Origin of the sequence: Rothia mucilaginosa, assembly GCF_964211445.1 — a bacterium.
Lineage (GTDB): Bacteria > Actinomycetota > Actinomycetes > Actinomycetales > Micrococcaceae > Rothia > Rothia mucilaginosa_E.
On the sequence record NZ_CAXOQT010000012.1, the window covers coordinates 1 to 57,671 of the forward strand.

The following is a 57,671-nucleotide window of genomic DNA, read 5'->3' on the forward strand; positions in this document are numbered from 1 at the left end:
CCACAAAAAGGACCTTGAAAGGGTCTCAAACACCCTCACAAACACCAAACTACCTAGTCAGTGCGTTTTATGGGTGCTAAAAAATCTTCAAAAAACTTCCAAAAACCTTAAAAATCTGCGAATCACCCTCTCTGGAGCCCGAAAACAGGGCATAACATCCCCAAAACACTCATGAACAAAGACAAACCCAGAACCAGAAGGCAGCAGAACGATAAAAGAAGAGCCCCTCCTGACGGAGGGGCTCTCTATAGGAGTCTGTATATAGGGACATGAGGAGAACAGAAAAGGAGGGGCACTCCCCCACTGACTACGCAGCACTGCCTACGCAGCACTGACTACTCAGTGGAGAAGCCCCCTCCCCTTCTATATGTACAGAGAAAGTCAGAAGAGACTAGACCAGCTCTACAGCACCCTGGTTCTTCTTGCCACGGCGAACCATCGCAAAACGACCGTGCAGCAGATCATCCTTAGAAATAGCTGCGTCCTCGCCCTGAACCTTCACGCCATTCACCGAAGCGCCGCCTTCCTTCAGAATGCGACGAGCCTCAGAGTTAGACTTCGCAAAGCCCAGCTCAGTCAGAACAGAAATCATGTCCAGGCGGTCCTCAGACAGCTTAGCCGAAGGAAGCTCAGCAACCACAGACTCCAGGGTAGCCTCATCCAGAGCAGCGAAATCGCCCTTACCGAACAGAGCCTCCGAAGCAGCCACAGCCTGATCAGTAGCCTCAGTACCGTGAACCAGCGAAGTCACCAGGTACGCCAGAGTCTTCTGAGCCTCACGCTTGAACGGCTCCTTCTCAACCTTCTCAGCGAACTCAGCAATCTCAGCACGAGTCAGGAAGGTGAAGACCTTCAGGCGATCCACCACATCCGCATCCGCAGTGTTCAGCCAGAACTGGTAGAAAGCGTACGGCGAGCACATCTGCGGGTTCAGCCAAATAGCGTTACCCTCGCTCTTACCGAACTTAGTGCCGTCAGAGTTAGTAATCAGCGGAGTACCAATAGCGTGAACGCTCTTACCCTCCACCTTACGGATCAGCTCGGTACCGCTGGTCAGGTTACCCCACTGATCAGAACCACCGGTCTGCAGGGTGCAACCGAAACGACGGTTCAGCTCCAGGAAGTCCAGACCCTGCAGAATCTGGTACGAAAACTCGGTGTACGAAATGCCCTCGTCGGAGTTCAGGCGCTTCGCAACAATCTCCTTCTTCACCATGGTGCCCACGCGGAAGTGCTTACCAACATCGCGCAGTAGCTGCAGAGCAGACATCTGACCGCTCCAGTCCAGGTTATTCACCATACGAGCAGCATTCTCACCCTCGAAAGACAGGAAACGCTCAATCTGCGCGCGCAGGGACTTCACCCACTCGGCCACAACCTCGGGCGAGTTCAGCACACGCTCAGACGTCTGACGCGGATCACCAATCAGGCCAGTGAAGCCGCCCACCAGACCCAGCGGCTTGTGACCAGCCAGCTGCAGACGACGCATCACCAGCAGCTGCACCAGGTGACCCAGGTGCAGGGACGCAGCAGTCGGATCATAGCCCGTGTAGAAAGTCAGGCTCTCCTCGCTCAGCGCCTTCTCCAGAGCAGCCTCATCAGTGCTCACGTGCACCAGGCCGCGCCACTTCAGCTCCTGCCAAATATTCTCGAAGGTATCGTCATTATGCTGCGCGTTGAGGATCTCGGCAGACATGCTTCTCCCATTCACAAGGTAACAACGCCCAAAGGCGCTCGAACAAAATATGTAACAAGCCTAGCACCGCACCGGCACAAACGCTCAGAAAAACCCAAGCGAGCGCCCAAACCGGTACGGCACCGGCTCAAAGAAATAATAGAAAGGTGCTACAGAGCCACGAAGACTACAGGCCCGCAGGCATCCGCGAACCCACCATGTGCAGACGCTGAGTCGGACGAGTCATCGACACGTACAAGTCACCCACAGCACCATCAGCATCATCAATCAGCTGCTGCGGCTCAACAATCACCACAACATCAAACTCCAGGCCCTTAGCCTCCCACGGAGTCAGAACCAGCACCTGATTCTCCAAAGCCGTCTGCGCGGTACCCGTACGGTCAGCATGAGCACGAGCAACAGCCTGAGCCGTCTGAACATACAGGCTCGGCGGGCACACCACACCAATCAGAGCGCCACCCGAATGAGCGACCTCCTCGCTGACCACAGACACGGTCTGCTCCACGACAGACTCGGCGGCAACCTCATGCACCAGCGGAGGCCACTTGCCCTCACGCACCGCACGAGGCGCAGACACCTCATAACCGGCAGCCTGAGCAACCGACACCGCTGCCTCAGCAATCTGAGCCGGAGTACGGTAATTAATCGTCAGCTCATCCAGAGTGAAACGCTCACCCACAAACGGCGCCAACGCCTGCGACCACGACGAAGCAGCCGCAGCAGAAGAAGCCTGAGCAATATCGCCCACAATCGTGAAGGACTTCATCGGGCAACGACGCATCAGCAGACGCCACTGCATGGGCGAGAGCTCCTGAGCCTCATCCACCACAATATGGCCATACGCCCACGTACGATCAGCAGAAGCCGCAGCCGCAGCCGTCATACGCTCGCCACGAACCTCATTCATCATCGCAATCTGCTCAGGAGTAATCACGCCATCAGCGCCAATATCCTCCAGCGACTGGTGAACATTCTCCAGCGCCTTCGCAGCGTTCTCAAGGTTCGCGCGATGCTCCGCCGCAGCACGAGCCGCCGCAGCCGCACCGGTCACCTTCGAAAAATCACCCAGAAGCTCAGCGGCCTCATCCAGCAGCGGAACATCCGCCTCAGTGAAAGGAGCCTCCGCCGGACGAGCCAGCAGAGCACGCTCAGCCTTCGACAGCTCACGGGTCGCAGACTCCAAGTAATGCGGCTTCGAGAACAGCGAGCGCAACAGAGTCTCCGGCGACAGCGGCATCCACACCAGGTTCAGGGCGCGGCGCACATCCATCGAAGCACGCACATCATCCTGCAGGTACGGACGCTCCACCACACGACCCGCCGCACGGTTCAGCTGATCATCCAGCTTCGCGGTCAGCTCCTTCAACAGAATCTTCACGAACGTCTCACGAGCCTCATTATGCGGCTTGCCGGTCGAACGAGCACGAGAACGAGCCGAACGAACCATCTCCGGAGTCAGCTCAACATCAGTACCCTCAACATTCAGACGCTGAACCTGAGCCGGCACCTTCTGACGATCCGCAACCGCACGCTTAATAACCTTCACCATGCGCAAATCGCCCTTCAGCGCCGCAACCGCACGATCCTTCTCAGGCACAGCACGCAGACCCGGGTACAGGGTCGCCAACGAAGACATCACCACGCCGGTCTCGCCCAGCGACGGAAGCACACGCTCGATGTACCACATGAACGAATTCGACGGACCAACCACCAGCACGCCAGCCTTCGACAGGCGCTCACGGTTCGTGTACAGCAGATACGCCGCACGATGCAGCGCCACAGCGGTCTTACCGGTACCGGGACCACCCTGCACCACGCGCACACCCGGCAGCTCCGAGCGGATAATCGCATCCTGCTCAGCCTGAATCGTCGCCACAATATCGCCCATGCGGCCGGTACGCTTCTTATTCAACGCCGCCAGCAGAGCACCCTCACCGTGAAGGGAATCCTCATCCTGCAGCATCTCCGAATCGAAGACCTCATCCTCAATATTGACGACAGTACGGCCCTCAAGCATCAGGTGACGGCGGCGGCGCACACCCATCGGCTGGAACGCAGTCGCCTGATAGAACGTACCCGCCTCCGGGGCACGCCAGTCCATCAGCAGACGCTGCTGATTGCTATCCGTAATACCAATACGACCGATATAACGCACCGCATCAGCGCCCTCACGGTCCATATCCAGGCGACCAAAGGTCAGACGAGAATCCACAGCATTCAGCTGCGCCAAACGATCCTCATAGTGAGTAGCAAAAGAGTCACGCTCCGAACGGTTCTGATGACCGCCCACCGCCTGATTCTTACGCACAGCAGCCAGCTTCTCAGCCGTCTCCTCACGGAGCTCATCCAGGCGAGCATACACGCGAGCAACATACTCACGCTCCGCAGCCATCTGCTCAGCAAACAGCTTCTCAGCCGCCGAAGAATCAGCAGACTGCTGGGGTAAAGATTCAGATGACACGTAAGCTCCTTAAACCTATGGTGTCTCAAAGACAGGGTGCGACAGGCACCCAAAAATACGGGTCACTATTTTACAGGACAGGCTCCGAAGGGCAGAAATATTACCCCCACAGAAAAGTGCCCCACCGGCTCAACCGGCGGGGCACCCCACATCAATATCAGCCGCACGCACCCTAAGGGCGGTAAGCCTCAAACTCTATAAAACTACTTCGACGGTAGCGGGTACTCAGACACCAAGCTCAGCGTCTCAAGACGGTAACCGTCCAGCGCCTCACGACCACCCAGACCCTCCAGCTCCAGAAGAGCGCCAACGCCGGCAACCTTCAGGTTCGCGCGCTCCACCAGCTTCGCGGCAGCCACCAGGGTACCGCCAGTCGCCAGCAGATCATCCAGCAGAAGAACACGAGTGCCCGGCGCGAAATCATTACAGTGAATCTCAATTGCCGCGCTACCGTACTCCAGCGCATACTCCTCACGGTACGTCTCACGCGGAAGCTTACCCGCCTTACGAACCGTCATAATGCCGGTGCCGGTAGCGTACGCGAGCGCAGAAGCAAGCAAGAAACCGCGAGCCTCAACACCAGCCACCACATCAAACTGACCCTCAAAACGAGTAGCCAGCTCATCAATGCACGCCTTGAACACCTCAGCATTAGCGAAGAGAGTGGTCACATCGTAAAAGAGGATGCCCTCGTGCGGGTAATTCGGAATCGTAGCGCAAGCAGCCGGAATCAACTGCTCAATAGGGGTTCGCGAAGCCTCAGAAGCGGGAACGCTCATGCTCTCTCTTTCGTGAAGTGGATAGCCCCGGAAAAAACGCCCGGGAACAATAACGCGGTAGAAGCCGCCTACAAAATTCTACCCTCTTCACCCGCGCTTGTCCTCAGATGAGCGACAAGAACCATCTGCCGGGATTAGCCTCTCTGAATCACAACCCGCAAGTCACGCTTAAGAATCTTGCCGGTCGGCCCCAGCGGCATGCTCTCCACCATCACGTAGCGGCGAGGATATTTATACGCCGCCAAACGAGTACGCGCCAAAGCATTCAATTCGGCCTGCAGCACGCCCTCATCGGCACCAGGACGCGGCATCACCACGGCGACAACTTCCTCGCCCACGCGCTCATCCGGCACACCCAGCACCGCTACCGACTGCACCTGCTCATGGGTGTAGAGAACATCCTCAATCTCACGCGGATACACCGAATAGCCGTTACGCAGAACCATGTCTTTAATACGATCCACGATGAAAATATTGCCCTGCTCATCAACACGAGCAACATCACCGGTCGCAAACCACTCGCCGTCAAAAACCTCAGCAGTAGCCGCCGGATTATTCCAATACCCAGCCATCACGTTCTCGCCGCGCACCCACAGCTGACCGCTCACACCCGGCGCGCATTCGGAACCCTCCGGGCAACGCACCTGCACCTGCACGCCCGGCAACACACGACCCACCGAGCCGAGCACCATGCCAAACTCCGCCTGATTAAAGGAAACCACCGGCGAGGTCTCGCTCAAACCGTAGCCCTCATACACCGGGCACTCGATTAGGGTCTTCCACGCAGTATGCACCGGCGCCGGCAGCGGCGAACCACCCGAAATACCGAAACGGATGCGACCTCGCAGCGAGCGCGCGCGCTCAGGCTCAGCCTCCAGCGCCGCCGCCAACGACACGTACATGCTCGGAACCGCCGCCAGCACCGACACCCCGGCGCGCTCAATCAGGTTCAGCGCGCCCTCGGGAGTAAAACGCGGCAGCAAAGCCACCGTAGCCGACGCCGCAAACGCCGCATTCATCGACACCGTCTGACCGAACGCATGGAACAGCGGAAGACCACCAAAAATGACATCCTCAGCGGTAAAACCAAAAACGCTCACGCAGCTACGAGCATTCGAGAGGATATTCGCGTGAGTCAGCGTCGCGCCCTTCGGCTTGCCCGTCGTACCCGAAGTGTAAAGAATAATCGCCGGGTCACTCGCCGCCACCGGAACGGGTTCCAGAACCGTCTCGGCAGACGCAGTATCGGCAGGCGCGTCAAAAGGAGCTACCGGCGAGCCCTCTCCCCCGGTGAAAATCTCACAACGAACCGAGCCGTTCTTCACCAGCACCGTCGAGGAAGCCTCCGACGCCAGGCGAGTACCTGCAAAAGCGAAAAGCACCTTCGCCCCGCTATCGCGCAGATGATACTCCAGCTCAGCACCCGACAGCAGCGGATTCAACGGAACACAAATCGCGCCCGCAGCCACAATGCCGTAATACAGCGCAGGCATCAACGCCACATTCGGCATAGACAACGCCACACGGTCACCACGCTCAACACCGAGCGCCTCCAGATGACGCTGAACCTGCGAGGCGGCAGACGCCAACTGCGCGTAGCTCACCATCTGCATATCAGCAGGTTCAGAAGCCGGAATCGCCAAAGCAGCCTTAGTCCCGGCAGACGATGCCGCCTCCGCCAGAAGGTAGGCAATATTGTTCGCTGAATCGTGCATTTCAGACATGATAAAAACTCTCACCACAGAAAAATCGGTATATCTAGAAAAGAAGAAGCCAAGATAGAAGCCCGGAAAAGAGCCCGAAGACAGCAGAAGGGCGTACCTTCAGCCGCTCCCCTGAAACATCAGAGGAACAGCACAAGATACGCCCCAGCTACTACTGAGCAGCAGACCAGTCCAAGAAGCTCTCGGCAAGCGCAGCCCCGCCATTGGGGTCACGAGTTACAACAATGACCGTATCGTCACCGGCGATAGTGCCCATAATCGCCTCAAGACCGCCCTGATCAATCGACGAAGCCAAGAACTGCGCAGCACCCGGAGGAGTACGCAGAACCGTAATATTCGCCGAACCCTCAGCGGTAATCAGCAGCTCCTTGAACAGGGAAATCATACGGGCATCAGGTGCAGTACCGCCGCCACGACGAGCAGGGTAATTCGGCACAGCATAAATCAAGCCGGCGCCTTCATCACGGATGCGCTCAGCGCCAATTTCAACAAGATCACGGGAAAGGGTCGCCTGAGTAACCTTCATACCATCATCGGTCAGGTACTGCGCCAGTTCAGCCTGGGAGCGGACACGTCGGGTCTGCAGCAATTCAACGATGCGTGCCTGACGCGCGATCTTGGTCGAGGGGAAAGGCATAATATCTCTTCTTCCTACGGTGCCAATCACGAATTCAGAACGGGCTGCCCAGCGGTGGCGCAGCGCAACATTCTTTACTACCCAAGATAATACATATGCACATAAATATGCGCACCAAATATGGATTATTCCAAGATATGGGGGAAATTTCAGGGTTTATCTCACCAGCTGTCACGCAAAACGCCGCGAACGTAGCGTGTATCTACACATTCAGGCGCATAACCTCACAATGAATGCATAGTGTGCAAGAACATTCTGGGGTGGTACGTCACGCCAGTCAAGAGATCTCCGGCAGGCGAGCGCGAAAAAGGAGCCCGCCTCCAGCAACACCACGTGCGCCAGAAACAGGCTCCTTCAACAAAACTTCGAGGTGAATCCTCATGACTCAGAACGCCTAGCGCTCATCCTCCACCAGACCGTCCAGGTCCTCATACTCGACATCGTGCGAACGACGGTTCAGCCACACAGCAAAACCAAGACCCAGCAGAAGCACCAGCACCGCACCAACAATACTTGCGATACCGGCAAAACGCTCAGCATTCACGCTTGCCTCAGTCACAGGCTTCAGCGTGCCCTTCTCAGCGGTATAGGCAACCTCAAGGGTGCCGTTCTTCTCCACCAGCAGGCCGTCCACCTCACGCGGGAACTCCGAAGGAACATCACCAGTCTGCGAACCACGGAACTCAATCGAAGCGCCCGAAGTCACCTGGTACTTATCCTTCAGGTTCGACACATAGGTCTTACCGTTCAGAGCGTCATCAGCCGGCAGGTTGCCCTTATAGCGAGCCACATTACCCTTCGTAATCAGGTCAGGAGTCAAATCCTGATAAGTACCCTGAATAACCCAGCTCTTACCGGCATACTCGGCGTTATTATTGACCGACGCAAAAGCGCGGACACCCACAACAGCCAAAATAATGGAAAGAATAACCGCAACCGCAGCAGAAAGAACCGACAACCAGTTCACACCCGGGCGGTCCTCCAGCTCTTCCTCACTCATTGCGAAAAGGGAGGAGTTCTCTTCCTCATCGTCGTAATCCTCGTACTCGTCGTACTCCTCATACTCAGATTCTTCATACTCAGAGTCATCGTACTGAGAATCCTCGAAATAGGTTTCTTCGACCTCAGACTGCGACAGCTCGTCCTGTTCGCGCGAGTTCTCTCGATTAGCCATTACTCTCTCCCTCACTTCATCTATCTTCTAGGGTACCCATAACCACATGAGTTCACCAAGGAAAGCGCTTATCAGCGCTTCATGAACACACTAAACAGGTAAACCCACGACGCAACGCCAAAAGCTACGGGGTGGGAGCCAGCGACTCCCACCCCGTCAGCACTAGGCACTACGCCATAGGGTTAGACCCGGTTAGACACGCGGTTCTGCACCCAGCTGCTCAACAGTCGCAGCCACAGCGGCCTCACGAGCAGCCGACGCCTCATCAGCAGTCAGCGTACGATCCGGCGCACGGAAACGCAGCGCAAACGCCAGGGACTTCTTCGACTCATCAATACCGGTACCGCGGTAATCATCGAACACGCGGATATCCTCCAGCAGCTCGCCAGCGCCCTCACGCAGAACGCGCTCCACCTCAGAAGCAGGCAGGTCACGGTCCACAAGAAGCGCCACATCCTGAGTAGCAGCCGGGAAAGTCAGTACCGGAGTAGCCTGACGTGCCTCAACACGATCAGCGAACAGCGCCGAGAAATCCAGCTCAAACGCGCAAGTACGCTCCGGCAGGTTCAGCTCCTGCAGAAGCTTCGGGTGCAACTCACCAGCGAAACCAACACGCTCACCGGCAGCATTCAGAACCTCAGCCACACGGCCCGGGTGGAACGCAGTGTGCACACCATTACGCATCTGAATCTCAGCCGAAACAGCGGCAGCCACCAGACGCACAGCGTCCAGAGCGTCACGCCAATCGTAAGCACGCGGAGCGGCACCCGGCATCGCCTCGTGCTCAGTACCTGCAAACAGACCAGCAATGAAAGTGGGCTGCTGCGGAATACCGGCATTCAAATCAGCCAGAACCTCATCCGACGGGCGAGCGCCCAGCGGCGGAATGGACTCCGAACCCAGCTGCTCACCCGGAATGAACACGTGACCCGCCTCGAAAATAGCCAAGTTCTTGAAACCGCGAGACAGGTTACGCTTCAGAACCTCAACGAGGCCCGGCAGCAGCGAGCGGCGCATCCAGCCCTCAGCCGAAGAAATCGGGTTCTCCAGGCGAATCGAAGGAACCTCAGTCACCGGGTTCTCGGGGGTGCTCACCCACGGAGCCGACCACAGGTTGTTCGCATCAGCCGACACGAAGGGGTACGCAAACACCTCAGTCAGACCGGAAGCCGCCAGCGCATTCAGCGCACGACGCTTACCCGCCTGCTCCGGAGTGTAACCGCGGCCAGCAGGAGCCACCGGCAGAGTCGAGGGGATGTTCGCGTAACCGTCAATACGTGCGATTTCCTCGGTCAGGTCTTCCTTCGCGCGCAGATCAGTACGCCACGACGGGACAGTCACCGCGTAACCGGACTCGGTACGCTCCACCGAGCAACCAATCTCACGCAGGCAGGACTCAATCTGCTCCGGCGAGTAATCCACGCCAATACGGCCAGCAGTGTAATCAGCCGGCAGGTCAATCACGACCGGCTCATAGCCGAGGGACACGTCGGTCACGCCCGGCTCAACCTGAGCACCAGCCAGCTCAACCAGCAGCTCAACCGCACGCTGGGCAGCAGCAGCCTGAATCTGCGGATCAACGCCACGCTCAAAACGCTTCGACGCCTCAGAAATCAGCTTGTGACGGCGAGCAGTACGAGCCACCGACACCTCATCAAAACGAGCAGCCTCAACCAGAATGCGGGTGGTCGAATCGGTCACCTCAGTGGAGGCGCCGCCCATCACACCGGCAAGACCAATCACGCCCGAATCATCAGCAATGACAATGTCCTCGGGGTGCAGAGCACGCTCCACACCATCCAGGGTCACCAGCTTCTCGCCAGCAGCGGCGCGGCGCACCACAATCTCACCCTGAACCTTGTCAGCATCGTAGAAATGCAGCGGCTGACCGGTCTCCAGCATCACGTAGTTCGAAATATCCACCGGCAGCGACAGCGAGCGCACACCCGCCAGACGCAGACGCGAAGACATCCAGGTCGGAACCGGCGCATCCGCCTTCACGCCCGAAACCTCACGCATCACGAAACGAGTGCAGCCCGGGTTACCGTGAATCGGGGCGTCATCACGCAGGACGACAGCGTGGCCGGCATCGTTCGCCTCCGGGGCGCGCTCGCCGTACGCCAGCACAAAATCCTCGAAGGAAGAACCGGTAGCGTGGCACCACTCGCGGGCAATACCGCGCAGGGAGAACGCGTAACCGCGGTCCGGGGTCACGTTCACCTCAGCCGCCTGATCGTACAGGCCCAGCAGCTCCATCGCGTCGGTGCCAACCTCCGGGTCCAGGCCCAGGGTCGAGAGCACCAGGATGCCACCGTGGTCGTCGCCAATGCCCAGCTCACGGGTCGAGGCAATCATGCCAGCCGACTTGTGGCCGTAAGTCTTGCGGGCGGTAATCGCGAAACCGCCGGGCAGAACAGCACCGGGCAGGGTCACAACAACCTTGTCGCCGGGCTTGAAATTGTGGGCACCACAAATAATGCCCTGAACGCCGGAAGGCTCAATGCCCTTACCGGTCAGAGTCTGCTCCTGGCCCTCCGGAACCACACGCACCTGGCACCAGTTCACGGTCTTGCCATTAGAGTGAGTCTCCGGCTCCATGGAGAGCACCTGACCAACCACAATCGGGCCGGACAGCTCATCAGAGGGGCGGTGAACGTCTTCTTCTTCCAGGCCAACCTTCACCAGGGTCGCCATCAAATCTTCAGCCGAAGCATCCTCAGCTACAGGCACGAACTCGCGCAGCCATGACAGGGGTACACGCATAATTTAGATCTCCATCCCGAACTGCTCAGAGAAACGGATGTCGCCTTCAACCATGTCATGCATGTCAGCGACGTTGTTACGGAACATGAGGGTACGTTCAATACCCATACCAAAGGCGAAGCCCGAGTACTCCTCAGGGTCAATACCCGCCGCACGCAGAACGTTGGGGTTCACCATGCCACAGCCGCCCCACTCAATCCACTGCGGGCCGCCCTTAGCGTTCGGGTGCCACAAATCCAGTTCAGCGGAAGGCTCAGTGAAGGGGAAGAAGTTCGGGCGCAGGCGAATCTTAGCGTCCTCACCGAACATGGCGCGTGCCATGTACTCCAGGGTGCCCTTCAGATCAGCCATAGTCAGGCCCTTATCCACGGCAAGACCCTCGATCTGGTGGAAGACCGGGGTGTGGGTCGCATCCAGCTCATCGGTGCGGTACACCTGGCCGGGGCACACAATGTACAGCGGCAGCTCACGAGACAGCAGCGAACGCATCTGCACCGGCGAAGTGTGAGTGCGCAGCAGCAGGTGAGCGTTCTTCGGCTCAACGTAGAAAGTGTCCTGCATTTCGCGTGCAGGGTGATCCGGCTTAATGTTCAGAGCGTCAAAGTTATACCACTCAGACTCCAGCTCCGGACCGTCAGCAACTTCCCAACCCATACCAACGAAAATGTCGGTCAGGCGCTCCTGCATCAGAGCAATCGGGTGGCGGCCACCCAGAGAACGGCGAGGCGACGCAGCCGAAACGTCCACAGCCTCCTCAGCCAGGATGCGAGCCTCACGCTCAGCCTCCAGCTCAGCGGTACGAGCCTCAATAGCCTCAGTCAGCGCCGCACGAGCCTGACCCATCAGCTTACCCACCGGGCCCTTGTGCTGGTTCTGAAGATCACGCATCTGACGGTTCGCGATGCTCATGATGCCCTTCTCACCGAAGAAGCTCAGGCGCACCTCCTTGAGGCTGTCAAAATCGGTAGCCTTCTCGCGAATCTCCTGCTTGGCACGCTCACGCTCAGCCTCAAAAGCCTCACGGATAGCGTCCAAACCGTTCTCGGGGTTCTCCTCCAGAACCTGCGCAATGCGGGCGAGAACCTGAGCCGGGCCGTTAAGACCCTCGTGTTCCTGCACGGAATCGGTCATTGTCACTCTTCTCTGCATACCACCGGCACTATGCCGGCTGGCTCGTTATACACCTTAGGCAGCACCGTCACCGCTATCTCGCACCCACACGCGGGGCGCGGCAGGTAACGGGCGCATATCCTATCCATTTTAGACCAGAGAACGAAGCGCAAACAGCAGAACGCCCGGATAGTCCATCCGGGCGTTCTTGAGCATATAACCTCAACAACAATGTTGAAGAGTTGTACTTACTTCAGAGCCTGCTTCACAGCCGGGTCGAAAGAAGCACGAATCCACAGCACGTTCGCAATGAACCATGCCGCGTACAGGGGCACGAAGCCGTAGCGCTGAGCGTCAATGACATTACCAATCAGAGACAGAATCGCCACGAACGCACCCAGAATCGCAAAAATCAGACCAACGGTCAGGCCCAGACGCTTGCCCTTCTGAATCGTGAAGTACACCCAGATGTACACAACCGCAGAGACGACCAGCAGGCCGATACCGCCTGCAACACCGACCTCCGGCAGACCCTTCAGCGGGGACAGGTTATCCGGTGCGAACGAGGAAATAACACCGTGGATCAAGCAGAGCAGCGCCGAGACAATCATAATCTCCTGCAGGCGCAGAATCTTCGGGTGCTTGGTCGGCGAATGGAACAGAATTCCGCGCGGCTCAGCGCCGCCTTCCTGAATATAAATAGCTTGAGTGTCCGAGGGAACCGCGTCGGAGCGGTAGGCACCCGGATCAAACGGGGGTTGAGCAGTCATCATTGTCTCCCAATACGTATGTGATTTCTCCCTCAATACTACCGCCTACCGAAAGGTTTCCAAAGTATGCACCCGTGTCGAACCCATATGTGACAAAATCCCCACCCCCACAAAAACCCACAAAGAGACAGCCTAAGCGTCCACAACGCCAACAAAAAAGCCACCACACAAGCTACAAAAACAGAAAGCAGGAGGCGACACGCACCTCCTGCTTTCACATAGCTTCCGCTTATAGACACCCCAAATGCACAGGCTCGCAGGCTAAAACGCTAGCTAAAAAGACCTGAGCAAATGTAGTCGTTCTCGTCCTTCACACCCGGCGGCACCGCAAACAGCGCGCTACCGGTATGACGCAGATACTCGCTCAAAGCATCCGAAGAAGTCATCGTGCTCAGCATCGGGATGAAATGCGTACGCGGATCACACACATACGCGATGAAGAACAGCCCAGCGTCCAGGCGGCCCAGTTCATCGGCACCGTCCGTGTAGTTGAAACCGCGACGCAACATCTGCACGCCCTGATTCTGATCCGGGTGCATCAGACGCATGTGCGAATCAGCCGGAATCAGAGGACCCGAGCGGCCCTTCTCCGAAAAATTAGGAGCCGAGAACTCATCGCCACCCGACAAAGGCGCACCGGTCACCTTCGTACGACCCACAATCTCCTCCTGCTCACGCAGACGGGTGCGGTCCCACGTCTCAATATTCATGCGGATACGACGAGCAGCCAGATAGCTACCGCCCTCCATCCACGCCGGACTATTCGCCGAATTCTCAGAGGAAGTCCACACGTGCTTCTTCAGCAGGTTCGGGCTCTCCACCTTCAGGTTATTCGTACCGTCCTTGAACCCGAACAGGTTACGTGCCGTCACCTGGCTCGTCGAGGTCGAAGAGGTACGACCGAAACCCTGCTGGTTCCACGCAACCACGGCACGACCGCCAGCAATACGAATCAGGTTACGAATCGCGTGGAACGCCACCTGTGGGTCATCCGCACACGCCTGAATGCAGATATCACCGTTGCTACGCTTCTCCTCCAGCGCATCACCGGTCATATGAGGGATGCGGACCAGCGCCTCCGGGAGCTTAGAGGCAAAGCCAAAGCGGTCCTTACCCTCATCGTCAACGAAGAAGCTACGGCCCAGACCAAAGGTGAGGGTCAGATTCGCGGCGGACAGGTCCATCGCCTCGCCGGTGTCCTTAGGAGGCGCCTCATAGGAGCGGTCCTCTCCCACCAGCTCGCCCACCTGCAGCTTCGCAGCAGCGGCACTCCATTCCTTGAACAGGGACTGGATTTCGTCACGGTCGGTAGTCTTCAGGTTCAGCGCCGCAAAATACATGCGGTCCTGAACCTCAGTAGAAATGCCGCTCTGATGCTCACCGTAGAACGAGTGGGAATCCTTCGCGGCAGTCGAGGAAGCGCTCGCAGAAGCCTGCGCACTGGAATTGGAGGAGCATCCGGCGAGCGCGCCGAGAGCTCCCAGGGCGCCAGCACCAGCCAGGGCGGCACCGAGCGCACCGCGTCGGGAGGTGCCAGCAGGCTTAGCCGCGGGCGCTGCTTCAGGGGCTACTTCAGGGGTGTGGTGGTTGGAATCGGTAGGCATTGGAAGGCCTTTCGTATGGTGTGTGAATGATGAAGAACGAGGGGCACGCTGCTGTGCCCCGCAGGCGGGATGAGCCTGTGCCGGGCAGGGACGCAGATAAACCACAATCCCCACCCGGCATGTCCGCGAACATCAAATACCGCGGCAGGTGAGCGTCGGCCAGATACTACTTAGTACCCGCGCCGGTCACAACCTCAGTCATCTTCGAAATCGGCTCAGAGAGCGCCTGCACAGCGTCGGAGAGCTCACGCACCTGCTCCTTGGTCAGTTCATCGTACATAGCGAAGCCGTCGCCCTTCTTGTACTTGTTGAGCAGCTTCTGAACGACGTCGAGCTTCTTCGCGATGTCCTCAGCCAGCTTCGGGTCCTTCTGCTTCAGAATCGGCAGAACGTCCTCATACGCCACGCGAGCACCATCAATGTTGCCCTGGAAGTCCGAGAGGTCAGTGTGCGACCAGATCTCTTCCTCACCGCTGATCTTGGTGTTTACCACCTCGTCGAGCAGCTCCTTAGCGCCGTTAGAAATCTGGAATGCCTCAAGCTTGAACTCGGAGGAGTGGACCTCATCGTAGAGCTTCTGGGTGTCCTCAACGAGCTTCTTCGCCAGCTCTGCACGTTCCTGAGCGGTCAGCGGAGTGTACTCCTTGCCGCCGTTCTTCTCAGCGGTAGGCTGCCACAGGTCCTTCTCAATCTTGTGCCAGCCGGTCCATTCCTTGCCCTCTTCCACGTCTGCTTCACGTGCATCCAGGGAGGGGTCCAGGTCACCGAAGGACTCAGCGACCGGCTCGATGCGTTCGTAGTGCAGGCGCGCGGAGGAGTACAGCGCCTTCGCCTCTTCCACCTTGCCGGCGGTGTAGAGCTCAGCGAACTGCTCGGTCTTGGTCTTCAGCGCCTCCACCTGATCCTTGACGTAGGAGGTGTACTGGGTGACTGCGGTGTCGCGCAGCGCCTGCTCATCGGCAGAGATAGTTGCCGCGTTCTCATTCTTGGTCACGGTGAAATCGCCGCGGATACCGTCGCCAACCATGCCGGGCTTGCATGCGGTCTTGTAGCTACCTTCGCTCAGTTCCACGGTCAGGTCGCGGCTGAGGTTCGGGCCAATGTTCTCCACCTCAGAAACGATACGCAGGCCGTCTGCACCGAGCACGTAGAACTCGTTGACCTTGGTGCCTTCGTTCTTGACCTTGAAGGTGACCTTGCCAGCCTTCACGGTAGTCGCCGACAGCTTGCAGGCATCGTCGCTAGCGCTGACGTTAATAACGCCGTCGGAGGATGCGGCGCCCGAAGCGGAGGACGCCACGTTCTGGTTATTGGGGGTGCAGCCGGTCAAGGCGAGCGCGCCGACCGAAAGCAGTGCACCGGCGGAGGCGAGAGTCTTACGCATAGGTTCTCCTTATGTAGAGGTCCCGTGAAGGGTGAATGTATGAATAGTTAGGGTTCGCGGCCAATCGTTGCCGCAAAAATCTAGGGGGCTGGTTCTCCCGTGAAGGCAGAACGCAACCGGGTTTAGCAGCCGGGTTTAGCAACCTGGTTTAGGCGGCAGCCTTTTCGGTTTCCGGCTTCTTAGCCGCCGCCTTCAGACCCGGGCGCTGGGCACGGATGAATAGCGGCATCACAATGCCCACGTACAGAATCCAGGCGCCCGCCTCAAGCCAGGTAGTGGTCGAGGACAGGTTGAACACAGCCTTGAGCAGGGTGCCCACAAAACCGCTCGGATCGATGTAACGGTAGGACTCGAACGCGGTGCTGTTCAGGCCCGGCAGAATGCCTGCCTCCTGCAGGTCATGGATACCGTAGGACAGCACGCCGGCGGCAACGATGATCAGGAACGCGCCGGTAATGGTGAAGAAGCGCGAGAGGTTAATGCGCATCATGCCGCGCATCATGCCCCACGCCAGCACAATGGCGATAGCGATACCGACCAGTGCACCGAGCATCGGGGTTGCGTTCGCCTCCTGACCTGCGGTGCGGGTTGCCGACCAGATGAACAGGGTGGTCTCAAGACCCTCACGGCCCACGGAAAGCGCAGCGAGCAGGATGACCGCCCAAGCGCTGGTCTGCGCTGCATCCAGCTTGTCCTTCAGCTCGGCGGAGAGCATGCGGGCGTTTTCAGCCATCCAGAAAATCATCCAGGTGACGAAACCGACCGAGATAATGGACAGGGAGCCGCCGATGGCTTCCTGCGCTTCGAAGGTGAGGGTTTCGGGGCCGAAGGTCAGCAGCGCGCCGAATCCGAGGGAGAGCAGGACCGCTACGCCGACACCGGTCCACATGGGCGCCAGCAGGTGGGTACGCTGGGTTTTGCGGATGTATGCGAGGAGGATACCTACGACCAGTGCCGCTTCAAGGCCTTCGCGCAGACCAATCAAAAAGTTTCCGAGGAAGGCTCCCCAAAAGTTCATCTCAGTATCACCAATTAGTTAGTTTTCTCTTACCTAATAAACATACGGCGCTCAGGGCAGGATTTCATCCCGAGATAAGAGGGTTGGAGGGGCCAAAGCTCGCCAAAGCTTTACGATGCAGGTTCTTAGGCACGCTCTGTCTCCATAACTTTACGTCTTATGAATATTCGACCTACCATAAGCACTGGTCAGAACCATATGACGCATATGACCCCCTCAAAATATGAATAAAGGCGGGACTCCCCACAGGGAATCCCGCCTTCAAACAGTGTCACAAAAGATAGAGAAAATTTATCCTGTTACCGCCGCGAATGTGTCACACAACGGCGAATTAGCCTCGCAACGAACTAGCGCAGAGCATTAGGTCATACCTTGGGTCTACGCCTCACCAGTGCCAGTGTCCTGCAGCTGCTGCAGAAGAGCCACAACAATCGGCAAATCCGCCGGAATCCACGGCAAACCCAGCAAATCATCGTACGCCTGTGCGTCATCCTTAGACTTCGGCAGCGGCATCCACCGCAGCGCGCTGTGATCTTCCAAAGTATCCGGAGTACCCGAAAGAATCTCCGCAAAGAACACGCGCATCGCCAGACGCTCGCTCAGACGCCAACCCTGCGGGTACGCGCCGGGCACCTCAGCGCCCAAACGCGCCTGCACCCCCAGCTCCTCTTTCAGCTCACGCACCAGCGCCTGCTCGAAGCTCTCCCCCGGCTCGACCTTACCGCCCGGGAACTCCCACATACCGGCAACAGTCTGCGGCTCAGAACGCTGAGCCACCAGCATACGGGTCGGAGCCACCAAAGAATCGACCACGGCGGCGCCAACCACCTGAACCTCAAACGAGGGCGACACTTCACTCATCTTTCTCTACCTTCTTCTACGCTTTAGAATCCTTCAGCGGATGCGCATCCTCAGCAGCGTGCTCCGCTACTTCCTTCTCGGCATCCTCAGTATCCTCAGGCTCAGGAGCTTCCTCCACGCCTTCCTGCCACTCTTCTTCCTCATCATTCATATTCGAGGCTTCTGCCACCTCACGGCGAATATTAGTGCCGTCATTCAGCAGAATCAGAAGGCGGTTACCGTTCTTGAACTCCATGAGGAAGACATCCTCAAGCTCGACCTCAGCGGCACGCAACTGTAGGTACACCCAATCCTCGGTCTTGTGCGCATCCGCGATATCGCGAGTGATCAAGCTACCCTTCACAATCAGAGCAAAGTTCGGCACACCGTCACCCTTACGGATCACGCTCAGCGCACCGTTCGGTTCAATCTGAGCGAACTCAATGTCTTCCAGGTCGTAAATACCCTGCGCACGAAGGTCAGCAATCAGGCGCATCGGATCAAGAACCACATCTGCCTGCTGGAAGCTCTTAATATCGATATCACCATCCGTAATGACCGGCACGCGCTGCTCACGCACCGCCATATGCAGAAAACGAATCTTCGTGGTCGCCACGTTCAGCAGCTGAATCATGCACAGCGTAAACACCATGTAGATGACAAAGTAGAACAGGCTAATCTGCTCGCTGTACAACACGCCACCGAACACACCACCGATGACAAAGTTACCGATGGTATCAATCGGGGTCTGGTGCCCCGCCTGAGAACGGTGAGTCAGACGCAGGTACACCAAAAGAATGATCAGGCCAACGAAAATCTTTAGCAAACGATAAACGATCATCTCAACGGTCATAACAAAAATCTCCTAGAACTAAGCCCGGAAAATATCCGGCTCCAAATAAATGATGCGTGCCGCAGGAACAGCCTCGCGAATACGAACCTCAGCCGCGTCAATCTCATCAGCTACCGCACGACCGGTGTCAGCATCATGAATACGAATCTTTGCCGCCACCAGAATCTCCTCAGGACCCAAGTGCACGGTCTTAATGTGGATAATGCGCTCGCTATCGCCATCCTCAATCGCCGCACGAATCTTCGCCAAATCCTCCGGAGAAGCAGCCTCACCCAAAATCAGGGACTTCATCTCCACCGCAAGGAACACAGCAATAAAGACCAGCAGCACACCAATAGCCAGGGTACCGAACGCATCCCACAGACCATTACCGGTCAACAGAGTCAGACCCACACCAAAGAGCGCAAAAATCAGACCCAGCAGCGCACCCGCATCCTCCAGCAGAAGCACCGGAAGCTCCGGGTTCTTCGAAGTACGCAAGAAACGCATCCAGCTCTGCTTGCCCTTCAGATCACGCGACTCCTTCACCGCCACGCGGAACGAATTACCCTCCAGCAGAATCGAACCCACCAGAACAGCCACCGGAACCCACTGCCACTCAGTAATACCGTGCGGGTCATGCAGCTTCTCATAACCCTCATACAGAGCGAACAAGCCACCCAGGGCAAAGATAATAATCGAAACAATAAACGCGTAAATATAGCGGTTACGGCCATAACCAAACGGGTGCTCCTCATCAGCCTGCTTCTGCGAAGCGCGACCGCCCAAAAGAAGCAGAAGCTGATTACCCGAGTCAGCCACCGAGTGAATAGCCTCCGCCAACATCGACGAAGAACGAGTCAGCGCAAAAGCCAAAAACTTCAGCACCGCAATACCCAGGTTCGCACCCAGCGCGGCAATAATCGCGCCCGAACCCGAATGACCAGAAGGAGCAGACATAATTTCCCTTTCTCAGCCCTAAACTAAAACTCTAAAACCTATGAGGCTAAGGCGGCCCACCGCTGTACCACAGCCGTGAACCGCCCAAAGCCTAGCGAGAAACGCCGCGCTGAGCCATCGCCGAAGCATACAGGCACACAGCAGCAGCCGTACCCACATTCAAAGACTCAGCCGAACCATAGACAGGAACAGCCACGCGCATAGTGGCGGCCGCCTTCTCTTCAGCGTTCAAGCCCTGCGCTTCATTCCCGAAAAGCCACATGGTCGGCTTAGAAAGATCAAAATTACCCTTCACACCGGACGGGGCACTCGCCTCCACACCGGCACGACGAGCCGCCGTGTACTCACTCAGCTCCTGCAGATTCACCGCACCATAACCGTCAGCAGCCAGCACAGCAGTACCCTGAGACTTCACATCCTCCGCGAAATCCTCCAGCTGCACGCCCTGAATAATCGGCACATGGAACAGCGAACCCGCGGTAGAACGCACCGTCTTCGGGTTATACAAATCCACCGAACCCTTAGTCGTAATCACCAGGTCAGCACCGGCCGCATCGGCCACACGAAGAATGGTGCCCGCATTACCCGGATCCTGCACACGAGACAGCACAGCAATCAGCTTCGGGTTCAACGCGCCCTCACCCCACAGCAGCGAGAACGACGCATCCACCATAAAGGAAACCGCAATAATACCCTGCGGGCTCACCGAATCAGCCATCGCCTCCAGCACTTCATCGGTCACCACACGCATAAAGACGCGGCGGCCCTCCTCCGGGGTGGGAGTGCCGTACACCTGCTCCAGCAGCTCAGCAATATCCTCATGACGGTCAAAAGCCGCCTCCGTAACGTAGACAGCATCCAGAATCGGCTTCTTCAGATGCGCCTTCAACGCCTCACGCACAGCCTGCGGGCCTTCCACCAGGAACTGGCCCTTCTTCGTGCGGGCAGCGCGGGTACGCAGCTTCGCAATATCGCGGACACGATCTGCCTGCGGATTGGACATCACAACGGGGGTACTAATACGTTCAAAAAAGTTCACTCTTAAAGGGTACAGGCAAAGGCACACCCAAAAACACGGAACAGCCACAAGCACAACCCCAGATACGCAGAAAGCGGCCGCCCACACTCAAAGTGCAGACGGCCGCTCACGACGCTTAAGCATCCTACCCCGAACCTAGATTCTCGAGGTAAGAACACAACCTAGGCTAATTAAGCCTTGGGAGCCGAGGTGTCCTCGGGCAGGTTGTTCTTAGCAATCTCAACCAGTGCGTTGAAGGCAGCGGGCTCGTTAACAGCCAGCTCAGCCAGCATACGGCGGTCGACCTCAACACCAGCAGCCTTCAGGCCCTGGATGAAGCGGTTGTAGGTCAGGCCCTGTGCGCGGGAAGCAGCGTTGATACGCTGAATCCACAGGCGACGGAAGTCACCCTTCTTCTTACGACGGTGGTCGTAGCTGTAAACCAGCGAGTGAGTGACCTGCTCCTTAGCCTTACGGTACAGGCGAGAACGCTGACCGCGGTAGCCGGATGCACGATCGAGAATAGTACGGCGCTTCTTGTGCGCGTTAACCGCGCGCTTCACACGTGCCACGTGTGTCTCCTTCGTCTTATGTCCTGAACAGCTCACATATCACGCTGAACAGGAGCGAGTCTTTAATCAGTGCGCACCACTATCGGTGCGCCAGGTGCAGAGAGTAAGCGTTGCTTACTTACCCAGCATCTTCTTGACAACCTTTGCCTGGCCGCCGGTAACGATCTGGTCAGAAGCCAGACGACGGGTCAGACGAGAGGACTTGTGCTCCAGGTAGTGGCGACGGTTCGCCTGCTGGCGCTTAACCTTGCCGCTACCGGTGAGCTTGAAGCGCTTCTTAGCACCAGAGTGGGTCTTCTGCTTCGGCATAGCTGCCGTTCTCCTTACATTCATCCCCCGCCACAACGGCGGGGTAGCTTAGTGGGGTTGAGCGATACACGCATCAGCCCCAAGGACCAAAGGTGAGGCACCCCCAACGAGGTGCCTCGGAACCGGCACCGGGTGAACCCGCAACACCCACCCAACGGTGGAGGCGCGTGCCCATCCTAAAGTGACGACCCGGTTCCCTACTCGGCGGAAGCCTGTGCCTTCAACTCGGCAGGCATAGCGTCTGCCAGAGAATTAGTTACGGGCTTCGCCTTGGTCGTGTCAATACGCTCGCGACCCTTGCGACCGCCGGCGCCCTGCTCACGGCGAGCCTCTGCCTTACCGCGAAGCGGAGCCAGAACCATCACCATGTTGCGGCCATCCTGACGGGGGCGAGACTCAACGGTGCTCACCTCAGCCAGTTCAGCCGCCAGACGCTCCAGCAGACGCACACCCATCTCGGGGCGCTGCTGCTCACGACCACGGAACTGAATCATTGCCTTGACCTTGTCACCACCGGAAAGGAAACGACGAGCGTGTCCAACCTTGGTTTCGTAGTCGTGGGTATCAATCTTCAGGCGGAAACGGATCTCCTTCAGAACGGCATTAGCCTGCTTCTTGCGGGATTCACGAGCCTTGATTGCGGCTTCGTACTTGTACTTACCGTAATCCATGAGCTTGCACACGGGCGGCTTCGCGTTCGGGGCAACCTCGACCAGGTCGAGTTCGGCGTCCTCAGCCAGACGCAGAGCGTCCTTCAGAGGGACAACGCCTACCTGCTCGCCACCGGGACCGACAAGACGGACCTCGGGAACGCGGATACGATCGTTAATGCGTGGTTCGCTAATGACTAGCTCCTGTGCTCTGTGGGTTTCCCCGTGAATACTATCCGTTGCGGGCACTAAAAAAGCCCCCGCAGTTACACAAGCGGAGGCACAAACCAGCGTACGCCGAAAGCGGCGGACGAACCCGTTCACCTCAAAACTCGCAAACAAACGCCTGCGGCGGTCAACCGGGTGGGAGGCATGCTCCACTTGCAAACTGTCTACAACCATACCGCAGAACCCCCTACAGGCGCAAGGAATTAGACGCAAAACACCATAAAAATTGCGGTCCTGACCGCGGAAAGTCCACGGAGGCGCCCACTCTTAAGGACGCATTTACCGAAACAAACGAAATGTGAGATTCTAGGACTATGAGCACTGAAAACACGAGTTTCCGCTTCACCGCGGAAGAAGAAACCCCCGTACACGGTCACACCGAACTCACCGAAGAGCAGGTCGAAGCCGTCAATGAGCAGCTGCGCGACATCGCAGACGTACCCGCCATCGAAATCATCAGCTCCGCAGCCATCCACATGATGAGCGCCGCAGCCGTCAAGTGCGGCCTCGCAGCCGAAGAAAACGCCGACGACCTCAAGGACCTCGACGAAGCACGCAAGCTCATCACCGCATTGGCAGGCCTCGTCACCGCCGCAGCACCCGAAATCGGCTCCCAGCACGCAGCACCCCTGCGCGACGGCCTGCGCACCCTGCAGCTCGCATTCCGCGAAGCATCCCCCTTCCCGGACGAGCCCGGCAAGGGCCCCGGCGAAAAGCTCACCGGCCCGGTCTACTAAACCGTACCCGGTCCATTCACAGCGAAGCCCCGTCTCCCTCACACTGAGGAAGATGGGGCTTCGTTACGTATAAAGTCTGTGCGGACCTGTACGGATAAGAAATCTACGCAGGCTAGATATGCGGGCTAGAGCGAGCCGGTAGCTTTAGCGGGAGCCAGCGACCTCAAGAGCCTGCTCAAAACTAAAGTTCCCCACATACAGTGCCTTACCAAGCACCACGCCCTCCAAGCCATAAGGCACCATGGAACGCAGCTTCTCAAGATCAGCCAGCGACGCCACACCACCGGACGCCACCACCCGGCAGGCAGTCTGAGCCAACACCTCATCCAGTAGCTCCGCACCGGGACCCGCCAGCGAACCGTCCTTGCTTACATCCGTGACGATATAGCGGCGCACGCCCGCGCCCTCCAGCCAAGCCAGCGCCTCCGCCAGGTCAGGGCCCGACCAGTCGGTGCCGCGAGCCACCGTCACCCAGCCCCGCTCGGGGTTGTAGCGGGCGTCGAGCCCCAGGGCAAGAAGATCAGAATCCGCGTAACGAGCCAGGGTGTCTTCAAGCCAGGAAGAATCCGCCAAAGCCGCACTGGTCACGTTCACGCGATCCGGGTTCAGGCTCAGGGCGCGCTCCAGGCTCTCAGCATTACGAACGCCGCCGCTGACCTGGATACGAACCGGAGCGGAGCCCGTTCGGGCATTCTCGGCACGGACGGCGGCAACCACCTCAGCCAAAACCTCAGTATTCGTGCCGCGGCCAAACGCCAAATCAAGGTCAACCAGGTGAATCCAGCGGGCACCAGCCTTCACCCAGGTCAGAGCCGCCTCCACCGGGTCGAGGCGCTGCTCACCACCGGACAGGGTGCCACCCACCGGGCGCACCGCATAGCCTTCAGAAATATCAACAGCGGGCAGAAGTTCAAGAACGGGCGCAGACATTAGTTACCTCCCGCAACAGTAGCGGAATCATCAGAAGACAGGCGACCGGTCACCGCCAGGGATGCAACCCAGCGGCGCATAAATTCCGCTCCCAGCTCACCGGAGCCCACCGGGCAGAACTGCACCGCCGTCAGCGGGCCGTTCTCCACCGCCGCAATATAGGCGGGTTCAGTTGCCGTCCAAGTCACCGCGGGAGGGGCAATATATTCAATGCTCTGGTCAAAAGCCCACTCAAAAACGCCGTGCTCAGACTTGAAGTGAGCCTCGCCCTCAAGGTCCTTGAGCAGCGCGCTATCGGCAGACGGACTCAGAGCGGAAGCTCCGGGCGCCAGGTCGCGAGTAGAAAGCTCCACACCCTCACCGGGCCACTCCCCCATGCACTGCACCTGAACCTGACCCATCTGCGGATGCTCCACCGTAATAGAGTCAAAGAGGCAGCTCAACGCTGCACCGGCAACCAGCACCGGACGACCGCCGGCAACACGGCGACCAATCACGCGCTCGGCATCCTTAGCTTTCAGGTCTTCGTATGCCTCAAGAGAGCTCGCGCCGCCCGTAACCACCATGCCATCCGCCTCACGTAGCTGATCGGGCACGGTAGTGACGATAACGTCCGCCCCCGCATCCTGAAGAAGCTTTACCAGGGCGCCACGAGTTCCGGGTTCGCCCAAAACGGCAACCACAGGACGAGCGCTCTGCACAGTTTCAGCTTCGACGGCTCTGGATTCAACGGGAATAGGCATCGGTGCGCTCCTATTTCATAGGCTCAGAATTCATATAGTTCAGGCACTACAGCTTGAGCCAGATAGCGGGTTCAGAATCTGCAGACTCAGCTCTGCTACCCCAGGAGCGGGTACGAGCCGCAGCTCTGGGCTTTAGCGCTGAGTCTGAGGAATCTCCAGACGCTGACCGGCATCAACAGAGGTGCTGGTCAACGAGTTCAACTCCATAATACGAACCACAGTATCACGGGTATCACCCTGCGGATTGACCTCTCGAGCAATATCCCACAGGGTCTCGCCGTGCTTGACCACGACGACGGTTCGGGCCATCGAAGCATTCTCCACGGAAGCAGAAGCCGCCGGACCGAAGAAGCTAATAGCGCCGAGCACAATCAGCGCCGCCAGAGTCAGCAGGGGCAGACCCTTCAAGAAACCGCGCGGAGTGCCAAGACGACGAATCGAAGCGGGAACCGCGCGCAAAAGCTCGCCGCCCTTAGCCAGAAGAGCACTCTTCACGCTAGGCGCCTGCGCGGCAGAAGCAGCCTGCGCCTCAGAAACTACAGGGCGAACCGGTGCGGACTTCTGAGCAGAAACAGCGGGGGCAGATACGGTGGGAGCGTGGGTAGGCTGAGCCACCTGCGCGGGACGGGGCGCATGAGCCGCTCGAGAAGAACGCACAGACTGAGGAGAAGAAGGCACACGCGTGTGACGCTGGGTAGTGCGGGCGGGGTGAAGTACCACCAAACCTGCCGGAAGGTGTGCAGAAGTGCCGCGAGAAGCAATAGGTGCTGCAGTAGTCATTGTGGTTCCTTTCTCTCAGCTCGCCCCGGGGTTACCCCGCGGGTCTAGCAATGCCGAGCGATACCCGCTCGGAGGTCCTAGTTGAGTGATAACTATGGAGTGGTGATTGTTAGGCAATAACTATTGGGTAGCTAGTCCCTAGTAGTTAGGTCAGAGCGTCGGATGCACCGGGTCGATTTAGGCACCCCAGTTTTGGGCACCCCATCCCCTGCGCTCTCTCTTCGCCAGATGCTTTCTAGAGCATCCGGGGTAGATCATGCGAAGAGAGAGGCAGAGGATTCGAATACATTCGAACACTCATTCACTCTCCTCTCCCGAAGGACTCGGGGCGGAATCTTCGAATATTCTTCGAACATTCACCCGTAAATCCTGTATTTCAGGAGAGATTCAAGAGTATATACGAACTCTTGTTCTAAAGTCTAGCAGAGATGTACTAAAAATTTCTTCGAGTTTCGAAGAAAAAATCTAGAATATTTGTTTGAGTTTTTCGGTGTAGTGTTCTACACTGGTGTCAAGAGACGTTCCACACGCTCCTGATGAGTCCTACTCACAGCAGGTTTCTGTATTCGTTACAGCTTGGTTCTGTATCGACCGCAGGTGCTGCTGGCTGAGTATTGCTGTGTAGGGCGGAGGCGCTGACTCGTTGCCTGCGCGTTGCTCCGGCACGATTAGAATTCCTCCACCCCCTGACGAGATAAGACCCATTTCGGCAGGGCCCCAAAAATTTTTAGGGCACGCATCAGAAAGCGTGTGAAGCACCCATCCGTACCCCGACCGGACTATAGAAATCGGGGCACAGACCGAAGGAAAAGAAATGGCAACAGCACCCCGTCCGGCGCTGACCGCGCGCCAGCAGAAGATTCTTGACGCGATCCGCACCGAGATTGAACAGAAGGGTTACCCGCCGTCCATGCGCCAGATTGGTGACATGGTGGGTCTTGCGTCCCTGTCCTCGGTCACCCACCAGCTCGGTCGCCTCGAGACTATGGGCTACATTCGCCGCGACCCCAAGCTCCCCCGCGCCATTGAGGTGTTGGATGAGAACGGCGTCGGCATGCACGGTAGCTCCTCCTCGTCCCTGCCCGAGCTTCCCAACTTTGAGGTCGGTGACGAAGACCTCGTGCCTGTTCCCCTGGTCGGACGAATTGCAGCGGGCGGTCCCATCACCGCCGAGCAGTCCGTGGAGGATGTGCTCGCCCTGCCCCGTCAGCTGGTCGGTAGCGGCAAGCTCTTCATGCTCAAGGTCAAGGGTGACTCCATGATTGACGCCGCAATCTGCGACGGCGACTGGGTGGTTGTCCGCGAGCAGCACACCGCCGACAACGGCGATATTGTTGCAGCGTTGCTTGACGATGAGGCAACCGTGAAGGTGTTCCGTCAGGTCGACGGCCACACCTGGCTCATGCCGCGCAACTCCAACTACGAGCCGATTATGGGCGACCGCGCAACCGTCATGGGTAAGGTCGTCTCCGTGCTGCGCAGTCTCTAGACCGTGTTGCGCAGTCTCTAGAGACATAACGCTAAGGCTTTTAGCTCTACATAAAAATCACCCCGGTGACACGCGAATGTTCACGTATCACCGGGGTGATTTTTATATTTCCAAAGCGGGGCGGCGCCGCCAGGACTGGAGCCTGCCGGAGCTAACGCTCAATACCCGCCGAAAGACGAGCCAGCGCACCAATCACGGCTGTTTTATTCTGCGTCGACCACATGGGCGGCATAGCCTTCATCAAGAAACCGCCGTAACGCTTAGTCGCCACACGAGAATCCAGCACAGCCACGACGCCGCGGTCATTCACCGAACGAATCAGGCGGCCCGCGCCCTGCGCCATACGAATCGCCGCGTGGTGAGCAGAAACCGCCATAAAGCCGTTACCGCGGTGACGGTTCACCGCCTCCGTACGAGCCTGCGCAATCGGGTCATCCGGGCGCGGGAACGGAATGCGGTCCATCACCACCAGGCGGCACGAGTCGCCCGGAACGTCCACGCCCTGCCACAGGCTCATCGTGCCGAACAGGCACGAGTCAACGTCCTCGCTGAACTCCTCCACCAGAGCCTTGAGCGAAGACTCGCCCTGCAGAAGAATGTTCAGGTCGCTGTGCTCACGCATGTACTCGGCGGCACGCTCGGCGGCACGCTTCGAAGAGAACAGGCCCAGGGCGCCGCCCTCGGATGCCTCGCACAGCTCACGAAGTCGCTCCAGCTGGCCCTCGTGCACGCCAAATCCCGGAGGCTTCAAATCCCCGGCAACGTACATGATGCCCTGCTTGCGGTAGTCGAAGGGCGAACCCACATCGATGCTCGTCCAGCGGGGCGCGCCCTCGCCCTGCAGACCCAGGGCGGCGGCGGCAACGTCAAAAGAGTCGCCCACCGTCAGGGTCGCGCTCGTCAAAATCACGGTGCGGTCAGCAAAGAGTCCGTCACGTAGCTGCAGACCGACGCTCAGCGGCGCAATGTTCAGGGTCGCGGGGTCGGTATCGGAGGCGGCAACGTAGCGGCCGTTCTCCCAGCCGCCCTGACGGGAAATCCACAGCACATCCTGCTCGGCAGAAGCCTCCAGAATGCGGCTGCTCATATCGTGCACCTCAGAGACACGCGAGCGCGCCATCTGCAGGCCCGCGTCAACGTCCTGGCCGTCCGGCTTGGTGTCGGATAGGGCGGTTCGGGCGGCATCATTCACCGCAGAAATCGCGGTCAGGAGGCGACCGTCCAGGCCCTTCAGCAGGCCCTCGGCAAGACCCTCGAAAGCGGTCTCCAGGGTGCCTGCCGCCATTTCCAGGGCACCGGAATCAGCCTTCGAATGCTTCTTCACGCTACGCGCCGCACGGCGAACCATCGCAACCGTCAAAGAACCAGACACCGCGCCGGTCACGCGGTCCACCAGCTCATGAGCCTCATCAATAATGACCGTCTCGTGCTCGGGCAGAACCTTCATGCCCTCAAAAGCGTTAATCGCCAGCAGGGCGTGGTTCGTGATGACAATGTCGGCCTCAGCGGCACGGCTACGCGCCATCTCGCTAAAGCACTCCTCCACCAGCGGGCAGCGGCGACCCAAACACTCGGCGGCGCTCACCGACACCTGAGCCCAGGCGCGATCAGAGACGCCGGGCTTCAGCTCGTCGCGGTCGCCGGTCTCAGTGCGGTCAGCCCACTCGCGCAGGCGCACCACTTCCTCACCCACGCGGGAGGTCGAAGAAGGCATGTCAAAGAGAGCATCCGGCTCGTCTTCCGGGTAGCCGCCCTCCAGCTTATGCAGGCAGAGGTAGTTGTTGCGGCCCTTGAGCAGAGCCACCTGAGCCTGAGACTCCGGACGCGGCTCCAGCGCTTCCAGAAGACGCGGAATATCGCGGTTCACAATCTGCGCCTGCAGGGCGAGGGTCGCCGTCGCAACCACAATCGGCTGGTCAGACTCCCCCACGCGCGCCAGGGCAGGAACAAGGTAGCCCAGGGACTTACCGGTACCGGTACCAGCCTGAACCAGGAGGTGGCGCTGCAGCTCAAGAGCCTGCGCCACATGCGCCGCCATGGTGCGCTGACCGGCACGGTTCTGACCTCCGGTGGCGGCAACCGCCTCGTCCAGCAGGGTCAGGGCATCCTTAGCACCGGGCAGGGTCTCAAGCTCCTGCCCGGTGAATCGGGTGCCGTCGGTTGCGGGTGCGGTTCCCGGGGCGTTTTTGGGCGCGTTGATGCTCTCGGTCACGCTCATACGCTCCTAGAGAGCCTCAGAATCAGAGGGCTGCTCAGGCTCAGATGCGGTCGCCTCAGTGAGAGCGCGTGCCTCCGCAAGTTCCTCTTCCAGAACCTCCAGCAGGTCGCCTTCCAGCACATACTCGGACAGCTCAGAAGCGATATCCTCACGAACCAGAGCCACCACGAAGGTGCCGTCCGATACGAAATCGGTGCTCTTAATTTCGGCGTCCCACTCGTGCAGGCGCGAAATAATCTCGCCGTGCGAGTACGGAATCAGCAGCTTCACCTCAATGGAGGGGCGCGGAATGGTGTCCGCAATCTTCTGCTTCAGCTCGTCAATACCCTCACCGGTACGCGCCGAAACAATCACGTGCTCCGGCTCGCGCTGACGCATACGCTCCAGCACGAACGGGTCGGCGGCATCCGCCTTATTCAGCACAATAATTTCGGGGATATGGCGGGCATCAACCTCCGCGATGACCTCGCGGACAGCACGAATCTGCCCCTCCGGGTCCGGGTGCGAAGCATCCACCACGTGCAGGATCACGTCAGCATCAGCGACCTCTTCCAGGGTGGAGCGGAACGCCTCCACCAGCTGGGTCGGCAGCGAACGCACGAAACCCACCGTGTCGGAGAGGGTGTAGCCGATACCGTCCGGGGTCTGAGCCTTACGGACGGTCGGGTCCAGGGTCGCAAACAGGGCGTTCTCCACGAGCACGCCCGCGTCGGTCAGACGGTTCAGCAGGGAGGACTTACCCGCGTTCGTGTACCCGGCAATAGCAACCGAAGGTACTCGGTTACGGCGACGGTTCAGGCGCTTCGTCTCACGTGCCGGCGCCATCGCAGCAATCTCACGCTTCAGCTTCGCCATGCGAGCGCGCAGGCGGCGGCGGTCCATCTCAATCTTGGTTTCACCGGGACCACGGGAACCGATACCCTCACCGGCTGCGGCACGGCCACCCGCCTGACGGGACAGGGACGCACCCCAACCACGCAGACGCGGCAGCATGTACTCCAGCTGAGCCAGCTCAACCTGCGCCTTACCTTCGCGAGACTTAGCGTGCTGAGCGAAAATGTCGAGAATCAGGGCGGTGCGGTCAATGACCTTGACCTTCACAATGTCTTCGAGGGCACGACGCTGAGAGGGCGCCAGCTCGGAGTCGACAATCACGGTGTCGGCGCCGGTCGCCTCCACGATGTCCTTGAGTTCCAGCGCCTTACCGGAGCCGAGGAAGGTGCCGGGGTCCGGCTTGAGGCGGCGCTGAACCAGACCGTCCAGAACCTCGGAACCTGCGGTTTCAGCCAGTGCGGCGAGCTCACGCAGGGAGTTCTCGGCGTCCTCCACGGTGCCTTCGGTCCACAGGCCGGCGAGCACCACACGCTCCAGGCGCAGCTGGCGGTACTCAACCTCGGTGACGTCTTCAAGCTCGGTGGAGAGGTTCGCGATACGGCGCAGTGCGCGGCGCTCGGCGAGATCTTCCTGGTCACCGTCAAATTCGGAATGCTCGCGCTGAACATCAGAAATTTCACGCGCGCGAGTATCCAGCACACGGCGGCTATTGTTGCCGTGGGTGCTGGAGGAGTTGTCGCTGTGGTGCGCGGTACCGGCGGCATCATAGGTCGTGACGGAGGCGGCGGCCTGGGAGCGACCCAGAACGCGGTCTACGGTGCGGCGCAGCTGCTCATCGCTGGGCAGCTTTTCGGTATCAGATACGGGGGTGTTCTTAGAATTCATACGGTTACAATTCTACCGCCGTTGCCCGCATCGGGTAGGGGGTTCGGTCGCCTGTGCGCTCAGGGCGTGCAAGCTGCTGACTCACCCCGCACATACTCTGCCCGTGTGCGGCGGGATCTTGCCCTACCGGTACACTGGATAGCATGAGCGAGCAGCATTATTTCTCCGAAACCCCCGAGACCGAGTTCAAGCCCCGCCCCGTGCAGGTGGAGCTTGCCGGCCGCAAGGTCACCGTCACCACCGCTAACGGTATTTTCAGCCCTTCCGGCATTGATAAGGGCACCGCTATTTTGCTGCAGGAAGCACCCGACCCGCAGGGCGAACGCATGCTCGACATCGGCTGCGGTTGGGGCCCCATCACCCTGACTCTGGCGATGCTCGCCCCGCAGGCGCAGGTGCACGCGGTGGACGTGAACTCCCGCTCCATTAGCCTGACCGAACGCAACGCCGCCGCTCTCGGCCTGCCCAACGTGACCGTGGGAACCCCCGAATCTGTCGACCCCGAACTGCGTTTCGATACCATCTGGTCGAACCCGCCAATTCGCGTGGGCAAGGAGGTCCTTCACGAGATCCTGCTGACCTGGCTGCCACGCCTGGCACCCGGCGGTGACGCCTACCTGGTGGTTCAGAAGAACCTGGGCTCCGATTCACTACAGAAGTGGATGGATGCGCAGCTTGAGGAACTGCACCCCGGCGAGTTTGAGATCTCGCGCTATGCCACCTCGAAGGGCTTCCGTATTCTGCAGGTGCACCGCTACGAAGACTAAAGTCCCTGACGCTGACCACTAGGGGACGTAAAAGCGGCGGGTGTTTTCTGATTTTAGTTTCAGAAAACACCCGCCGCTTTTGTATATCAAAGTCTCTATCGAGGACTGCTCGCTATCGCAGCAGACTATCGCAGCACGACGGTTGCAACCATCTGCGCCGGACCAGCCAGAACCACATGCTCCAGGTCGTCCGGGCCCAGTACGAAAGTCACCGCGAGGGTGCCGCCGGGCACGTGCACAAGCCACTCATCCGGAGCTTCCTCGCCACCCCAGAAACGGGTCGCCGCAGCCGCCGCACACGCACCGGTACCGCAGGAGAGGGTCTCGCCCACGCCGCGTTCGTGCACGCGCATACGGATAGCGCCCACCTGCGCACCGCTCTCAACATCCAGGTCGACCGGCACCACAAACTCAACGTTCGTGCCGTTGACCGGGGCGGGGTTCACCTGCGGCAGGCTGTGCAGGTCCAGGCCGTCCAGCTTACCGTCGGAACCGAGCATCACCACGGTGTGCGGGTTACCCATCGAAATGGACAGACCAGCACGCGGAGTCTTCAAGCCGCGAGCAGACACCAGGCAATCCTCGCCACCCTCACGGGCGGCGTCACCGTGAATGAAGCTCCACGGACCCATGTCAATCGCGTAGCCCTCTTCGGTGCGAGCCACAGTCTTCACGCCGGCACGGGTACCAATCTTGACGGTCTCGCCCACCTCAAGCTCAATCAGGCCCTCAGTGCGCAGGTACTCCACGAACGCACGCACACCGTTGCCGCACATCTCTGCGATAGAGCCGTCACCATTGCGGTAGTCCATGAACCAGACAGCGTCCGGGTGCTCCTCAAGCAACTTCTGACCCGCACGGGAGGCGGTGCTGCGGGCAGCACGAATGAAGCCGTCCGCACCAATGCCGAAGTGGCGGTCGCAGGCGCGGGCTACCAGCTCGGGGGTGAGAGCAATTTCTGCGTTCTCGTCCGTCAGAAAGATGAAGTCGTTACCGGTGCCGTGACCCTTGGTGAGGGTCAGGCCTGCCAGCTCGCCCCAGATGGAAGGGTTCTCGCTCATATGCTGTCCTTAAGGTTGGTGACCTGTCCGTTTATGATTTTACCGCGCCGACCGGTTCGAAGGGGTATCTGTTCGGCGGCGGCTCGTTATTGTGGCTTATCGGGTGCTTTCGCGGATGATGGCTTCCGCTTCATCGGCAAGGGTGGGTGAGAGCGCATCTAGCCACTGCACGCGCGGGTCCGTACGGAACCAGGTCAGCTGGCGGCGCGCAAACTGGCGGGTCGCAATCGTCGTATCCTTAATCGCCTGCTCCACGCTGTACTCCGAATCATCAAGGGCGCGAGCGAACTGCGCGTAACCAATCGCGCGGGAGGCGGTCTTTCCCTCCTGCAGGCCCTGCTCGTTCAGGGTGCGAATCTCATCGAGCAGACCCTGCTCATGCATCAGCTCCACGCGGCGGTGCAGACGCTCGTGCAGCAGGGCACGATCCATATCCAGACCGATCTGCACGCTCTCGGTCACGTACTCGCGCACCGGCATGAATGCCGAGAACGGGCGGCCCGTCACCTCAAACACCTCCAGTGCACGAATAATGCGGCGCTCATCCTTCACGCGCGCCGCCGACTCCGGGTCGACCTCCGCCAGGCGGGCGTGCAGAGCACCGATACCCTCGGTACGTGCCTGCTCCTCCAGGCGCTCGCGCACCCGCGCATCCGTGCCGGGGAACTCCAACTTATCCAGGGCGGCACGCACATACAGGCCGGAACCACCCACCAGAATCGGGTAGCGGCCACGGCCACGAATCTGCTCAATCAGCTCACGGCTGCGCTCCTGAAACTCCGCCACGGATGCCTCATCCCGCACGTCCATAATGTCGAGCAGGTGGTGCGGAACGCCGCGCATCTCCTCTGCAGTGACCTTCGCGGTACCAATATCCATGCCCCGGTAGAACTGCATGGAGTCAGCGTTAATGCACTCACCATTCAGGCGCAGAGCCAGCTCAATGGCGAGTGCACTCTTACCGGTGCCGGTCGGGCCCACAATAGCGATAACGGGCAGAGTTTCGGAGATAGTCATGCGCCCCATTCTACCGGTTCCCTCGCCCCCACTTGCGTGGCGGCAAGAGCCCGAGGAACAGGGCGCATGATTCGTTATAGGTTTTATGGGCGCAGACCGATGGTCGGCATGCCCAGACCCACCGGCGCACCGGGCACCTGGGTGGTGCCGGTACCGCAAGAGTCAGCCTGGGAGCGGTCCCACGCGTCACCGGCGCGGGTGCGGCGCAGCTGGTACTGCTCGGCGGTCGGGTCAGAAATCAGGTGGAAGGAACCAGCCTCGGTAACGGGCACGGTGACCATGTCGCCGGGGCGGGGAGTCTCGCAACCCTCGGGCACCGAGAAATGCACGAGGCGCTGGTCCGGGCCGCGACCAGAAAGGCGGTGAGTCTGGTCAGCCTTACGACCTGCCTCCGCAACGACCATCAGCTCAACGGTCTTACCGAGCTGCTTGCGGTTCTCCTCACCGGCAATACGATCCTGCAGGGCAATCAGACGCTCATAGCGTTCCTGCACGACCTCCTTCGGGATCTGGTTCTCCATGGTCGCCGCCGGGGTGCCGGGGCGAATCGAGTACTGGAAGGTGAACGCGGAGGAGAAACGAGCCTGCTCCACAACCTTCAGGGTCTCCTGGAAGTCCTCCTCGGTTTCGCCGGGGAAGCCCACAATAATGTCGGTGGTAATCACGGCGTTCGGGATGCGCTCGCGCACCTTGTCCAGAATGTTCAGGAACTTCTTGGAACGGTAGGAGCGGCGCATGTCCTTAAGCACCTTGTCGGAGCCGGATTGCAGCGGCATGTGCAGAACGGGCATGACGTTCGGAGTCTCCGCCATCGCGTCAATCACGTCGTCGGTGAACATTGCCGGGTGCGGGGAGGTGAAGCGCACGCGCTCCAGGCCCTCAATCTCGCCGCAGGCACGCAGCAGCTTGGAGAACGCCTGGCGGTCGCCAAACTCCACGCCGTAGGAGTTCACGTTCTGGCCCAGCAGGGTCACCTCAATAGCGCCGTCGTCGACCAGCGCCTGAACCTCGGCGAGAATGTCGCCGGGGCGGCGGTCCTTCTCCTTACCGCGCAGGGACGGCACGATGCAGAAGGTGCAGGTGTTGTTACAGCCCACAGAAATCGATACCCAGCCGGAGTACACGTGATCGCGCTTGGTCGGCAGGGTCGAGGGGAAAACTTCGAGGGATTCGAGCAGTTCTGCCTGCGCCTCGTGGTTGTGGCGGGCACGCTCCAGCAGCGCCGGCAGGGAACCAATATTGTGGGTGCCGAACACGACGTCAACCCAGGGCGCCTTCTCAATGATGGCGTCCTGATCCTTCTGCGCCAGGCAGCCCCCCACGGCGATCTGCATGCCCTTGTGGGCGCGCTTGACCGGCGCGAGCTGGCCAAGGTGACCGTACAGGCGGTTGGAAGCATTTTCGCGAACCGCGCAGGTGTTGAACACGACCAGGTCGGGCTGGGTGCCTTCCTCAGCGCGAACGTAGCCGTTAGCCTCCAGCAGGCCGGACATTCGTTCGGAGTCGTGCACGTTCATCTGGCAGCCGAAAGTGCGCACTTCATAGGTGCGGGGGCTGGTTTCGGGGGTCTGGGCGGAATCGCTGAGGGTCGAAGTCATGCCCTATAGGGTATCCGATGGGGGATAATGGCTCTATGCAGGTTTCCCTTAGTAGTAACTTTCCGGCTCTGTCACCGAACGATTCTTCCGCCCCCGCCCCTGACGGGGAGCTTCTGAGCACCCTCATTGAGGAGGCGATTGCCGCCTACTCCCCCGTACCGCCTCAGGCGAGTGCCGATTCTGCCTCGATGCGTCAGAACCTGATGCAGCTACTCTGCTGGGCACACTCTTTGGAGCAGGTGGCTGGTCGTACGGTTGAGCGCGTGCAGATTCTGGGCACCGGCATGCGTTCCGTTGTGGTGCGTGTGGCGTATGAGCCTGCCGCCGAATCTGCCCAGTCTTTCGAATCTGCCCAGTCTTTGCCGACCTCGATTATTGTAAAGCGTTACCGCCGTAAAGATTCGACGGTGAACGCGGGCGGTTTCGGGTACTTGCGTGAGCGCTACGGTTTGGAGGCGCTGAACCAGCAGGTTCCGGGTCTGTTCCCGCAGCTCTACGGTGCGGACGCCGAACTGCGCGTGCTGGCGCTGGAGGATGTGAGCGCCGGAACCGTTGAGGGCGAGCAGTATTCGGTCGCCCACGCCCTGCTGGAGGGCACCGAGCAGCAGGCGCTGGATGCGCTGAGCTACTACATTGAGGCGTACCGTTCCCTTGCCGCCAGCGGCATTATGGGCGAGGCGGTGGAGGATTACCGCCTGAACCTGGCGCGCGCTGACCGCAAGGCGCAGTTCCCGGGCGCTATTGCCTCGCCGGGGCTGGCTGAGCGCGGCTTGAAGAAGCTGTACGGTGTGGCTGACGAGGCACGTGCGCCCGAGCACGGCGCTGACTCTAGCCCCGCTTCTGCCTCCGCTGAGCATGAGGATGCGCCCGTTCTTCCCGCTGCGGTTGAGGAGCTGTCCTTCCGTTTCCGCCGCGTTCTGCAGCCTTTCTTTACCAAGCGCCCGCCGGTACCCGAGCAGTTCAAGCTCAACCGCGGCAAGGTGTATATGCTCTCTTCGGGCGATTTTTCGCCGCAGAACGTACTGATCGGTTCGGCGGACGGCGCGCAGGTGCGCATGGTCGACGCGGAAGGCACCTGCCTGCACCACCGCGGCTTCCCCTTCGTTGAGGCGATGCTGGGCTTCCCCTCCTCGCCGGAGTACCCGCGCTACCGGGTGGACCGCAAGAAGGCGCTACCGGCGCTGTACTCGGCGCTTTTCGAGGACGCCCCGCTGGATGAGCACCTGGCGGAGGACCTTGCCGTGTGCGCGGCAGTGACCGTATGCGCTTTGCTTGAGCTGTACTCCTCTTCGGCGCGTTCTGACTTGTTGCCGCGTATTCGCCGCGAAGGTGCGCAACTGATGCGCCTGCTGCTGGAAATCGCCGGCTCTCAGGATGCAACCCTCGCCGAGTTCGCGGAGCGTCTGGGTGCCGCTGAATAAGCGACAGAGCAGGCATCAAATATAGCCTTCAACAAGGCGCTTTATACAGCTCAAAACGTAAAGGGTGAGCCCGCCACAGAGTATGTCTGTAGCAGGCTCACCCTTTATTGTGCCTATTTTCGCGGTCACCCCGGCATGGGTCTATCCGTGCGTGCGGAACGTATATATTCGCCCTCTACCAGAGCTCGTCCTCCGCACCGTAGGCGGCAAGCTCCTCACGAATCACCGACATCGACACCGAAGAGGAGTACCCGCGGCGAGCCAGCATCCCCAGCAGTCGGCGGGTGACCTTATCCTTTTCGGCGCGGTCACTCAGGTCCATTCCAGGGCGCAGCTTCTTACGCACCAGCTCGGCGGCGTCCTCACGTTCCTGCTCGTCGGTGCGCTGAGCCAGGGCGTTCTCCGCTTCTTCACCGCGCACCCCGCGCTCAGCGAGCTCACGGCGAAGCGCCGCGCGGGAGAGCTTCTTGGTACGACTCTTCTGCGCTACAAACGTCTGGGCGTATTCGGCGTCGTCAATGAGTTTTGCCGCCTCGAACTTATCGAGCAGCGACTCAATGAGCTCAGCCTCGAAGCCTTCCGACTGAAGCTTCTTACGCAGCTGACCTCGGGTCTTTGCCGAGTACGCCAGCTGGTTGTATACGATGGTCTTAGCGCGAGTGTAGGGGTCGGTTTCTTCGGCGGCGCGGGCGGCGCGTACCTTCTGCTTCCATGAGGGCACGTTGCTTTCCGGCTGTGAAGTGGTGTTTCCCCTCTGAGAGCTGCCCGGCTGAGAACCGTACGCTCGAGAACCACCCCTTTGGGAACCAGCCGAAGCGGCGCGGCGCTTTCCAGTACCGACGCCCTGCGCCTCCTCCTCGGCGATACCGCGGATGAGTGCCTCTTCGGCGGGGGTGAGTTCTTCGTTCAAGCTACTTCCCTCCCTAAATAGGTTGCTTCCCAAGCCGCGGCGCGCAGGACTCTTGCGGGTTTCCTCGTCGTCACTGCGAGCCCCGAAGGCGGGCGCATAGGGCGAACAGCTCCGCATTTTCTCTTCCTGCGCCGCACTCATGCGACGGAATCCGCGCTTATAGTCGGTATTCTTGGAGGCACGCGAAGACTTGCGTTTCTTCTGTTTATCCCGCTGCGCAGCTTGCCTCTCGATCTCTTCTTTTTCTTCGGCGGTGAGCCCCGATCCGATGGATGCGGCACCGGATCGACTCATGCGGCCTGCCGCCATGGGGCGCGGTTCAGCACCGCCGGGCATGAACGCACGCTGGGGCGCCTCATCAATGGAGACGGCGGGCAGGTTCGGGTCGACGAGCAGGCTACGGCGCGGCGATTTGCCGTCTTCCTCAGAGCTGCCACCTTCAGAGCTACCACCTTCAGAGTTAGCAGGCACAGCCTGCAGGGGTAGCTCGGGTACGCGGAACTCACCTGCGTAGTCGCCGCCGTTATCGCGGGCGATGCTTTCTTCGATAAAGCCGTGGGCGGCGGGGTGCCAGTCCGGAAACTCCTCTGCGGCTACCTGTTCCGTGGCCTTGTTCCACGTCCATTTCTTGGGTGCAGGCTTTTCGGGCTGAGCTGTTTTCTGCGTGGGCTCTAGCTCAATGGGCGCGGGCTCCAGAACAGGTGCAGCCTGCGGTGTCTCCCAGCTAAGGGTGGGCTCCGCCAGGGTGGCGGGCGCCTCAAAGCTGAGCGCTTCGAAGCCGCCTACCTCAACCGGCGGGGCAATAGGTTCAAAGGAAATAGCGGGCTCGAAGGAAATAGACGCTGAGAATACAGCGTCACCAAGAGCTGAGGAACCAAAGTGCGGTTCAGTCGCATCCAGCGCCGCAAATCCGGCATCGCCGTCACGTGTGCTGTTTCGCTCGTGCTCTTCATGACCGTTCTGTTCCGTCATGTTCAGTTCCTCCTCTCCCCTTGTGTCAGGTCGCTTGATAGCTCCCTTTGCCCCGCTGTAGGGTGCTCCCCCATTGTATCTAGGCGTTATCTCGGCGCCTCGATACTCCCCTTATTGCGCGCCCGTTAACACGCTCCCGTTAACGACAGATTGCCGTGCGCCGTGCGGAATGCACAGCACACGGCAATTCAGTCGTGGCATTACAAAGCCTTATATGAGGGCTTAGAACTCCTCAGCCAGCTCATCCAGCGGGTCGTTACCCTCGGACTCAGCTGCTGCCTGCTCGTCAGCTTCTTCCTCAATAATGCCCAACTTCACCAGAACCTTGTACTGCAGTTCCTCGGTGAGCTCGGGGTTATCCTTGAGCAGCTTACGAACGTTCTCGCGGCCCTGACCCAGCTGCTCACCGTCGTAGGTGAACCATGCGCCGGACTTCTTGACGATGTCATTCTCCACCGCCAGGTCAAGGATGCCGCCCTCAACGGAGATGCCCTCACCGTAGAGGATGTCAAACTCAGCCTGCTTGAAGGGCGGAGCCATCTTGTTCTTCACGACCTTGGCGCGGGTACGGTTACCAATCGGGTTTGCACCGTCCTTGAGGGTCTCAATGCGGCGAATGTCGATACGAACCGAAGCGTAGAACTTCAGCGCCTTACCACCGGTGGTGGTTTCGGGGGAGCCGAAGAAGACACCAATCTTCTCACGCAGCTGGTTGATGAAGATTGCGGTGGTGCCAGTTGCGGAGAGGCGGCCGGTAATCTTACGCAGAGCCTGGCTCATGAGGCGAGCCTGCAGACCCACGTGGGAGTCACCCATGTCGCCTTCAATTTCGGCGCGGGGTACCAGAGCAGCCACGGAGTCGACGACCACGATATCAACGGCGCCGGAACCAACCAGCATGTCCATGATTTCCAGTGCCTGCTCGCCGGTGTCGGGCTGAGAGACCAGCAGCTGGTCGATGTCCACACCCAGCTTTGCCGCGTAAATCGGGTCCAGTGCGTGCTCGGCGTCGATGAACGCTGCCACGCCGCCTGCCTTCTGAACGTTCGCTACCGCGTGCAGTGCGACGGTGGTCTTACCGGAGGACTCGGGACCGTAAATCTCGATGACGCGGCCCCGGGGCAGACCGCCAATGCCCAGAGCGGCATCCAGAGCGATAGCGCCGGTGGAGATAACCTCGGTCTTGGTGGTTTCCTTATCACCCAGGCGCATGACTGCACCCTTGCCGTAGTTCTTGTCGATCTGTGCCATCACGGCTTCAAGTGCCTTGGCGCGACCCTCTTCGGGAACGCGAGCTACGCTCTGAGACTTGGTGTTCTTAGCCACGGTAGTACCTCGTTCTTTGTGTTGTCAGTGGTTGACGGGAGTAATGTTTCTTCGGAATCGGTGGGACTCGTAATCGAGACCTGAAGGTTTTGGCCTACCGGTTCCTTCTGAGACTACTCTAGGGTCACAGCCTGACAGGATAAGGCCATTTTTTAAAATCTGTGGAAAACTTTGAAGATTTTTCCGAAAAATTCCTGATGTGGAAAAGTCTAGCACGAATCGAACAAAATTACGACCCAGTTTCGAATGAATCGGATAGGGTTTCGGCATATATTTTCGAAAAACCCCGAAATTTCGGCTGATTATTCGAAAACACCACCCGCGCGAGCGTGAGCACTCGAACACATAGGGTGCCCCGCCCATGCGGTAGGCAATGCCAGCCCCGCTACTTAGCGCAACGGCTCCTTATCCGGCCCCAGGCGGCGCTCCTGCGGAATCTCCTGTTCATCGCAGATCGCAAGCCACACATCCTTCGGATTAACGCCCTGGTCCAGCGCCTCCGCAGCGGTCACATGGCCCAGCGAGCCCAGCACCAAGTCCCGCGCCAGCACCGGCGCATACCCGGCACCGAACTCGTACTCCATGCACGCCCAAAATTCGCTCAGCTTCACAAGCGCTCCTTCCGTTTCACCGCTAGTTCGCTTCATAATTCGTCACATCGCCCGAGAAATAAACCCGAGAACAAACCCAGAACTAGTCCAGAGTAAACCCGAGAATAAGCGATGCCGCACACCCACCTTACGGGGATGCACGGCATCGCTTCACGTTTAACGCGGCATCAGCCGCCTCGCATTACTTCGAGAGAATGTAGTAATCGCTCTTGTACTGCTCAGACATTTCAGCCGGAACAGTATCCGGAATCTGAACGCCCTCGAGAACCGCCATACGGTCGGCAACCTCACGCAGCATCTGGGACATCGGAATGTCCAGAGCCTGGCAAATCCACGCCAGCAGTTCGGAGGAAGCTTCCTTCTGACCGCGCTCAACTTCGCTCAGGTAACCGAGGGAAACACGGGCACGCTGGGAAACCTCGCGCAGGGTGCGGCCCTGACGCTGGCGAACATCGCGAAGAACCTCACCGATTGCCTGTCGCAGGGGAACAACCTTAGCTTCCTCAACGACCGGGGCGACCTGACGGGGGGTCTCCTCGATTTCCTTCCACTTAGTAATGCCATTAATCGATACGCGCTGCTTAGCCATGAGCTTCTATATCACTTTCCTGAGTAGGTATTCCCGACCTGCGGGACTGTACAGAGTTAAGCCTAACTGATTTTTGAGGCACGGGCTAGGAGCCTCGCCATTTTCATCCTCTTCTTGCGGCTTGTATCTATTCAAACAGGCGAACCTATGCCTTTATTCCTGCGGAGCTGAGAGAACCCTGTGAATATATTTGAACCGTAAAATTTCTTCTCAGATAGGTACCGCACAGCCCGGCACGCTACGCCAGCTCGTTCTCCAGCACACCACCGGCACCGCCGCGCACCGCACGCGCCAGCAGAGCAATCGCATCCGCGCTCGCCGCCGCACGAATCTGCGCGCGGTCCCCCGAATAGTGGCGCTCAAACACCTCGGTGCTGCCCGGTAAACGCACTCCGATATAGACCGTGCCCACCGGCTGCCCATCCGCAGGATCGGGGCCGGCAACACCCGTGGTCGACACCGCATAATCGGCGCCGCACACCCGCGCCGCGCCGACCGCCATCTGCACCGCCACCGCAGGATGCACCGCGCCCTCACGCGCCAGCAGCTGAGCATCCACGCCCAGCACCTGCGCCTTCACCTCGTAGGCGTAGGAAATCACGCCGCCTCGGTAATACGCGGATGCGCCCGGCACCGTACAAATCGCGCCGCCCACATCCCCGCCGGTCAGCGACTCAGCCGTCGCCACCTGCACCGGGCCTTCCTGGGAGGCACGCAGCCGCACCGCATCGCGCAGTAGCAGCGCCGCTGCCTCCGGGGTGCCGGAGAAAACCTCAGCGGAAGAAAGCTCAAGGGACAGAGCATCTTCAAGTACGAGGGGAACCATCATTCTCTCCTTTCAGCGGCGCATCGCCGCCCAAAACCTCACGCGGCACGCAACGCGCCGCAGGTACAGCGAAGGGGAGCAGCACACGCTACTCCCCTCACCTCTAGTTACCGCCGCCCTGGGAGGCCTGAGCCTGCAACCAGTTACGACGCAAAATATACGCATCACGCACATACACCAAGCCGGTCCACACGGTAATCGCGGTGACCGCACCCATCAGAACCCAACCCGGAATCAGCCAGCCAATACCCAGCTGACCCAGCGGCAGAAGCATCAGCACCAGCGCCACCGTCTGCAGCACGGTCTTAATCTTGCCACCCTTACTAGCCGCCATCACGCCGTACTTAATGACGAACAGGCGCATGATCGTAATGCCCCACTCACGCAGCAGAATCACAATCGTCACCCACCACCACAGCTCGCCCAGCGCCGACAGCACAATAAACGCCGCGCCGGTCAGGAACTTATCGGCAATCGGGTCAGCAATCTTACCGAAGCTCGTAATCAGATTACGCGAGCGCGCCAGGTAGCCATCCGCCCAGTCCGTGAGCATGGCAAGAATAAAAATAATCCACGCCAGCCAGCGGTGCGTCGGATCAGCGGCACCAAAGGTACCGCCCGCAACCAGGGCAACGATAAAGAAAGGAACCGCAATAATACGCAGAACCGTCAACACATTCGGCACATTCCAGTTCGAAGGCTTCGCTGTGCTGACCGCACCGGCGGGTGCGGAATTGCGAGCTTCACTCATATCGGCTCCTTACGGGTAGATGGCTTTCGACGGTGAGAGACCGCGTACGCACCGACACCTAATCGTATCGGGGGTACGCAAACACCCCGTACCGTCCATTATACGTGTGCCGTAGCAGACATCACGGGGACGATACGGGGTGCATGTCGCGCGCTCACTCAGCCGAGTGGACTCAGCCGAATGGACAGGGCGCTGAAGGACTAGCGGCCGGTCAGCTGCCAGGCATCCTCCGAACCCTCATCATCGGACTCATCGAAATAGTCGGTGACCGGCTCACCCGGATCCACCGCATTCGCGTACGGGTCAGCCGCCGGAGGCTCCTCACCGCGAATACGCGCCAGGGTCGCCTGCAGGTCATCCGGGCGGACCAGTACCTCACGTGCCTTCGAACCTTCCGAGGGACCCACCACGCCCTGCGACTCCAGCAGGTCCATGATGCGTCCGGCCTTCGCGAAGCCCATGCGCAGCTTACGCTGCAGCATCGAAGTCGAACCGAACTGGGTCGTAATCACGATCTCCGCCGCCTGCAGCAGGTCGTCGAGGTCATCGCCGATTTCCTCATCAATCTGCTTCTTCGCGGCAGACACCATCACGTCCTCACGGTAGATGGTCGGTGCCTGCTTCTTCACGTGCTCAACCACGGCGTGAATCTCAGACTCAGACACCCACGCACCCTGAACACGCATCGGCTTCGAGGCACCCATCGGCAGGAACAGTGCGTCACCCTGACCAATCAGCTTCTCAGCGCCGGGCTGATCCAGCACCACGCGAGAGTCAGTAACCGAGGAGGTCGCAAACGCCATACGGGACGGAACGTTCGCCTTAATCAGACCGGTCACCACGTCCACCGACGGACGCTGGGTCGCCAGCACCAGGTGAATACCCGCCGCACGCGCCAGCTGCGTGATACGAACAATCGCCTCTTCCACGTCACGCGGAGCAACCATCATCAGATCGGCGAGCTCGTCCACAATCACCAGCAGGTACGGGTACTCGTGCACCGTGCGCTTGCTGCCGGGTTCGGGCTGAACCTTGCCCTCACGCACCGCCTTGTTGAAGTCGTCCACGTGCTTGTAGCCGTAGTGGGCGAGGTCATCGTAGCGGGCATCCATCTCACGAACCACCCACTGAAGAGCCTCAGCAGCCTTCTTCGGGTTCGTAATAATGGGCGTAATCAGGTGAGGAATACCCTCGTAGGCGGTCAGCTCCACGCGCTTGGGGTCAACCATCACCAGGCGCACCTGGTCGGGGGTTGCACGCATCAGAATCGAGGTAATCATCGAGTTCACGAACGACGACTTACCGGCACCGGTCGCACCAGCAACCAGCATGTGCGGCATCTTCGCGAGGTTCGCCAGCACGAAACCGCCCTCAACGTCCTTACCCACACCCATGACCATCGGGTGATGGTTCGCGTGAGCCTGCGGGGAACGCAGCACATCACCCAGGGCAACGGTCTCACGGTCCGTATTCGGAATCTCAATACCAATCGCGGACTTACCCGGAATCGGCGACAGAATACGAACATCCGGGCTCGCCACAGCGTACGCAATGTTCTTGCTCAGCGCGGTCACACGCTCCACCTTCGTGGCGGGACCCAGCTCAATCTCGTAGCGGGTCACGGTCGGGCCGCGCGAGAAGCCGGTGACCTGCGCATCGACCTTGAACTGCTCCAGCACGTTCGTCAGAGCCTCAACCACGTGCTCATTGACTTCGGAGGATTCCTTAGCGGGAGGACCGGAAACCAGCATTTCCTCCGAGGGCAGCACGTACGCGCCGCGGGAGGACTGCACAACCTGCTCGCCGCGCGCCTGTTCGGTGGTCGCCACCTGAGTATTGTTCTGCAGCGGGCGGGATGCACCAGCCTCGGGTGCTCGCGAAGCCGCGGGAGCCGCGTTCTTCGAGTGCGCGCCGGGCGAGTGCATGCGGGTTGGAATCGGAGGCTGAGCCGCAGGTGCGGCGGAAGCCGGGGCGGCGCACTGGTTCACTACCTGGTGCGGCTTCGTCTGCGGTGCAGCTTCCTCAGCGCCGCCGAAGCCGTCGTACGCCTCAACGTCAAAGAGGGGCTCTTCACCCGGGATACGGTTCACGCGGCCGTTCGCCACGGCGGCGCGCTGCACCTGGTCCAGGCGGGCAGCAGGCGCATCCGATGCCTCAACGTCGAAGAGGTCCGGGCTACTCGAATAAGCACTGTTCTGAGCGGAAGCACCCTGCGCAGCCGGTGCCTGGTTGAGGCGACCGGGCAGGCGGGACAGACGGTTCGGCTTAGCCGCAGGGCGTGCCTGTTGGGCGGATCCCTGCGCAGAATCCTGAGCAGAATCCGCGGGCTGTACCGGCATCTGCGTGGTCTCCGGGTGAGTCTCATCCACCACGGCGCTCACGAATGCCTCGTCACCGGCGTACTCGTCCAGGGAAGAATCGGTCGGCGCAGCGGGAGCAAAGCCCAACCAGCCGCGCAGACGCGAGAACAGACCACCAGACTTCTTAGCCGGGCGTGCTGGCTTCTCATCGTCACCGTACAGGTAGCTGCGGTCGTGCTCCTCAGCGCTCAGGTCCACGGTCTGAGTCGCATCCGAAGGGCTGTCCTTCACGGAGGTTCGAGTCGTGCCATTGGGCTTCTCACCCAGAGCCAGACCGACCAGGTGCAGGGTACGCGGCACCACCTGACGAATCGGAGTGTTCGTCAGAACCATCAGACCGGCAATACCCAGCAGCAGGTGAATCAGAATCTCAACGAACGCAATACCGCCGCTCACCCGCACAATCGGGGTGCCCAGCAGCACGCCAGCCACGCCACCACCAGCCCAAACGGCGTCAAAACCATCCGCGAACGTCGGGTGACCCACATGGCGGGCAAAGAACAGGGAGGTCGCCACCAGCATGATGAACGAGCCCAACGCCACGCGGTTATTACGCTTAATCAGGTCGGGCCCACGGAAAACACACCACGCCATGATGAGGCAGAACACCGGAATCAGCAGGGCACCCTGACCGAAAATACCGCCCAGCATGGTGTGCCAGGCGTCCAGCGGCGCTCGCAACAAACCGAGGGAAGTGTGGGCGCGCCAGTTGTACCATTCCACTCCGGCGCTAATCAGGCCGAACAGCAGAATGGTGAGCGCGCCGCCGTCACGACGGTCTTCGGGCGCAAGGTCGGTGCGCACCGCACCGATGGAGCGGAACAGCCCACCGATAGCGTGAGCGATGCTCAGCCAGACGGAGGAGATAGCGCCCGCTACAGGGTTCGCCGCGTTGGCACCGCGCTGGGCACCGCCTCGGGAGGTGGTGCGCTTGCGGGTGGTCTTCTTAGTGTTTGCTTTAGTAGAGGTCGTGTTACGACCCTTCGTGGTCCGTGGAGCCATACCTTTTAGGGTATCAACCTTCCCGTTAATGTACCGATTCTTTCGTTATCAGTGAGCTAAAAAGTGCGCCCCGTCCGATGCCTGCGAGGGCATTGATAGGGCGCTGATGAGGCGCTTCTCCCCTACTGCGTTCGCTTTCGCCTAGCTTTCACGCAGCTTTCACCCATACGTTCCGCAGATACACGGCAGGCGGGGCCGACACCAATGTATCGACCCCGCCTTTCGCTATGACAGGCATTTAGCCTCGCGCAGAGTGTTAGTTCTTCGCAGCCTTCGAGGTGTTCTCAACAACCACGGGAACAATCATGGGCTTGCGGCGCAGACGGCGAGAAATCCAGGCACCGATGGTGCGGCGCACGATCTGCTGCAGCTGCTGCACGGTGTGCACCTTTTCGGGTGCGCGGTGCAGAGCATCCTCCAGAGCGGCGGTAATCTTCGGAACGATCTCGTCGAAGACCGAGTCGTCCTCAGCGATACCGCGAGCGTGAATATCCGGACCGGTCACCACGCGCTTGGTGGCGCGATCCACCACGGTCACGATGGACACGAAGCCCTCTTCACCCAGGATGCGGCGGTCCTTCAGGTCGCTCTCGGTGACCTCACCGACAGAGCGGCCGTCAACGTACAGGTACTCGCAGGGAACCTCGCCCACCACGGACGCCACGCCATCGCGCAGGTCCACAACGGTGCCGGACTCGCAGAGCAGCACGTTCTTCTTCGGAACGCCGGTCTCCATCGCCAGGTCACCGCTAGCAATCAGGTGGCGAACCTCGCCGTGAACAGGCATAACATTCTTCGGCTTGAGGATGTTGTAGCAGTACAGCAGCTCACCCGCGGCAGCGTGACCGGAAACGTGGACCTTCGCGTTGCCCTTGTGCACCACGTTAGCGCCCAGCTTCATGAGGGCGTTGATGATGCGGAAGACGCTGGTCTCGTTACCGGGAATCAGCGAGGAGGCGAGCACCACGGTGTCGCCGGGCTCAATCTGAATCTTGTGGTCACCGTTCGCCATGCGCGACAGTGCCGCCATCGGCTCGCCCTGCGAACCGGTGCACATCATCACGATCTGGTCGGGGCGGTAGTCGTCAACCTTCTTCAGGTCCACCAGCACGTTGGCGGGAACCTTCAGGTAGCCCAGCTTCTCAGCGATGGTCATGTTGCGGACCATGGAGCGGCCCACGAGCACGACCTTGCGGCCACGCTCAGCGGCTGCGTCCAGAACCTGCTGCACACGGTGAACGTGCGAGGAGAAGGACGCCACAATGATGCGGCCGCTCGCGTCACGGAATACGTTCGACAGCACCGGACCGATGTGCTTCTCGGTCGGGGTGAAGCCGGGAACCTCAGCGTTGGTGGAGTCCGGCAGGAACAGGTCCACGCCCTCCTCGCCCAGGCGAGCGAAGTGGCGCAGGTCGGTGATGCGGCCATCCAGCGGCAGCTGGTCCATCTTGAAGTCACCGGTGTGCAGAACCTTGCCAGCCTTGGTACGGATGTAAACAGCCAGTGCGTCCGGAATCGAGTGGTTCACAGCAACGAACTCGCACTCGAACGGGCCGAAACGCTCCACCTGGTGTTCCTTCACCGCGAGGGTGTAGGGCTTGATGCGGTGCTCGGCGAGCTTCGCCTCGACCAGCGCCAGGGTCAGTTCGGAGCCGACCAGGGGGATGTCGGGGCGGCGGCGCAGCAGGTAAGGAACCGCACCGATGTGGTCCTCGTGGCCGTGGGTCAGCACCATGGCGACCACGTCGTCCAGACGGTCGACAATGTAGCTGAAGTCGGGCAGAATCAGGTCCACGCCGGGCTGGGACTCTTCGGGGAAGAGCACGCCGCAGTCAACAATCAGCAGCTTGCCGTTGATTTCGTACACGGTCATGTTACGACCGACTTCGCCCAGACCGCCCAGGGGCACCACGCGCAGGGTGTCCTTCTTCAGGCGGGGAGGCAGGGGAAGATTCGCTTCAAAGACGCTCATCGTGTGTCTCCTCTTTCTTCTATGTTTTCTTGTGATGTCTGTGATTCGTAGGCGACGCTTCGTACCGCAAGCACCCCAGCCGACTCTCATGTGCCGAGGCGGTGGTGCTGCCGGTGCGTCCAAATCACCGAAAGTATTCAAAAGTATTCGGGGCGTAGTGCTCGGGTGCCTCTGACTAAGTTGGGCCCCTGTCTGAGTGGGAGCCGAATCATTGGGCGGTAAACCGCGACAATACGCCAGAGCGGACCCCTCACCTAGTGTTAGGTGTGGAGTCCGCATCCGTTGGCTACATCACTCGCCCCGAAAGCGGGGCGTAGGGTAGCCGAATTCCTCTATATATACGCTCCCGACGCTATTGCGTGCGCCGGGTATGCGTCAAAGTTTAGGAGTTCTTGAGGGTGTGAGCAATGCTCGAGGAGAGCAGGTCAGCTCGCATAGCCTGTGCCACCTCCGGCTCGGAGAGTACGTGCGGCAGGCGAACGACGGGCTCATCCAGCACACCCTGCCAGGAGAGAATTTCCTTGGCGGCAACGCAACCGGGCGCACGGCCCATGGTTGCGCGGACAATCGGAGTCAGTTCCAGGTGAAGACGCTGCGCCTCCACCAAATCCTGTGCAACAACAGCATCAATCAGGGCACGGAAGAGTGCGGGTGCCACGTGCGCGGTCACCGAAACGAGGCCGACGGCGCCCATTGCCATCCAGGGAAGGGTCAGTCCGTCATCGCCGCTGTAGTAGTGCAGGTCGGTGGTTGCCATGACTTCGGTTGCGGCACCGAAGTCTGCCTTGGCGTCTTTCACCGCTACAATACTATCAATTTCTGCAAGGCGACGGTAGGTTTCGGGTGCGATGGGGATGCCCGCACGACCCGGAATATCGTACAGCATGACGGGGGTCTCAGTTGCTTGAGCAACGGTCGCAAAATGGGCGTAGACACCCGGCTGAGTCGGCTTGTTGTAGTAGGGGGTCACGACCAGCAGGCCGTCCACACCAATCTTTTCGGCGCGATGCGCCAGCTCAATAGTATGCGCGGTGTCGTTCGAACCAACACCGGCAATAATCTTCGCGCGAGAGCCGACGGTGTCCTTTACGATCTGGAAGACGCGCTCGTTCTCATCATCGGTCATGGTGGAGTATTCACCGGTGGTACCGCAGACCACCAGGCCGTCGTGGCCGTTCTCCACAAGGTAGTTCGCCAGGTCCGCGACCTGCTTTTCGTCAACGGAACCGTCCTTAGCGAAGGGGGTCACCATTGCGGTCAGGAGGCGACCGAAGACGGGCTCAACAAAAGTACCGGGGTTCGAAAGGTTCTCAGACATACGTCCAGAGTACGCCTAAAATGCAGATTTTTCCGTTAGAACGCATAAATTTTCATACGTGTTCTACTATTCGGACTCTTTCAAACCCGCGGTACTTCCACAAGAGCCTATGAAACCGGGCACACAGCCTCGGCGTTATCAACCTCATACCGAAACTAAATGCGGTACCGGCTACGGACCGCCAAGGACGGCTCCTACCGCATACCCTTCGCGGCACCGCCCGAACGCAACGCCCACGCATTACGCATCGCTGCACGGGCACGCTTGCGCTCGCCGCCGGCATCGTACATGCACGCCAGGTTGAACCACGCCTTCCAGCTATTCGGGTTCTGCTCCACCGCCGCGGCGAAGCTCTCAAACTCCACCGCTGCCGCCTCACGGTCCACCTTACCGCTCGGGGTGCGAGGCAGGGTATCCTCCGCCAGTTCGTCTGAAGCCGCCAGCTCCTGAGCCATCCGCTGAATACGAGCGCCAAAAAGCACCTCACGCACCAGCGCCCACGCGCCCAGAATCGGCAGCAGAATCATACCCGCGCCAAGCACGATGCCAGCTACAGAGCCGGAGGTCAGCATCACAAAGCCCTGCTGCGCAATATGCACCAGGTACAGGGTCAACAGCGCGCAGGTCAGCGCCGCGAAGGTCTTACCGAATCCGCCCGCATCCACCGTCACGAAGACGGCGCTAAAAATCAGCACGCCCAGAATAGAGGCACGCGCCGCCAGAGGTAGCGGCAGAATCAGCACGGTCAGAACCATCAGCACGCATGCGCAGACGGTCCACAGGCGCAGCGACGTCCACCAGGGGCTAGGAGCCTCGGAAGATACCTGCGAGTTCTCGGGTGAAGTCTGTTCAGACATAACGCTCCCCTACGACAAATCCATGTAGGCGTCCAAGCCCACGCTCAAACCCGGATGCGCCGCCACCTCACGCACGCCCAGCAGCACGCCGGGCATGAAGGAGGCACGGTCAAAGGAATCGTGACGAATCACCAGCTGCTGGCCGGGGTCACCCAGCAGAATTTCCTGATGCGCCACCATGCCGCGCAGACGCACCGCGTGCACGTGAATATCCTCAATGACGGCGCCGCGCGAACCCAGCGGGTCGGAGGTGGTGGCATCCGGGCTTGCACCCACGCCAGCCTCCGCGCGGGCGGCGGCAACCTTGCGGGCGGTGTGCACCGCGGTACCGGAGGGGGCATCCACCTTATTCGGGTGGTGAATCTCAATGATTTCTACCGACTCGAAGTAGCGTGCCGCCTTCGCCGCGAACTCGGTTGCCAGGATCGAACCAATCGCAAAGTTCGGGGCGATCAGCACACCTACCTCGGGGTGCTCAGCCAGTAGTGTTCGCAGGGAGTCCAGACGTTCGGGGGTCCAACCGGTCGTACCCACCACCGCGTGCATGCCGTGCTCCACCGCGAAGCGCACGTTCGCCTCGCTGGATTCGGGAACGGTCAGGTCAATCACAATCTCGGCGCCGGCATCGACCAGCTCCTGCAGGTCGTCGCCGCGGCCCAGTGCCGCCACCAGGTCCATGTCTGCGGAGGTGTTGACGGCGCGCACCGCCTCGGAACCCATACGGCCCGCGGCACCGAGTACCGCTACCTTCCAGATTTTTTCGTCAACCTCGTGGGTCATGATTCTCTCCTCCGTAGCTTGTTAGCACCCCGACGATGGGGGACGTACAGCCTCTATTATCCCCCGTGTGGGTGCGATGCACGCCATCATACACACGGACTGAGATACCCGGCGGGCCCCATAAAGGCGACATGAATACAAAAGGTGACATCTTATATGCGTCATATAAGGTTAGTTATCTGCCATCTAAAGGGAACAAACATATAATTAGGAAGTATTTCTATAATTTCCGTCCTACGGAGTACACAGACAGTATGAAGTCCCTCTTTACCTCCTCCGTGCGTCCAGATGAGGCTAACCGGCGTTATATTCTGCCGGGTCTGGACGGCCTGCGAGCAATCGCTGTGCTCCTCGTGATGGTGTACCACTTCTGGCCCACCGTACTACCCGGCGGCATGATTGGCGTGGATATCTTCTTCGTCATCTCTGGCTTCCTGATTACCTCCCTGCTTCTGCGTGAGGGTGCTCTCACCGGCAAAATTGCCCTGGGTAGCTTCTGGATTCGCCGTGCCCGCCGCCTGCTTCCCGCCATTACCCTGCTGATCCTGGTCATGGGACCGGTCAGCCTGCTCATTGGCGGCGATATTCAGGTGAACCTGGGCCGTCAGCTCGCCGGTGCGGCGACCTTCTCATCCAACTGGATTTCCATTTTTGCCGGTAACGACTATTTCGCGCAGACCTCCCCGGAGCTCTTTACGAACTTCTGGTCGCTGGCGGTGGAAGAACAGTTCTATGTGGTCTGGCCGCTGCTGATTGTTGCGGCTGGCCTGCTGCTGCGCCGCCGCTGGCGTCGTTTTAGCGTGGTTATGGTGCTGGGCATTATTGCGTCGTTGAGCGTTGCTACCGCTCTTTTGATGTCCGGCGCACCCATCAGCCGCGTCTACTACGGCACCGACACCCACCTCTACGGTCTACTACTCGGCGCCCTGCTGGCGTTCGCGCGCCCCTGGTCGCTGTACCCGCCGCTGCAGCAGTCCGTGCTGTACCGCGTGGCTCAGCCCTTCGGTCTGGTCGCATTCGCCCGCGTCATGATCAGCTGGCTGTCCCTGTTCGCGCTGATTCCCTACGCGATCCTGGTTCCCGAGTCGGCACCCGGCGCGATTCCCTGGGGTCTGTTCGGCGCCTCCCTGCTGGCTCTGGGCGTGATTCAGGGTATGCTACCCGACATGCTCGCTGGCGCCTCCGAGATGCTACGCCGCTTGCTGAACTTCGCGCCCCTGCGCTGGGTGGGCGAACGCTCCTACGGCCTGTACCTGTGGCACTGGCCGCTTGCCGTGGTCATGCACTACCTGCTGGGTGCGGACCGCTCCCCACTGGTGAACGTGGGTGTTCTGGTGGCGACCTTCGCGATTGCGGAGATGTCGTACCGCTGGGTTGAGACCCCGATTCGCCGCTACGGTTTCCGTGGTAGCGCTAACCGTGCTGTGGCGGCTTTCCAGTCCTCCCGCACCAAGTTCCTGCCGGTTTCGGCGGTCCTGGCTGTTGTTGTAGCGGCAGCCTCGACCGGTCTGGCGGTGCACACCGCTCCCGCTATGACCGCAGCCCAGCAGTCCGTTGAGGACGGCAAGCGTGTTGCCGCTGAGCGCCTGAAGGCACGCCAGGAGGCGCAGGCTGCGAGCGCGTCAGCTAACCCGAGCGCGTCCGCCGCAGATAAGGATGCGAAGGCTTCTACCTCTGCTAGCCCCTCCGCGTCGAAGGCCGCAACCGGCTCCGTGAACTCTTCGCAGGTGACCGTTGTGGGTGACTCCATTGTGGTCGCAGTGTCCCCCGAGCTGTACGACAAGATGCCCGAGGCATCCATCGACGCGGCGGAGGGACGAACCATCGCCAAGGCTCTGCCGATTATTAAGACCATGGGTGCCAACGGCCAGATTCGTAAGACCTTCGTGCTGTCGGTGACCGCGAACTCAACCATTCTGGACGGTCAGCTCGACGAGGTTCTGGCGGCTATGCCTGCCGATTCTAAGCTGGTGCTGGTGACTGGTTACGGCCCGCGCAACCTGACCTGGATTGATTACTCGAATGGAAAGATTCGCGAGTTCGCGGCACAGCATTCTGACCGCGTGGTGATTGCGGATTGGAACTCTACGATTCGTCAGGCTCTGCAGACTCAGAGCGGTCTGCTCGCTTCTGACGGCGTACACCCGGAGGCTGCCGGCCAGGAGCTCTACGCGCAGGTTCTGATGGAAGCTATTGCCAAGGCGCAAAAGTAGTACTGTTCAGAAGTAGCTTTTCGGGTTCTGCCGCTCGTGCTGAGCGTCAAAAGCATGGGCGGCAGATGGCCCCGATGCCTTACGTCCGATAAACGAAAATACCCGTTCCCTCCCCCGCATTGATGGGGTGTGGGAACGGGCATTTTTGTGCTGTATCAGCGTTGAGGGTTAGCGCACGATGGTGGTAATCATCTGCTGCTCACCCAGGTACGCCGCCAGGTCGCGGACCTCCTCCAGGGAGACCGCGCGAATCTTCTCCAGCAGTTCGTCGGTGCTGGTGAACAGACCCGAGTCCAACTCGGCACGGCCCAGACGGGACATGCGCGAACCCGAATCTTCGCTACCGAGCACAGTGGAGCCAGCCAGCTGGCCGCGGACCTTCGTCAGCTCCTCCTCGGTAATACCGGCGGTGGCGAGCTTATCGAACTCGTAGCCCATAACCTCGCGCACCTGCTCGGTCTTGGCGGGCAGACAGCCCGCATACATGCCGAAGTAGCCGGCGTCCGAGTACGCGCCGGAGAACGCGAACGTGCTGTAGGCGAGGCCGCGCTTCTCGCGGATTTCCTGGAACAGGCGCGAGGACATGCCCGCACCGAATGCGCTGGTCAGCACGCTCATGGCGTAGCGGCGGTCGTCGCCGGCGATAATGCTCGGGCAACCCATCACAATATTGGTCTGCTCGAAGCCCTTCTCCACCTCACGCAGCTCGCTCAGCGGAACAATGCCGCTGTCGTTGCGTACGCGACGCGGTGCCGGTGCCATACCCTCCTGCAGGTCCCAGCCGTAGCGGGTCAGCGCCTCCAGCACGAGGCGGACCATGGTGCTGTGCTCCAGCGAACCAGCGGCAGAAATGACCAAGCGGTCCGGGGTGTAGTAGCGCTTGTAGTGCTCCCACACGGCGTCACGCGGCACCTCGGTAATCTCCTGCGGGGTACCGCCAATGGGGCGGCCCAGCGGGTTATCGCCCATGAGCTGCTCCACGAAGTTCTCGAAGGCAACGTCGGTCGGGTCGTCCTGGTCCATGGCGATCTCTTCGAGAATCACGGCGCGTTCCTGCTCCAGGTGAGCCGGGTCCAGCAGGGCGTTGGTGACCATGTCGGTGATGACGTCCACCGCCATGGGTGCGTCATCGTCGAGCACACGTGCGTAGTAGCAGGTGTGCTCCTTAGCGGTCAGGGCGTTAGATTCGCCGCCTACCGCGTCGAAGGAGGATGCAATGTCCAGGGCGGTGCGGGTGCCGGTGCCCTTGAACAGCAGGTGCTCCAGGAAGTGGGTGGAGCCAAGCATGCCGGGGGCCTCGTCACGGGAGCCAACTCCCACCCAGAAGCCGATGGATACGCCGCGAGTACCGGGCATTTTTTCGGTAATCACGCGCACGCCACCAGGCAGGATGGAGCGGCGCACCTCATTGCCGCCTACACCTTCGTAGATGAGGCGGCCGTGCTCGTAGTTGAGCTCTTCGGCGATTGCCTCAAGCTCGACGGGCAGGGAAATAGACATAGAGAGAAGAACCTTTCAACAGGTACGTCTGAAGGTGAGCTCACCGTCCCGTTACCAGTAGACAGTCCGGGAGTAGACAGTCCGGGTTAATAGGGCGGGTGAGCGTCAGAAGATGCATATAAGCACAGCGAAGGGGCGCCCGGTGCATCCGGCGGGGTGTGAACCGCACCGGGTGCGCCGAACGCCCCTCATCACTTAGCGGGGGTTACGACTACTCGTCGTCGCCACCCTCAACGACCGGTGCCAGCGAGAGCTTGCCGCGGTCATCAATCTTGGTGATCTCCACCTGGACCTTCTGGCCCACGGAGACAACGTCCTCAGCGTCAACAACGCGCTTGCCGCCGTTGAGCTTACGCATCTCGGAGATGTGCAGCAGGCCGTCCTTACCGGGGGTCAGGGAGATGAACGCACCGAAGTCGGTCACCTTCACCACGGTGCCCAGGTAGCGTTCGCCGACCTCGGGAACCTGCGGGTTAGCGATAGCGTTCACTGCCGAACGTGCAGCCTCGGCGGAGGGGCCGTCAGCTGCGCCGATGTATACGGTGCCGTCGTCCTCAATGGAGATGTCTGCGCCGGTGTCTTCCTGAATCTGGTTGATCATCTTACCCTTGGGGCCGATGACCTCACCGATCTTGGCGACCGGAATCTTCACGGAGATAATACGCGGTGCGAACTCGCTCATCTCGTCGGGTGCATCAATGGCGCTGGTGATGACCTCGAGGATGTGCAGGCGAGCCTCACGTGCCTGGGTCAGCGCGCCAGCGAGCACGGATGCGGGGATGCCGTCGAGCTTGGTGTCCAGCTGGATAGCGGTCACGAACTCGGAGGTACCGGCAACCTTGAAGTCCATATCACCCAGTGCGTCTTCCGCACCGAGGATGTCGGTCAGGGCTGCGTAGCGGGTCTCGCCGTCAACCTCGTCAGAGACCAGGCCCATTGCAATACCTGCAACGGGTGCGCGCAGCGGCACACCGGCGTTCAGCAGGGACAGGGTCGATGCGCAGACCGAGCCCATGGAGGTCGAGCCGTTGGAGCCCAGAGCCTCAGAGACCTGACGGATTGCGTAGGGGAACTCTTCGCGGGAGGGCAGCACCGGGGTGATTGCGCGTTCTGCGAGTGCACCGTGGCCGATTTCGCGGCGCTTGGGCGAACCCACGCGGCCGGTCTCACCGGTGGAGTACGGCGGGAAGTTGTAGTGGTGGATGTAGCGCTTGGACTTGACCGGGTGCAGGGAGTCCAGCTGCTGCTCCATCTTGAGCATGTTCAGGGTGGTGATACCCATGATCTGGGTTTCGCCGCGCTCGAAGAGAGCGGAACCGTGAACGCGGGGCAGGATTTCAACCTCAGCGGTGAGCTGGCGGATGTCGGTCAGGCCGCGGCCGTCGATACGGACCTGCTCGGTGAGGATGCGCTGGCGAACCACGTGCTTGGTCAGGGCAGCGAATGCTACGGAGACCTCGTTGGAGCGCTCTTCGAATTCCTTACCTTCGCCGGTGAGAGCTTCCATGAGCTCTTCCTGCAGCTCAGCTGCCGCTGCTTCGCGTTCCTGCTTGCCAGCGATGGAGTACACCTCTGCCAGGCGGTCTGCTGCGAATGCCTCAACTGCTGCGTCGACGTCCTCACCGTGGCCGCCGAAGAAGGGCAGTTCCAGGGCGGGCTTGCCTGCGCGAGCCACCAGGTCAGCCTGCGCCTTGCACAGTGCTGCGATGAAGGGCTTAGCTGCTTCCAGGCCCTCTGCGACAATCTCTTCGGTGGGGGCAGTCTGGCCGTCTTCCTTGATGAGCTTCCAGGAGTTGTCGGTTGCTTCTGCCTCAACCATCATGATGGCGACGTCTTCGGTACCGTCAGCCTTGGTGACGATACGACCTGCAACAGCCATGTCGAACACAGCGTTTTCCAGCTGGGAGTACTTGGGGAAGCAGACCCACTGGCCGTCGATCAGTGCCATGCGCACGCCACCGATGGGGCCGTTGAACGGCGCACCGGACAGGGAGGTCGATGCGGACGCAGCGTTGATTGCGAAGGTGTTGTAGATTTCGTCCGGCTCGTAGGTCAGGACGGTCACAACGACCTGAACCTCGTTGCGGATGCCCTTGGTGAAGGCGGGGCGCAGCGGGCGGTCAATCAGGCGTGCAGCCAGGATTGCCTCGGTGCTGGGGCGGCCTTCGCGGCGGAAGTACGATGCGGGAATCTTGCCGCCTGCGTACATGCGCTCTTCCACGTCCACGGTCAGCGGGAAGAAGTCGAAGCCCTCACGGGGAGACTTGCCGATTGCGGTTGCGGAGAGCAGGGTGGTCTCGTCATCGATGGTGACGAGGACGGAGCCAGCAGCCTGCTTTGCGAGGCGGCCGGTTTCAAAGCGCACGTGGCGCTTACCGTGAATGCCGTTGTCGATTTCGACTTCAGCAAACTTGATTTCGGGACCTTCCACGGTTCCTTCTTTCTTCTTGGCAGGCCGTACGGCGCACGAGTCGGCCTTCGATAGGAAACCACGGCACCTCTCCCCCGCCTTTTCGTGTGCTTGACGTGTGTCGGCACGGTTGTGGGAGTGGTGTTATTCCGTAATTCGCTACCGAGGACCGCGGCGTGTGTGCCAGTACGGCCTTCTGTTCTTTCTTTCAGGTGGGGCGGCGTCTTCTACCGATTTCTCGCAGTGAATCTAGCGTTGGAATCTA

45 protein-coding genes are annotated in these 57,671 nt (G+C 60.0%); 5 read left to right on the forward strand and 40 right to left on the reverse strand.

The genetic code is table 11. The features are described 5' to 3' along the window. Positions 1-391: 391 nt before the first annotated feature. From tyrS to infC, 19 genes are all read right to left on the reverse strand, one after another. Complete coding sequence (gene tyrS, locus AB8E48_RS04245) at positions 392-1,696, reverse strand: tyrosine--tRNA ligase (protein ID WP_049350166.1); 1,305 nt, start codon at positions 1,694-1,696, stop codon at positions 392-394. A 166-nt stretch (positions 1,697-1,862) separates the two neighbouring features. Further along, on the reverse strand, positions 1,863-4,157 hold the full coding sequence (locus AB8E48_RS04250; protein WP_102033877.1) for a HelD family protein: 2,295 nt from the start codon (positions 4,155-4,157) through the stop codon (positions 1,863-1,865). A gap of 203 nt (positions 4,158-4,360) precedes the next feature. Then, positions 4,361-4,936, reverse strand: a complete 576-nt coding sequence (locus tag AB8E48_RS04255) for an adenine phosphoribosyltransferase (RefSeq protein WP_049355170.1) — start codon at positions 4,934-4,936, stop codon at positions 4,361-4,363. Between the two features lie 134 nt (positions 4,937-5,070). After that, entirely contained in the window at positions 5,071-6,660 is a 1,590-nt protein-coding gene (locus AB8E48_RS04260; protein WP_368885874.1) for an AMP-binding protein, read from the reverse strand. Positions 6,661-6,811: 151 nt separating this feature from the next. Next, positions 6,812-7,297, reverse strand: a complete 486-nt coding sequence (locus AB8E48_RS04265; protein WP_044150633.1) for an arginine repressor — start codon at positions 7,295-7,297, stop codon at positions 6,812-6,814. Between the two features lie 394 nt (positions 7,298-7,691). Further along, the gene (locus AB8E48_RS04270; protein ID WP_368885875.1) at positions 7,692-8,471 is read right to left on the reverse strand and encodes a hypothetical protein; all 780 of its coding nucleotides are present in this window, start codon (positions 8,469-8,471) and stop codon (positions 7,692-7,694) included. A gap of 192 nt (positions 8,472-8,663) precedes the next feature. Continuing rightward, positions 8,664-11,234: a phenylalanine--tRNA ligase subunit beta gene (gene pheT / locus AB8E48_RS04275; protein ID WP_368885876.1), complete on the reverse strand. Its 2,571-nt coding sequence runs from the start codon at positions 11,232-11,234 to the stop codon at positions 8,664-8,666. Positions 11,235-11,237: 3 nt separating this feature from the next. Further along, positions 11,238-12,365 (reverse strand): phenylalanine--tRNA ligase subunit alpha, encoded by a 1,128-nt coding sequence (gene pheS, locus AB8E48_RS04280; protein WP_049352676.1) that lies wholly within the window; start codon positions 12,363-12,365, stop codon positions 11,238-11,240. A 227-nt stretch (positions 12,366-12,592) separates the two neighbouring features. Then, on the reverse strand, positions 12,593-13,114 hold the full coding sequence (locus tag AB8E48_RS04285; RefSeq protein WP_049352677.1) for a hypothetical protein: 522 nt from the start codon (positions 13,112-13,114) through the stop codon (positions 12,593-12,595). Positions 13,115-13,383: 269 nt separating this feature from the next. Beyond that, positions 13,384-14,718 (reverse strand): iron uptake transporter deferrochelatase/peroxidase subunit, encoded by a 1,335-nt coding sequence (gene efeB, locus AB8E48_RS04290; RefSeq protein ID WP_368885877.1) that lies wholly within the window; start codon positions 14,716-14,718, stop codon positions 13,384-13,386. Between the two features lie 166 nt (positions 14,719-14,884). Continuing rightward, positions 14,885-16,102, reverse strand: coding sequence for an iron uptake system protein EfeO (efeO, locus tag AB8E48_RS04295; RefSeq protein WP_368885878.1), 1,218 nt, complete (start codon positions 16,100-16,102; stop codon positions 14,885-14,887). A 148-nt stretch (positions 16,103-16,250) separates the two neighbouring features. Continuing rightward, complete coding sequence (efeU, locus tag AB8E48_RS04300) at positions 16,251-17,120, reverse strand: iron uptake transporter permease EfeU (protein WP_368885879.1); 870 nt, start codon at positions 17,118-17,120, stop codon at positions 16,251-16,253. 378 nt (positions 17,121-17,498) lie between these two features. Beyond that, positions 17,499-17,981 carry a (deoxy)nucleoside triphosphate pyrophosphohydrolase gene (locus AB8E48_RS04305; protein ID WP_368885880.1) on the reverse strand — a complete coding sequence of 161 codons (483 nt, stop codon included), beginning with the start codon at positions 17,979-17,981 and terminating at the stop codon, positions 17,499-17,501. A 16-nt stretch (positions 17,982-17,997) separates the two neighbouring features. Then, positions 17,998-18,813, reverse strand: coding sequence for a DUF421 domain-containing protein (locus AB8E48_RS04310; protein ID WP_368885881.1), 816 nt, complete (start codon positions 18,811-18,813; stop codon positions 17,998-18,000). An 18-nt stretch (positions 18,814-18,831) separates the two neighbouring features. Next, positions 18,832-19,752 (reverse strand): cation diffusion facilitator family transporter, encoded by a 921-nt coding sequence (locus AB8E48_RS04315; protein WP_005507873.1) that lies wholly within the window; start codon positions 19,750-19,752, stop codon positions 18,832-18,834. 91 nt (positions 19,753-19,843) lie between these two features. Continuing rightward, the gene (locus tag AB8E48_RS04320) at positions 19,844-20,845 is read right to left on the reverse strand and encodes a TrmH family RNA methyltransferase (protein ID WP_005507128.1); all 1,002 of its coding nucleotides are present in this window, start codon (positions 20,843-20,845) and stop codon (positions 19,844-19,846) included. A 116-nt stretch (positions 20,846-20,961) separates the two neighbouring features. Further along, positions 20,962-21,342 carry a 50S ribosomal protein L20 gene (gene rplT / locus AB8E48_RS04325; protein WP_005507127.1) on the reverse strand — a complete coding sequence of 127 codons (381 nt, stop codon included), beginning with the start codon at positions 21,340-21,342 and terminating at the stop codon, positions 20,962-20,964. A 114-nt stretch (positions 21,343-21,456) separates the two neighbouring features. Further along, positions 21,457-21,651 (reverse strand): 50S ribosomal protein L35, encoded by a 195-nt coding sequence (gene rpmI / locus AB8E48_RS04330; protein WP_004006287.1) that lies wholly within the window; start codon positions 21,649-21,651, stop codon positions 21,457-21,459. A gap of 197 nt (positions 21,652-21,848) precedes the next feature. Continuing rightward, on the reverse strand, positions 21,849-22,550 hold the full coding sequence (gene infC, locus AB8E48_RS04335; protein ID WP_005507875.1) for a translation initiation factor IF-3: 702 nt from the start codon (positions 22,548-22,550) through the stop codon (positions 21,849-21,851). Positions 22,551-22,843: 293 nt separating this feature from the next. Between infC and AB8E48_RS04340 the strand changes: the two genes are divergently transcribed. Next, positions 22,844-23,266 carry a DUF1844 domain-containing protein gene (locus AB8E48_RS04340; RefSeq protein WP_070594146.1) on the forward strand — a complete coding sequence of 141 codons (423 nt, stop codon included), beginning with the start codon at positions 22,844-22,846 and terminating at the stop codon, positions 23,264-23,266. 144 nt (positions 23,267-23,410) lie between these two features. Here AB8E48_RS04340 and AB8E48_RS04345 read toward each other — a convergent pair whose 3' ends face one another. The 3 genes from AB8E48_RS04345 to AB8E48_RS04355 form a co-directional block, all read right to left on the reverse strand. Beyond that, complete coding sequence (locus tag AB8E48_RS04345) at positions 23,411-24,196, reverse strand: HisA/HisF-related TIM barrel protein (RefSeq protein ID WP_368885882.1); 786 nt, start codon at positions 24,194-24,196, stop codon at positions 23,411-23,413. After that, on the reverse strand, positions 24,196-24,939 hold the full coding sequence (locus AB8E48_RS04350; protein WP_368885883.1) for an imidazole glycerol phosphate synthase: 744 nt from the start codon (positions 24,937-24,939) through the stop codon (positions 24,196-24,198). The genes AB8E48_RS04345 and AB8E48_RS04350 overlap by 1 nt, the downstream gene beginning before the upstream one ends. A 132-nt stretch (positions 24,940-25,071) precedes the next feature. Further along, positions 25,072-25,719 carry a LysM peptidoglycan-binding domain-containing protein gene (locus tag AB8E48_RS04355; protein WP_368885884.1) on the reverse strand — a complete coding sequence of 216 codons (648 nt, stop codon included), beginning with the start codon at positions 25,717-25,719 and terminating at the stop codon, positions 25,072-25,074. Positions 25,720-26,533: 814 nt separating this feature from the next. Here AB8E48_RS04355 and lexA point away from each other — a divergent pair. Further along, positions 26,534-27,208, forward strand: coding sequence for a transcriptional repressor LexA (gene lexA, locus AB8E48_RS04360; protein WP_070737306.1), 675 nt, complete (start codon positions 26,534-26,536; stop codon positions 27,206-27,208). Between the two features lie 151 nt (positions 27,209-27,359). On the opposite strand, the gene AB8E48_RS04365 is transcribed toward lexA, so the two are convergent. Both AB8E48_RS04365 and hflX read right to left on the reverse strand, forming a co-directional pair. Then, positions 27,360-29,426, reverse strand: a complete 2,067-nt coding sequence (locus AB8E48_RS04365; RefSeq protein WP_368885885.1) for an ATP-dependent DNA helicase — start codon at positions 29,424-29,426, stop codon at positions 27,360-27,362. Positions 29,427-29,432: 6 nt separating this feature from the next. Continuing rightward, positions 29,433-31,145, reverse strand: a complete 1,713-nt coding sequence (gene hflX, locus AB8E48_RS04370; RefSeq protein ID WP_368885886.1) for a GTPase HflX — start codon at positions 31,143-31,145, stop codon at positions 29,433-29,435. Between the two features lie 143 nt (positions 31,146-31,288). Between hflX and AB8E48_RS04375 the strand changes: the two genes are divergently transcribed. Next, positions 31,289-31,912, forward strand: coding sequence for a class I SAM-dependent methyltransferase (locus AB8E48_RS04375; protein ID WP_368885887.1), 624 nt, complete (start codon positions 31,289-31,291; stop codon positions 31,910-31,912). A 125-nt stretch (positions 31,913-32,037) separates the two neighbouring features. On the opposite strand, the gene dapF is transcribed toward AB8E48_RS04375, so the two are convergent. The 3 genes from dapF to miaB form a co-directional block, all read right to left on the reverse strand. Next, positions 32,038-32,973: a diaminopimelate epimerase gene (dapF, locus tag AB8E48_RS04380; protein ID WP_070643906.1), complete on the reverse strand. Its 936-nt coding sequence runs from the start codon at positions 32,971-32,973 to the stop codon at positions 32,038-32,040. 96 nt (positions 32,974-33,069) lie between these two features. Continuing rightward, the gene (miaA, locus tag AB8E48_RS04385; RefSeq protein ID WP_368885888.1) at positions 33,070-33,990 is read right to left on the reverse strand and encodes a tRNA (adenosine(37)-N6)-dimethylallyltransferase MiaA; all 921 of its coding nucleotides are present in this window, start codon (positions 33,988-33,990) and stop codon (positions 33,070-33,072) included. Between the two features lie 83 nt (positions 33,991-34,073). Beyond that, the gene (gene miaB, locus AB8E48_RS04390) at positions 34,074-35,588 is read right to left on the reverse strand and encodes a tRNA (N6-isopentenyl adenosine(37)-C2)-methylthiotransferase MiaB (RefSeq protein WP_368885889.1); all 1,515 of its coding nucleotides are present in this window, start codon (positions 35,586-35,588) and stop codon (positions 34,074-34,076) included. Between the two features lie 35 nt (positions 35,589-35,623). Between miaB and AB8E48_RS04395 the strand changes: the two genes are divergently transcribed. Continuing rightward, positions 35,624-37,009, forward strand: coding sequence for a hemin ABC transporter substrate-binding protein (locus tag AB8E48_RS04395; protein WP_368885890.1), 1,386 nt, complete (start codon positions 35,624-35,626; stop codon positions 37,007-37,009). Between the two features lie 175 nt (positions 37,010-37,184). On the opposite strand, the gene AB8E48_RS04400 is transcribed toward AB8E48_RS04395, so the two are convergent. The 11 genes from AB8E48_RS04400 to dapB form a co-directional block, all read right to left on the reverse strand. Further along, the gene (locus tag AB8E48_RS04400; RefSeq protein WP_368885891.1) at positions 37,185-38,891 is read right to left on the reverse strand and encodes a regulatory protein RecX; all 1,707 of its coding nucleotides are present in this window, start codon (positions 38,889-38,891) and stop codon (positions 37,185-37,187) included. A 222-nt stretch (positions 38,892-39,113) separates the two neighbouring features. Next, positions 39,114-40,217: a recombinase RecA gene (gene recA, locus AB8E48_RS04405; protein ID WP_070643892.1), complete on the reverse strand. Its 1,104-nt coding sequence runs from the start codon at positions 40,215-40,217 to the stop codon at positions 39,114-39,116. 389 nt (positions 40,218-40,606) lie between these two features. Continuing rightward, positions 40,607-40,828: a DUF3046 domain-containing protein gene (locus AB8E48_RS04410; RefSeq protein WP_296545147.1), complete on the reverse strand. Its 222-nt coding sequence runs from the start codon at positions 40,826-40,828 to the stop codon at positions 40,607-40,609. A gap of 181 nt (positions 40,829-41,009) precedes the next feature. Continuing rightward, positions 41,010-41,417, reverse strand: a complete 408-nt coding sequence (locus AB8E48_RS04415; protein ID WP_005507109.1) for a helix-turn-helix domain-containing protein — start codon at positions 41,415-41,417, stop codon at positions 41,010-41,012. A gap of 238 nt (positions 41,418-41,655) precedes the next feature. Continuing rightward, positions 41,656-42,246, reverse strand: coding sequence for a CinA family protein (locus tag AB8E48_RS04420; RefSeq protein ID WP_368885892.1), 591 nt, complete (start codon positions 42,244-42,246; stop codon positions 41,656-41,658). A gap of 100 nt (positions 42,247-42,346) precedes the next feature. After that, positions 42,347-42,994 carry a CDP-diacylglycerol--glycerol-3-phosphate 3-phosphatidyltransferase gene (gene pgsA / locus AB8E48_RS04425; protein ID WP_049356045.1) on the reverse strand — a complete coding sequence of 216 codons (648 nt, stop codon included), beginning with the start codon at positions 42,992-42,994 and terminating at the stop codon, positions 42,347-42,349. A 200-nt stretch (positions 42,995-43,194) separates the two neighbouring features. Next, positions 43,195-46,356 (reverse strand): DNA translocase FtsK 4TM domain-containing protein, encoded by a 3,162-nt coding sequence (locus AB8E48_RS04430; protein WP_368885893.1) that lies wholly within the window; start codon positions 46,354-46,356, stop codon positions 43,195-43,197. Positions 46,357-46,612: 256 nt separating this feature from the next. Further along, complete coding sequence (locus AB8E48_RS04435) at positions 46,613-48,328, reverse strand: ribonuclease J (RefSeq protein WP_049348890.1); 1,716 nt, start codon at positions 48,326-48,328, stop codon at positions 46,613-46,615. A 382-nt stretch (positions 48,329-48,710) separates the two neighbouring features. Continuing rightward, on the reverse strand, positions 48,711-49,646 hold the full coding sequence (gene dapA, locus AB8E48_RS04440) for a 4-hydroxy-tetrahydrodipicolinate synthase (protein WP_070600699.1): 936 nt from the start codon (positions 49,644-49,646) through the stop codon (positions 48,711-48,713). 194 nt (positions 49,647-49,840) lie between these two features. Next, the gene (locus AB8E48_RS04445; protein WP_368885894.1) at positions 49,841-50,503 is read right to left on the reverse strand and encodes a tetratricopeptide repeat protein; all 663 of its coding nucleotides are present in this window, start codon (positions 50,501-50,503) and stop codon (positions 49,841-49,843) included. 9 nt (positions 50,504-50,512) lie between these two features. After that, entirely contained in the window at positions 50,513-51,283 is a 771-nt protein-coding gene (gene dapB / locus AB8E48_RS04450) for a 4-hydroxy-tetrahydrodipicolinate reductase (protein ID WP_368885895.1), read from the reverse strand. A gap of 254 nt (positions 51,284-51,537) precedes the next feature. Here dapB and AB8E48_RS04455 point away from each other — a divergent pair, with 254 nt between their 5' ends. Next, positions 51,538-53,496, forward strand: coding sequence for an acyltransferase family protein (locus AB8E48_RS04455; RefSeq protein WP_368885896.1), 1,959 nt, complete (start codon positions 51,538-51,540; stop codon positions 53,494-53,496). Positions 53,497-53,664: 168 nt separating this feature from the next. Here AB8E48_RS04455 and AB8E48_RS04460 read toward each other — a convergent pair whose 3' ends face one another. Together AB8E48_RS04460 and AB8E48_RS04465 are read right to left on the reverse strand one after the other, a co-directional pair. Then, a complete protein-coding gene (locus AB8E48_RS04460; protein WP_368885897.1) occupies positions 53,665-54,996 on the reverse strand; it encodes a M16 family metallopeptidase in 1,332 nt (443 codons plus the stop codon). A 211-nt stretch (positions 54,997-55,207) separates the two neighbouring features. Further along, complete coding sequence (locus AB8E48_RS04465; protein WP_368885898.1) at positions 55,208-57,427, reverse strand: polyribonucleotide nucleotidyltransferase; 2,220 nt, start codon at positions 57,425-57,427, stop codon at positions 55,208-55,210. Positions 57,428-57,671: the final 244 nt, after the last annotated feature.

Coding starts and splice junctions, on each gene's coding strand:
- rpmI (WP_004006287.1), bottom strand. CDS start 21,651: ATGCCGAAGCAGAAGACCCACTCTGGTGCTAAGAAGCGCTTCAAGCTC.
- dapB (WP_368885895.1), bottom strand. CDS start 51,283: ATGACCCACGAGGTTGACGAAAAAATCTGGAAGGTAGCGGTACTCGGT.
- AB8E48_RS04315 (WP_005507873.1), bottom strand. CDS start 19,752: ATGTCTGCTCCTTCTGGTCATTCGGGTTCGGGCGCGATTATTGCCGCG.
- AB8E48_RS04310 (WP_368885881.1), bottom strand. CDS start 18,813: ATGACCGTTGAGATGATCGTTTATCGTTTGCTAAAGATTTTCGTTGGC.
- AB8E48_RS04415 (WP_005507109.1), bottom strand. CDS start 41,417: ATGGCTAAGCAGCGCGTATCGATTAATGGCATTACTAAGTGGAAGGAA.
- AB8E48_RS04375 (WP_368885887.1), top strand. CDS start 31,289: ATGAGCGAGCAGCATTATTTCTCCGAAACCCCCGAGACCGAGTTCAAG.
- pheS (WP_049352676.1), bottom strand. CDS start 12,365: ATGACCGATTCCGTGCAGGAACACGAGGGTCTTAACGGCCCGGCTCAG.
- pheT (WP_368885876.1), bottom strand. CDS start 11,234: ATGCGTGTACCCCTGTCATGGCTGCGCGAGTTCGTGCCTGTAGCTGAG.
- dapA (WP_070600699.1), bottom strand. CDS start 49,646: ATGTCTGAGAACCTTTCGAACCCCGGTACTTTTGTTGAGCCCGTCTTC.
- AB8E48_RS04355 (WP_368885884.1), bottom strand. CDS start 25,719: ATGACTACTGCAGCACCTATTGCTTCTCGCGGCACTTCTGCACACCTT.
- AB8E48_RS04285 (WP_049352677.1), bottom strand. CDS start 13,114: ATGACTGCTCAACCCCCGTTTGATCCGGGTGCCTACCGCTCCGACGCG.
- AB8E48_RS04265 (WP_044150633.1), bottom strand. CDS start 7,297: ATGCCTTTCCCCTCGACCAAGATCGCGCGTCAGGCACGCATCGTTGAA.
- miaB (WP_368885889.1), bottom strand. CDS start 35,588: ATGACTTCGACCCTCAGCGATTCCGCCCAGACCCCCGAAACCAGCCCC.
- AB8E48_RS04350 (WP_368885883.1), bottom strand. CDS start 24,939: ATGCCTATTCCCGTTGAATCCAGAGCCGTCGAAGCTGAAACTGTGCAG.
- AB8E48_RS04260 (WP_368885874.1), bottom strand. CDS start 6,660: ATGTCTGAAATGCACGATTCAGCGAACAATATTGCCTACCTTCTGGCG.
- AB8E48_RS04430 (WP_368885893.1), bottom strand. CDS start 46,356: ATGGCTCCACGGACCACGAAGGGTCGTAACACGACCTCTACTAAAGCA.
- efeO (WP_368885878.1), bottom strand. CDS start 16,102: ATGCGTAAGACTCTCGCCTCCGCCGGTGCACTGCTTTCGGTCGGCGCG.
- pgsA (WP_049356045.1), bottom strand. CDS start 42,994: ATGAGTGAAGCTCGCAATTCCGCACCCGCCGGTGCGGTCAGCACAGCG.
- AB8E48_RS04255 (WP_049355170.1), bottom strand. CDS start 4,936: ATGAGCGTTCCCGCTTCTGAGGCTTCGCGAACCCCTATTGAGCAGTTG.
- miaA (WP_368885888.1), bottom strand. CDS start 33,990: ATGACTATCTCCGAAACTCTGCCCGTTATCGCTATTGTGGGCCCGACC.
- AB8E48_RS04445 (WP_368885894.1), bottom strand. CDS start 50,503: ATGTCTGAACAGACTTCACCCGAGAACTCGCAGGTATCTTCCGAGGCT.
- dapF (WP_070643906.1), bottom strand. CDS start 32,973: ATGAGCGAGAACCCTTCCATCTGGGGCGAGCTGGCAGGCCTGACCCTC.
- tyrS (WP_049350166.1), bottom strand. CDS start 1,696: ATGTCTGCCGAGATCCTCAACGCGCAGCATAATGACGATACCTTCGAG.
- efeB (WP_368885877.1), bottom strand. CDS start 14,718: ATGCCTACCGATTCCAACCACCACACCCCTGAAGTAGCCCCTGAAGCA.
- AB8E48_RS04420 (WP_368885892.1), bottom strand. CDS start 42,246: ATGATGGTTCCCCTCGTACTTGAAGATGCTCTGTCCCTTGAGCTTTCT.
- hflX (WP_368885886.1), bottom strand. CDS start 31,145: ATGAATTCTAAGAACACCCCCGTATCTGATACCGAAAAGCTGCCCAGC.
- efeU (WP_368885879.1), bottom strand. CDS start 17,120: ATGAACTTTTGGGGAGCCTTCCTCGGAAACTTTTTGATTGGTCTGCGC.
- AB8E48_RS04460 (WP_368885897.1), bottom strand. CDS start 54,996: ATGTCTATTTCCCTGCCCGTCGAGCTTGAGGCAATCGCCGAAGAGCTC.
- lexA (WP_070737306.1), top strand. CDS start 26,534: ATGGCAACAGCACCCCGTCCGGCGCTGACCGCGCGCCAGCAGAAGATT.
- AB8E48_RS04455 (WP_368885896.1), top strand. CDS start 51,538: ATGAAGTCCCTCTTTACCTCCTCCGTGCGTCCAGATGAGGCTAACCGG.
- AB8E48_RS04305 (WP_368885880.1), bottom strand. CDS start 17,981: ATGAGTGAAGTGTCGCCCTCGTTTGAGGTTCAGGTGGTTGGCGCCGCC.
- AB8E48_RS04395 (WP_368885890.1), top strand. CDS start 35,624: ATGCAGGTTTCCCTTAGTAGTAACTTTCCGGCTCTGTCACCGAACGAT.
- AB8E48_RS04435 (WP_049348890.1), bottom strand. CDS start 48,328: ATGAGCGTCTTTGAAGCGAATCTTCCCCTGCCTCCCCGCCTGAAGAAG.
- AB8E48_RS04345 (WP_368885882.1), bottom strand. CDS start 24,196: ATGTCTGCGCCCGTTCTTGAACTTCTGCCCGCTGTTGATATTTCTGAA.
- AB8E48_RS04340 (WP_070594146.1), top strand. CDS start 22,844: ATGAGCACTGAAAACACGAGTTTCCGCTTCACCGCGGAAGAAGAAACC.
- AB8E48_RS04365 (WP_368885885.1), bottom strand. CDS start 29,426: ATGAGCGTGACCGAGAGCATCAACGCGCCCAAAAACGCCCCGGGAACC.
- AB8E48_RS04270 (WP_368885875.1), bottom strand. CDS start 8,471: ATGGCTAATCGAGAGAACTCGCGCGAACAGGACGAGCTGTCGCAGTCT.
- AB8E48_RS04400 (WP_368885891.1), bottom strand. CDS start 38,891: ATGACGGAACAGAACGGTCATGAAGAGCACGAGCGAAACAGCACACGT.